We start from the raw sequence: 55,141 nt of genomic DNA, 5'->3' as shown, positions 1-55,141 counted from the left end.
GTACACGCTCACCGGCAGCCCCCGGCCCCACCGCGGCTCCCCGGCCGCCCTGCACGCGGCGGCCCTCGCCGCGATCCGGTCCGGCGGCGCGGCCGAGGCCCCCGCCCCCGGACCGGGCCCCGGCCCCGCCTGAGACCGTACCCCCGGCGCCGGTTCCGGGGCGGCCGGAGCGGCTGAGAGCGGTCAGAGCACGGCGATGCCCAGCGGCCGGTCGCCCGCGGGCAGGCGGCGGGTCGCGCCCGTGTCCAGGTCGACGACCGTGATGCCGTTCCAGTGGCCGTCGCGGGTGTGGCCGCCCGTGACGTACGCGGTCCGGCCGTCGCGGGAGACGGCGACGTCCTCGTGCGGGCCCTCCAGGGGGTGGACCCGCTCGGTGCCGTCCGGGGCGCGGACCGTCAGCGACGGGCCCCTCCCGTCTCCCGGCCGCACGGCCCCGGTCCCGACCACCAGGAGCCGGCCGTCGGCCGTGAGCGCGGCCCCGTGCTGGTGGGTGTCGGCGGTCATCGGCTCCACCGTGGTGCGCCCGGTGCGCGGGTCGACCACCGCGAGCCGTTCGCCCTCGAAGGGCAGCAGCAGCTTCCCGTCGGACAGGCGTACGGCCGTGTAGTGCGGCTTCAGCCAGGAACCGAGGCCGCCCTCGGTGCCGTAGGGGGCCACCTCGATCCGCCGGGTGCTCAGCGGTCCGACCGCCACGACGGTGACGTCGAAGGAGTCGTGCCCGGTCACGTAGACCTCGGCGCCGTCCCGTGAGACGTCCACGTCGAAGGGGCGCCGGCCCACCGGGACCACGGCGGTGACCGCACGGCTCGCGGTGTCGACGACCTCCAGGACACCGGTGCTTCCGGGCACGTTGACCCCGACGTAGGCGCGTTTTCCGTCCGGGGAGAGGGCGATACCCATGCCGCCGCCCCGGTACTCGCCCTCGGCGACCGGGCCGGTCGCCGTCCGGTACGCGATCCGGGAGAGGCGTACCCGGGTGCGGGTGTCGACGACGGCGACGCCCTCGGCCGTGGCCACCCACGCGCGGCCGTCGGCGCCGACGGCCAGGGCGTACGGGGCCAGGCCCACCGCGACGGAGGCGACCGCGCCGCGCTCCGGATCCACGAAGGTGACCGTGTCGGCGCCGAAGTCGGCGGTCAGCAGCAGCCCCTGCGGGGTCGGCGCGGTGGCGGGCAGCGGGGAGGCCGCGGACGGTGCCGGGCCCGGTCCGCCGGGCGCGGCGTCCCGGGTGCAGGCCCCGAGCAGGGTCGCGGCGGCGAGCGCCGCCAGGGCGGTACGGGCGCCCCGCGCCCGGCGGTTCACCGGCCCTCCGTCGCGGGCCGCGCCCCGGCCGCCCGCAGGATCCGCGCCATGCCCGCGAAGCCCCGGCGGATGGCGTGCTCGTACGGGGTCACGCCGTCGTGGTCGGCGAGCAGCGGGTCGGCGCCCGCCGCGAGCAGGACGGTGACGATCTCCTCGTGGCGCGGGCCGCCGTCGCCGAGGATCACGGCCTCCAGCAGCGCGGTCCAGCCGAGCCGGTTGACGTGGTCGACCTCGGTGCCGGTCTCCGCCAGAACGGCCCGCACGTAGCCGGTGTGGCCGCGCTCGGCGGCCGGGATGAGGGAGGTCCCGCCGAAGCGGTTGAGCTGCTTCAGGTCGGGTCCGGCGGGCAGCAGCAGGCGCATCATCCGCACGCTGCCGGTGACGCCGGTGACCAGCCAGGGGCTGTCCTCGCGGGAGTCCGGGGCGTTCGGGTCGGCTCCGGCGGCGACCAGCAGCCCGGCCGCGGCCAGGTGGTCGCCGAGCGCGGCGAGCAGCAGCGGTGTGCGCAGCTGCTCGTCGCGGGCCTCCACGGCGGCCCCCGCGGCGAGCGCCGCGCCCACCGCGGCCGCGTCGCCGCGGCCGGCCGCGTCGAGGAGGAGTCGGTCCTGGTCGTGCGCGTTCATGGTGTCCCTCTCGGCTCCGGGGGCTGGGAGGGCCGCGTACGCCCTCCCGCTCCCCCGGTCCATGCTCGCCGGGCCGCGGCCCGTGGCCGGTCCGCCCGGTGGACGGACCGGGAGGGCGGTCCGGACGACCCGAGGGTCGTCCGATCGGCCGATGCGGGACGGCCGTGGTCCGGTCAGGCCTCGTACTCCGTGAGGTCGATGCCGTGGACGTGCACGGCGTGGCCGTACCGGGGGTCGGTGGTCTCGCGCTCCCGCGCCATGTCCAGCTTGCGGATCACGTTCTCGGAGGCGGTGTCGCCGAGCCGGTTGACGGCGACGACGCGGTCCAGGCCGCGGTCCTGGAGGGCGAACTCCAAGGTGGCGTGGGCGGCTTCGGAGGCGTAGCCCTGGCCCCAGTACTGGCGGCCGAGGCGCCAGCTGATCTGGACGTCGGCCCGGGCGTCCGGCAGGTCCTCGAGGACCGAGAGGCCGACGGCCCCGATGAGTTCTCCGGAGCCGAGGAGCTCGACGGCGAAGAGCCCGAAGCCCTCCTCGTCCCACTCCTCCTCCCAGCGCTCGATCTCCTCGGCCGTCTCGTCGAGGCCGAGGGTGGAGCCGTCGCCGATCCAGCGCATCACCTCCGGGTCGGCGTTGATCTCCGAGAGGGGGACGAGGTCGTCGTCGGTCCAGAGGCGGAGGAGGAGTCGGGGGGTACGGATCTCGGTCATGCCCCACATCCTGCCGAAATTCGCCGGACCAGCGGTAATCGGCTGTTGCGGTGGTGTTGCGGGTGCGTGGCCATCCGCCGGGGAAGCTTTCCGCGGTTCGCCCCCGGCCCCTACGGTCGGCCGGGAACCACGACCGAGGAGTGACCCTGCCATGCCGCTCGACATGTCGGACGAAAGCCACTACGACCGCACGCGCCTGCGGCAGTGGGCCCGCGGCCGCGCCCGCTCCGCCGGGGTGGACCGCCGCGACCTGCTGAAGCTGTTCGGGGTGGGGGCCGCGGCCGGATCCCTGGGCGTGGCCGGGGGCGGTACGGCCGCTGCCGCCCCGGCCCCGGGGGCGGCGGCGGACGCCGCGCCGGGCATCGTCAAGGCCCTGCCGCCGGAGCTGTTCACGATCCGCGGGACGAACGCGGAGACGAACTTCGCCTCGTTGCGGGGCACGGGGCACCTCACCCCGATCGACCGATTCTTCGTCCGCAACCACACTTCCACCCCGCGCATCGACGCCGGGACGTGGCGGCTGAAGCTGTGGGGCGACGGGCTCGCGGGGGGCCCGGTGGAGTTCTCGTACGAGCGGCTGCGTGCCCTGCGCGCGGTGGAGCGGACGCTGTTCATCGAGTGCGCGGGCAACGGCCGGAGCTTCTACTCCACGCAGCAGGGCCAGCCGGTCACCGGTACGGCCTGGACGCTGGGCGCGATCGGGGTCGCGCACTGGCGCGGGGCGCGGCTGTCGGACGTGCTGCGGCTGGCGGGCGTGACCCGGGGCGCGGTCGATGTCCTGCCGCGCGGGCTGGACGACGAGGTGGTGGCGAACGGGGTGAACCTGGGCCGGGTGCGGCGTCCGCTGCCGGTGACGAAGGCCCTGGACGACGTGCTGCTCGCCTACGAGATGAACGGGCGCCCGCTGCCGCCCGACCACGGCGGCCCCGTCCGCCTGGTGGTCCCGGACTGGGTGGGGATCTCGTCGGTCAAGTGGGTCGGTGACATCGAGGTGAGCGGCGAGGCGCTGTACTCGCCGTGGAACACCGACTTGTACCGGCTGTTCGGGCCGGGGCACCCGGCGGAGGGCAGCGCCCCGCTCACCCGGCAGACCCTCAAGAGCGCCTTCGAGCTGGAGCTGGGCGCCACCGTTCCCGTGCACCGGCCACGGCTGCTGACGGGCCGTTCGTGGTCCGCCGCCGCCCCCGTGACCCGGGTCGAGGTCAGTACGGACGGCGGCGGCCACTGGCGGCGTGCCCGGGTGCACGACTCCCCGCGGCGGGGCGGCTGGGTGCGCTGGTCGGTGCCGTGGACGCCGCGGACGACGGGTGCGACCGCGCTGCTGGCCCGGGCGAGCGACGGGACGGGGCGCACCCAGCCGGAGACGGCGGTCCACAACACGCAGGGCTACCTCTTCGACGCGGTGGTGCGGCACCCGGTCACGGTGGTCTGACCCCCGCCTGGGGCTACGGGGTGTGGAAGCGGACCTCCGGTGCGTCGGCGGACGGACCGTCCAGGACGGGCCGGGACTCGCCGCGCAGGTGCCGGTCGAGGAAGGCGCCGACGTAGCGGCGGGTCAGTTCGACGGAGCGGTCGCCGGGCAGCGGGGCCTCGGGGTCGTCGAGGCCCAGTTGCTGGCCGATCGACGGGAAGTCGCTGAAGGTGAAGTGCCCCGAGCCGTCGAAGGTGATCCAGCGCTTCCAGCCGTCGAGGCCCGGCCAGTCCCGGTCCCAGCTCGCGTTGCCGCCGGGGCCCCGGCCCTGGGCGCCGAGGAGCAGGAAGGGGCGGCCGCCGAGTCCGGTGGCGGGTACGGGCGTGGCGTTGCCGCCGTCCATGTTCACCCCGGCGCGGATCCGCGGGTCGGCCGCCATCGCGGCGATCGCCGAGGCGCCGCCGATGGAATGGCCCGCCATCGCGATGCGGCCGCGGTCGATGAGGTCGGCGTGGCGCCAGACGGGACGGGGCCCGGTGAGGCGGTCCAGGAGGAAGGACACGTCGCGGGCGCGGTTGTCGCTGACCGCCCGCATGCCGGTCTCCTCGGCCTTGTCGCAGGCCAGGCAGGTGAGGACGCGGCCACCGGGGAAGGCGGTCCCGACGCTCTCGTACGCGTGGTCGACCGCGGCGACGACGTAGCCGCGGGAGGCCAGGTCCTCGGCGAGCGCGGTGAGGGTGGCACGGTGGACGGTGAAGCCGGGCGAGAGCACGACCAGCGGGTACCGGCCGGCGACGGGGCGGGCGCCGGTCCGGGCGGCGCTCGCGGTACCGGTCAGGGTCTCGACGGGGACGGCCTGGTCCAGTCCCTTGTCGACGAGCAGGAGCCGGGCCTCCTCGCGGGTGAGGTAGCGGGCCGTACCGCCGGTGTCGCGCCGCGCCGGGTAGCGCATGGTGACCATCAGTTCGCGCGGTCCGGAGCCGGCCCAGGGGTCGGTGCGGCTGCGGTCCACCAGGTGCAGGTCCTCGCGGCCGACCGCGAACCGGCCGGTGGGACGCGGGAGTTCGACCGCGGTGCGGCTGCGTTCGGACGCCGTCGGGGCGTCCGCCGCGACGGCGGTGCCGGCGGCGGCGAGCGGGAGCGGCATGAGCAGGGCGAGTAAGGCGGCGGCTGCGGCGGTTCGGCGTCGGTTCATGGGGACGACGCTATGCACCGCGGCCCGGCGGGTCGTCACCTTGCCGGTGGATCCGGCCGTACCTCCCGGGGAGGGCTCCGCGCCCTGCGTCACTCCGAAGTATGAATGCTCGCGGGAACGGTGATGGCCCGGAGCTTCTCCCGCAGGTACGTGTGGGAGTCGACGGGGTCGTGCACCAGACGGCCGATGGGGGCGGGGAGGGATTCCACCCGGGTGTGCGCGTCGCACTCGTAGAAGTAGACGAGCGAGATCAGTTCCTCGGCGGGGGTGTCCGCGGGCGGGGGCAGCACCCGGTGGCGGCCGGCCCGCCAGCGGTCGCCGGTCCAGCGGGCCATCAGGTCGCCGATGTTGACGGTGAGCGCCGCCGGGTCGTAGGGCGCGTCCTGCCAGCCGTCGGCGTCGGTGTGGATCTGGAGGCCGCCCGAGCCGAGCTGGCGGTCGAGGACGGTGACGGTGCCGAAGTCGGTGTGGGCGCCGATGCGGAACTGGCCCGGCAGGGGTGTGCCGACGGTCTCGGTGCCCGGGTACCAGTTGAGGTTGAACCCCCAGGTGGGGTGTCCGGTGTGGCGTGTGAAGTGGTCGTCGTCGAGTCCGAGGGCGGAGGCGAGGAGTTCCAGCAGTTCGTCGGAGAGGGCCCGCATGCGGGCCAGGTACTCCGTCACCGGCGGCCGCAGCTCCGGCACCTCGGCGGGCCAGGTGTTGGGCCGGAACCACTCGGCGTCCACGGACGGGTCCCCGGTCGGCTCGTCGGCCGCGAAGGACCAGGACTCCTTGAGGTCGGGCGGCGAGGCCGCGCCCTCCGCGTAGCTGTTGGCCTCCGCCCCGGGGCCCAGCCAGCCCCGGCCGCCGACGGTGACGGCGTACGGCTCCTTCACGGCGGCCGGCAGCCGGAAGAAGTCACGGGCCGTCTCCCGGATCCGGGCCGGCAGCGCGGGGTCCACGCCGTGGCCGGTGACGAGCAGGAATCCGGCCGCGCGCAGGGCCTCGTCGACGCGGGCCGCCGTACGGGCCCGTTCCCGCGGTCCCCCGGAGCGCCACGGCTCGAGATCGATCACGGGAACCTGGGATCCGGCCATGGGAGACCTGCCTTCCGACGCTGCGCGGTGGTGTCCGGGATGTCCGGGACCGAGGCTAGCGCCGTCCACGACCGGACGGGATCGACACGGAAAGTGATTCTCGGCCACTTTGTGTGCGCATCGGCGGGTGCGGTTCGTGTGGATCACGAGGATTGTCACGATAAGGACCAGAATGGAACGACGGGTGCCTCAGGGACGGAGCGTGCGGTGGAGATTTCGACACGGGAGGTCTTCGGTGCGCCGTGCTGGGTGAGCCTGATGACGCGCGACCTGGAGACGGCCCAGCGGTTCTACCGTGCCGTGGCGGGCTGGCGGTTCCGCCCGGCCCGCCTCGGCGAGGCGTTCTCGGTGGCCTTCCTCGACCGGGTCCCTGTGGCGGGCATCGGCGCGCTGGCCGCGGATCTGGGGGTCGCCGCGGCGTGGACCCCTTACTTCGCCGTGGACGACGCGGACGTGGCGGTGGACCGCATCCGGGAGCGGACGGGCACCATCGCGGTCGGGCCGGTCTCCTTCGAGTCCTGGGGCCGCGCGGCGCTCGTCGCCGACCCCGACGGTGCGGTCTTCGGGATCTGGGAGGGCGACGTGGCCGCGGACTGGCGGGCTGGCAAGGGTCCGCTGCCGGCCTGGCTGGAACTGCGTACCCGCAACGCCCTCGACGCGGCGATGTTCTACGGCGCGGTCCTGGAGTGGGCCACCGACCGGCCGGGCTGCTGCACGGTCTCCTACGAGGAGGACCAGGTCGTCCTGCGGCAGAACGGCGAGCCGGTGGCCCGCCTGAACAGCGGTCCCGTCGAACTCGCCGCCTACTCCCCGCACACCCGGCCGCGCTGGCACGTCCACTTCCGGGTGCCCAGGCTCCGGCCCGCGATCGAGGCGGCCGTCATGCTGGGCGGGCGCATGGTCTCGGACATCGCCTCGAACGCCGCGGAGCGGTGGGTGACGCTGCGCGACCCCGACGGGGCGCTCTTCACGCTCACCACCGCACTCGGGGCGGACTCGGAGGAGGACCTGGCCCGGCCGGGCCTGCACTGACCGGGCGCGGGGGCGGCGACCGGGCACGCGCCGGGGCCGGCGCTCGGGGCGGTGACGGGCCCCGGGCGGCGACCGGACGCGGAGCGGTGCCGGTCAGCCGAGGGCGGCCAGGACCCGGTCCGGGGTGAGGGGCAGCTCGCGCCACCTGCGTCCGGTGGCGTGGCTGACGGCGTTGCCGATCGCGGCGGCCGCCCCGACGATGCCGATCTCGCCGATGCCCTTGCCGCCCGGGGGGTTCAGGTGGGGGTCGTCCTCGTCGATCCAGTGCGCCTCGATCTCGGGCACGTCGGCGTGCACGGGCACGTGGTAGGACGCCAGGTCGCACTCGACGAAGTCGCCGTGGACGGGGTCGAGGGAGCTGTGCTCGGTCAGGGCCATGCCCAGACCCATGATCATGCCGCCGACGAACTGGGAACGCGCGGTCGTCGGGTTCAGGATGCGGCCGGCCGCGTACACGCCGAGCATGCGGCGCACGCGCACCTCCCCGGTGACCGTGTCGACCCGTACCTCGGCGAAGTGCGCGCCGAAGGCGTGGCGCGCGTACGGGGGCTTCTGCTTCGCCTGCTCGGTGGTGTCGGCGGAGGCCGAAAGCCCCTCGGGCGGCAGCGGCCCCCGGTGCCGGGCCAGGGCTGCGGCCAGGGCGGTGCAGGCGTCGTGGACCGCCCAGCCCCAGGAGGCCGTGCCGGCGGAGCCGCCGGCCAGCGGTGCGTCGGGCAGGTCGCTGCTGCCGATGGCGGCGGTCACGGACGCGAGCGGGACACCGAGGGTGTCGGCGGCCACCTGGGCCAGGACGGTGCGGGCACCGGTCCCGAGGTCGGTGGCGGCGATCTCGACGAGGTAGCTGCCGTCGGGCCGGGCGTGGGCCCTGGCCGAGGAGGGGGCGACCCAGACCGGGTAGGTGGCGGCGGCCACCCCCACGCCGGACAGCAGCGGACCGTCCCGGCGCGGGGTGCGCAGGGCGGCCCAGCCGAACCGCTCCGCCCCCTCGCGCAGGCACTCGACGAAGTGGCGGCTGCTGAACGGGCGCCCGCTGTCCGGCTCGTGCTCGGGCTCGTTGCGGATCCGCAGCTCGATCGGGTCCATGCCGAGCTCGTCGGCCAGTTCGTCCATGGCCGTCTCCAGGGCGTACATGCCGGATGCCTCTCCGGGGGCCCGCATCCAGGAGGGGGTGGGGACGTCGAGGGGGACGACGCGGTGGGTGGTGCGGCTGTCGGGGACGGCGTACATGACGCGGCCCGGGACGGCGGCCGGTTCGACGAACTCCCCCACGCGGGAGGTGTGGGTGGTGGCCGTGTGCGTGTAGGCGGTGAGGGTGCCGTCGCGGCGCGCGCCCAGGCCGATCCGCTGCCGGGTGGGAGCGCGGTGCCCGACCGTCGCCGCCAGGTGGCGGCGCGGCAGGACGAGCTTGACGGGGCGTCCGGTGTGCCGGGCGGCCATGACCGCCAGGACCACGTGCGGACGCGGGGTGCCTTTGCAGCCGAAGCCGCCGCCCACGTGTTCGGAGACGACGGTGACGTGCTCCGCCGGCAGGTCGAAGAGGGAGGCGAGCGCGGTGCGGACGGTGCCGGCCCCCTGGCTGGAGTCGTACACGGTCAGCCGGCCGGTCGCGGCGTCCCAGAGGGCCGTGGCCGCGTGCGGCTCCATCGGGTGGTTGTGCAGCGGCGGCACGGTGTAGGTGCGTTCGATCCGTACGGGGGCGGCGGCGAGGGCCGCGTCGGGGTCGCCGCGTTCCCGGTGGCCGGGGAAGCCGCCCGCCTCCTCGGGGGTGCGGGCGTCGGGGTGGTCCTCGCGCAGGAGTACCTCGTGCGGCTCGGCGGCGTAGGCGACGCGTACGGCTTCGGCGGCGGCCCTCGCGCCCTCCGGGGTGTCGGCGATCGCGAGGGCCACGTACCAGCCGCGGTGCGGGACGGCGGTGTCCTGGAGGACCTGGAGCGTGGCGTCGTCGGAGGGGCCCAGGCGGGGTGCGTCGTACGGGGTGAGGACGGCGAGTACGCCGGGCAGGCGCAGGGCCGCGGCGGTGTCCACGGCGGTGACGCGGCCGTGCGGGACGGTGGCGGGGACGGGGAGGGCGTAGGCGCAGCCGGGCGGGGTGTGGTCGGCGGCGTAGCGTGCGGCGCCGCTGAGCTTGTCGGGGCCCTCCGCGCGGGCGGTGGCGGTGCCGAGGGCGGTGTGCGGGGGCATGGCCTGCTCCTGTCGGGATCTGACCGCGGACGGGGTCACCGGGGGCGGGGTGTCCGGCGGCGGGGTCACCGGCGGCGCTCTACGGTGCTCGGCGGGCGGTCGCGGCGTGCGTGGTGAGTGTGGTGAGCGCGTCACGGGCGAGGTTGCGGGCGAGGACGACCTTGTGGGCGTTGTCGCGCAGGGGCCGGGCCCGGTCGAGTTCGGCGTCGACGGCCCGCCGGACGGTGTCGGCGTCGGGGACGGCCCCGGTCAGTGCCCGTTCGGCCGTGGTCGCCCGCCAGGGCCGGTGGGCGAGGCCGCCGAGGGCGAGGGCGACGTGCCGGACGCGGCCCGTGGCCGGGTCGAGGTCGAGGACCGCGGCGACGGAGGCCAGCGCGAAGGCGTAGGAGGCCCGGTCGCGGGCCTTGCGGTAGAGGGAGACGGCGCCCGGTGCCGGGGCGGGCAGGAGCACGGCGGTGACGATCTCCCCCGGGCGGATGACGGTGTCCCGCTCGGGGTGGTCGCCGGGCAGCCGGTGGAAGTCGGTGGCGGCGACGGTCCGGGTGCCGTCGCCGTCGCCCTCGCCACTGTCGGTCCCGCCGCTGCCGTCGCCGCCGCTGTACAGCTCGATGTCGGCGTCGAGTGCGGCGAGAGCCACGGCCAGGTCCGAGGGGTGGGTGGCGATGCAGTGCGCGGAGTACCCGAGGACGGCGTGCTCGCGGTGGACGCCCTCCAGGGCGGCGCACCCGGTGCCCGGCAGCCGTTTGTTGCACGCCTTGGAGACGTCCTGGAAGTACGGGCAGCGGGTGCGCTGGAGCAGATTGCCTCCGATGGTGGCGACGTTGCGCAGCTGCCCGGACGCACCGGCGAGCAGGGCCCGGGAGACGAGCGGGTGGCGGGTCCGTACGAGGGGGTGGGCGGCCACGTCGCTGTTGCGGGCGGTGGCTCCGATGCGCAGGCCGCCCCCGGGCCGCTCCTCGACGGCGTCCAGCGGCAGCCGGGAGACGTCGATGAGGGTGGCGGGGGTCTCGACGCCGAGCTTCATGAGGTCCACGAGGTTGGTGCCGCCGCCGAGGTAGTGGGGGCCGGGGTGGGCGGCGTAGGCCGCGGCCGCCTCGCGCAGGCTGCCGGCCCGGACATATCCGAAGGGCTTCATACGGGGCCTCCTCCGGGCGCGGGCGCGGCCGCGGCGCCGGCTTCGGTGTCGCTGTCGCTTCTGTCGCCGGCGCTTCTGTCGCTGTCGGCCGCGCCGTCGGTCACCGTGTCGGCCACGGCCCGGACGATGGCCGGGTAGGCGCCGCACCGGCACAGGTTGCCGCTGAGTCGTTCCCTGAGCTCCGGCGCGGTCGGCTCCACCGGGCGTCCGGGCTCGGCGAGGGCCGCTTCCGGGGTGACGGCCGAGGGGTGGCCCGCGGCGGCCTCGGCGAGCGCCCCGACGGCGGAACACAGCTGGCCGGGTGTGCAGAAGCCGCACTGGAAGGCGTCGCGCCGCAGGAAGGCCCGCTGGAGCGGGTGCGGGCCGCCGCCGGGGACGGTGGCGGCGAGGCCCTCCACGGTGACGACCTCCGCGCCGTCGTGGGCGACCGCGAGGAGCAGGCAGCTGTTGGCCCGCCGCCCGTCGAGGAGCACCGTGCAGGCACCGCACTGGCCGTGGTCGCATCCCTTCTTCGGCCCGGTGAGGCCCAGGTGCTCCCGCAGGAGGTCGAGAAGGGTGACGCGGTGGTCGGTCCGCAGGGAGTGTTCCGCGCCGTTGACGCGCAGCGTGACGGGGCCGGCGGTGGCGGGGGCGGGGTCCTCGGCGGGCTCGGCGGGCTCGGCGTGCTCGGTAGGGCTCACCCCCACAGGTTCTCCGAGGACCCGGGGTCCGGCATCCGCGGGAGGCCATTCGCGGCGGATCACCTTCGGTGACGGTTCGAGATGCGGGTGCACGGCAGTGCTGGTTCGCTGAATCCGCCCGCTCTCCCCCACAGATACAAGGAGCGATCATGAGCGTTTCAGGCGAGTCCCGGGGCCGGTCCCAGCAGATGCGCACGAAGGCCAGGGAGCTGAACGAGGCCGCCGAACGGTCCACGGACCCGGAGGAGCGCCACCGGCTGAAGGAGAAGGCCCGCCGCCTCCAGGAGCAGAGCGAGCAGGAGGGCCGCGTGGACGACCGGGGCATGGATCCCATGTAGCCGGCGGATACCCGCATCTCAGCGTGCACCGGCCGGTGTCCGCCGCGATCCCCGTCGCGGCGGCCGCCGGCCGCCGTGCGGTACCGCGGGGGCGTTATCGGTACCAGTCGGCCCCGCCGCCGGCCAGGGACCGTCCGAGGTAGTCCCGCAGGTCCCGGGCGACCCATCGCCGGCTGTCGTCCTCGTGCTCCCATACGAAGATGTCCTCGCGTTCGGGAGTACGGACGAAGGCGAACTGGTCGCCGCCCCCGTTGTCGCCGAAGAAGAGCAGGGCGTCGAACGGCATGTACAGCCGGGCGAAGTCGGGATCCGACCGGAAGCAGAGATTCTGCTCGACGATCCGATCCAGCGGCCAGACCGTGTCGGTCCCGTCGTGTCCGGCGATGCCGTCGCATTCCCCGAGCAGACTCACGAGTGCGGCGGGCAGCCGTTCCCCGAGCCGTCGCTCCGCGCCGGCCACCGCGTCCGCACCGGCGGGCTCACCGAACCCGGCCTCTCCGTCCGCCTCACCGGCGGCCTCTTTCCACATGCGGGCAGCCTACGGCCGGGCGGACCCCGTGGCCGGGTCCGCCGGTTCCGGTCCGCGGTCCCAGTGGACGAGTTCGGCCATCATCCGCAGCCGGTCGGCACGCGCTGCCGGCCCGCTCCCCGTCCGTTCCTCCCGGGTCCGGGCCGCGGCTTCACGCAGCCGGGGCAGCAGTCCGCCCAGGGCCGCCGCGGCCGCGGGGTTCGGCCGGTCCGTCGCCAGGTAGGCGTCGACCTGTGTCATGACGGCCCGCTCCAGTTCGGTGAGCCCCGCCCGGCGCAGCTCCGCCGCCGTGGGCGTGGGCAGGCACGACCACCGCAGCACCGTCACCCGGTGGGCATGGTGCAGATCCGGCCCCGGCCATCGGGGGGCCGCCGCCCAGGCGCGGTCCGCCGCCGACGGTGCACGCCGGTGCGCCTCGCGCTTCTCCGCGGTCCGGCGGCGGGAGAACTCCGCCCACTCGGCCGTGCGCGCTGTCCTGCTGCGCTCCAGCACCTCCAGAGCGGTCACCATGGCCCGCGGGTCCCGGCGGGTGTCCCCGAACAGGCTCAGGTAGGCGTGGGTCCAGGTGTAACCGAACGGGCAGTACAGGACGACGGCGCTGCTCAGGGCCGCGCCGCGGCGGGCGGGGCTCAGGCGCTCGTCGCGGACGCGGCGGGCGTGCACGGTGAAGCTCACGCCCCCATCCTGCCCTGTGCGCGGGGAGCCCGGCGCGGGTCAGCGGTGGCCCGGGGGGCTCCGGCGCAACGACCGGTGTTGGGCTGTGGTCCGGAGCGTGGGGCCATGCCTTTGCGGCCGCGTGCCGGCACTCACGCTGCCGTGGTGCGGAACGTGCTGGGGCTGAGGCCCTTGTGGCGTTTGAAGGCGGCGCTGAAGCCGAAGGCATCGGCATAGCCGACGGTCCTGGCGATCTGGGCGATGCTGAGGTCGGTGTCGGCCAGGAGGGCCTCGGCGTCGTCCATGCGGCACTCGGTGAGGTAGGTGAGGGGCGGACGGCCCATCAGCTCGGTGAACCGCCGGGCGAACAGTGCCCGGGAGACTCCGGCTTGAGCGGCCAGCGACGCGACCGTCCAGCTCTCGGCGGGCCGCCCGTGGAAGGCGTGCAGGGCGGGGGCGAGGACCGCGTCGGCGAGGCCGCGGTACCAGCCGGGCGCGTCGGCGCCCGCCCGGTCGAACCAGGTGCGCAGCGTGCAGACCAGGGCCCAGTCGAGGAGCCGGTCCATCAGCGCCTGCGAACCGGCGGAGAGCCGGGCGGCGTCGGCGGCGGCGTTCTCCAGCCAGGCGCAGACCTCGGCGTCCTCGGCGATGACCAGGACGGGCGGCAGGGCGCGCAGGAGCCGCTCGTGGCGGTGCCCCGAGGCGCGGTAGGCGCCCACGATCAGCGCGGTGGCTCCCTCCGGGCCGGTGCCCCAGTGGATGCCGTCGAGTTCCTGGCCGGTGCACGCGGCGTCCGCGGTGAAGCAGTTGATCTCGTACTCGGTGTGGGGGCGGTGGACGGTGGCGGGCTCGTCCGCGAGGCGGAACCGTGCGGGGCCCCGGACGACGGCCGTGTCGCCCGCGCCGATGGCCCGCTCGGTGCCGTCGGACAGCAGCAGCGTGCCGCCCCCGCGCAGCACGCTGACCATGGTGAGCGGCGCAGCGTCGGCGAAGGTGATGCTCCAGGGCGCCGTCAGGACGGCATGGCTGACGACCGAGCCCTCGGCCCGGATGCCGCTCAGCAGTGAACTCAGAGGATCCACAGCGCAATCGTAGACGATCTCCTATGTTCTGGAGAGTTTCTCCCATGGATCATCCACGGCGTCGCGGTTGTACTGGACTCACCGCACAGATCGAGCCCTCGGGAGACACCGTGCCGCAGCACAGCAGTGACACCAGGACGGCCCTCGTGGTCGTCGCGCACCACCGCAGCGATTCCCTCACCGCCCACACCGCCCGCCGCGCGGCTGCCCGGCTCGAGGCCGCCGGATACCGCATCGACCTGCTCGACCTGCACGCCGAGGGGTTCGACCCGCGGATGAACGTCGCGGACCAGCCGGACTGGGGCAACCGGGAGAAGCCGTACTCGGACGAGACGCACGCCCACATGCGGCGGATCCAGGACGCCGATGTCGTCGTCGCCGTGTTCCCCGTGTACTGGCAGAGCGTGCCCGCCGTCCTCAAGGGATGGATCGACCGCGTATGGAACTACGGGTTCGCCTACGGCCGCAGCAAGCCCCGCCTGGCGGGCAAGCGCATGCTGTGGCTGGCCCTGGCCGGCGCCACGGCCGACGACCCCGTCGCGGAGTCGATGCAGTCGGTCCTGGAGGCCAACCTGAGCGACGGCATCGCCTACTACTGCGGCTTCTCCCGCTCCACCGTAGGCCTGCTCCTGGACGCGGAGGAGCGACCGCAGCGCATCGACGCCGAGGGCGTCCTCCTGGTCGGCGAAGCGGTCGCCGGCGCCGAACGGGAGGCGCAGTACACCGATTTTGACCGTCGAGCACGGAAGTTCGTGGAGGAATTCCTCGCGGACGAACGCATCGCGGCCTGACGGCCTCCGGATCCCGCGGACCGACAGGGCTGCCGCCCCGTGCGGGACCTGTTCAACGCCAGCCGGTGTACCCGTCCTGGTTCGCGGGCCCGGTGTCCGCGCCCATGAAACCGATCAGGAAGAGAATCACCACGATCAGCGCGAGCACCACCAGCCAGAAACGGTCCTCGAATCCCGAAGAACCCGGACCCCGTGGACGATCGCCGCCCCGCTCCTCGACGTCGCTGTCCTTGTCGGTCACCCAGCGCCCCCTCCATCCGCATTCATGGCACCGCGCGACACGGTCGGCGTCAAGCCTCCCAGGTGCAGGAGTTTCGGGGAGCGGGCTCGGCAGCCGCGCCGCGCAGTTGACGAAAGGCCAAAGGCGGGACGGCCGGTGGGCTGCCGATCTATGGTGGCGGTCCGGTGCCGGGGCCATGGGAGGGCGACATGACGGTCGACGGTTTCAAGCTGCTCGCTGACGCGCACGACTACCTGCTCGCGGCCGTGCGCGGCGTGCCCGCCGAGGCCTGGGGGGATCCGACGCCCTGCTCGGAGTGGACGGTGCGTCAGGTGCTGAACCACGCGCGGCTGGACCAGCAGGCGCTGGTCATGCAGATCACGGGTGTGGCGCCCGCGACCGATCCGTTCGAGCCCGTCGACGCGACGGCCGACGACCCGGTCGCGGAACTGGCGGCGGTGCTGGAGGCGGCCGCCGCGGCCTGGGAGTCGCGGAGGGACGAGGAGAGCGTGCCCACGCCGATGGGGCCGATGCCGGCCGGAACCGGCGCCGCCGCGGCGGCGCTCGACGCCGCGGTCCACGCCTGGGACATCGCCCGGGCCACCGCTCAGGACCTGCCGTTGACCGAGGAGACGGCCGAGCGGCTGGAGGACATCGCGGCGCGGATCGTCGACTTCGTCCGCGATTCCTTCGGCAAGTACGCGCCGCCGCTGGTCCTGCCGGAGGGCGCGGGCCGCGCGGAGCAGCTCCTCGCGTTCACCGGGCGCGACCCGCGCTGGTCCCGGTCATCGCACTGACCCCCTCAGTGCAGAAGGCGCCCCCCGCCCAGAACGGCACAGGGCGGGGGGCGACGGCTCAGAGCCGGACCTTCCATTCCACCGTGGAACGGAGGGTGCGGGCGGTCTTCGGGTCGCGGACCGACGGCGTGCGGTCCTCGGCCGTCACCGACAGGCGGTGGGTCCGCAGGTCGAACAGCCACAGCTCCGCCACCGACACCTCGGTGCGCCCTTCGAACCGCCTGAGCTCACGGCCGTCCAGGTACCAGCGGACCACGAGCTGCCGGCCGTCCGCCCCGGACAGCCGGGGGACGGCCACCTTCGCCGTGTGGCGCATCCGCAGGGTCCGGTCCGTCGGAGTGAGGGCGGTGGCGATCCGCGCGTGCTGGTAGAAGCCCGCGATCATCGATTCCACGCCGGGCAGGTTGAAGGGCTTGCCCAGGACGCGCATGAGGGAGTTGTCGGTCGGCCGGTACAGCCCCGTCACGTAGTAGTTGCCGCCCTCGTACGCCCCGACCGTGCCGCCGTCGGGCGACTCCTCGCCGAGCCACCGGTACCACTTGGCCCGCTGCGCGGCCATCCGCTCGGCCGTCAGGCCGGAGCTGTTGGACTCGGCGGGTTCGGGCCCGGTGTACTTCTCGTAGTCCGGCACGCCCGGGTAGAAGTACTCGTCGGCGAGTTTGCCCAGCGAGTGGCCGGTCTCGTGGATGGCGACCTGGCCGGACTTCGGGTGGCCGGCCGAGGCGGTCGATATCCCCTCGTAGCCGAGGGTGGCGCTGGGCTCGTTGTAGCCCGCTCCCCCGTACTTGGCGCTGTTGGCCAGGACGATGACCAGGTCGGCCTCCGGCGCCTTCGCCACGTACGCGTCGACCTTGGGCTGGTCGATGCAGAGCAGCCGCTCGATGTCCCCGCACCAGAAGTACGAGCCGAGGGCGGTGTCGCGCACGGTCGCCGGGTCCGGGTCGCCGGAGACGCCCGATTCGCGGGAGACCGCGTCGACCGTCCACACGTTGAAGAGGCCGCGGTAGGTGGTGTACGGCTCGACGGCCGCGACCTCGGCCCACTTCTGTTCGGCGTCCGCGCGGAACCGGGGCAGCTCGGCCGCGGTGTAGCCGTCGCCGATGACGACGACGTCGAGGCGGTCCGCGGTGGAGCCGTTGTCGATCATCTTGGTGACCTCACCGTCGGCCGACCGCTCGGCCTCGGTGAGCCGGCCCGCGTGCTTCGCCTGGCTGCCGGCCGTCGGGACCAGGGCGTGCCCCGATCCGGCCTCGACGCCGTGTTCGGGCCCGGGGATCTCGACCTCCACCCGGGTCGTGGAGGGGCTGTCCGCCGCGTCGGCCGGACCCGCGGCGACCAGCGCGGCGGTCGCGCAGACCATCGCGAGCGCCGCGCGCAGCGCCGGACGTGCCCCCTGACGCCGCCTGTGACGCCGTGCCGGCCGCCGCGCCGAACGTCTGGCCGTGCCTCTGACCGGATCCATGAAGTCCTCCCCCGGGAAAGGAAGTTAAGCGGTTCGATAAACGCATTGAATCGGCTGCTTAAACTAGGGGGCGCGCGAGAGGTGCGCAATGGCGTACTCCGGTTGAATACTGGGGAGTTCGAGCAACCAGGGGGGATTCCATGGACGAACCGGGCGAGATCGGCCGCCGGGTCCAGCGCATGCGGGTCGAACGCGGCCTGACCCAGAAGCAGTTGGCACACCCCTCCTACACCTCGGCCTATGTCTCCACCCTGGAGTCGGGCAAGGTGCGCCCCTCCGAGACCGCGCTGCGCTTCCTCGCCGCCCGCCTGGGCACGTCGTACGAGGAGCTGGCCACCGGCCGCCCCGCCCATCTGGCCACCGAGCTGCGGCTCGCCCTCACCGACGCGCAGCGCACGCTCGCCACGGGCGCCGCCGAGGAGGCCGCCGCGCACTACCGCCGGCTGCTCGCCGAGGCGGAGGAGCTCGGGCTCGTCCCCGAGCAGGCGCAGGCCAGCCTCGGGCTCGGCGAGTGCGCGCTCGAGGCCGGTGAACTACCGGACGCGATCGGCCACTTCGAGGAGGCGGAGCGGCTGCTGGCCGACGAGCCGCTGACGCGCCGGGCCCGGCCCGTGCGCGGCCGGGCGGTGGCCCACCTGCTCGCGGGTGAGCTGCGCTACGCCTGCTACCTGCTCGAGTCCGCCATCGACGAGCTGGGGGCGAGCGGGCTGGCCGACCCCGACTCGCTGGTCCTGCTGCACGCCGCGGTGATCGGCCCGTACATGGACATGGGCGCCCACGCGCGGGCCGCCCATTCGGCCGAGCTCGCGCTCGCCCTGGCGCCGCAGGTCAGCGATCCCGCACTGGTGGCGGGTATGCACCGGCAGGTGGCCCGGACCTTCCTCGCCGAGGGGCGGATGGCCGACGCCGACGCCTCCCTGGCCAAGGCGCAGGCCATCTACGCCCACTTGCAGCTGAGCACGGACCTGGCGCACTGCCACTGGATGCGCGGCTACGTACTGGCGCAGAACGGTGAACTCGGGTCGGCCGAACGGGAGCTGCGTACGGCCCGCGACATGCTGTCGGCCCGGCGGGCCGGTCTCTACACGGCCCAGGTGGAGGTCGAGCTGGCGGACGTGCTGCGCCGGCTGGGCCGGCAGGAGGAGGCCACGGGGCTGCTCGCGGCGCTGCTGGAGCTGGGCAACAGCCACGGCGCGGTGCACGCGGGCGGCGCACACCGGCTCCTCGGCCTGATGGCCGAGGAGCGCGGTGAGACGGAATCCGCCGAGGAGCACTACGTCCAGGCGCTGGCCCTGCTGGAGCGCAGCGGGGCGCGGGGCGACCTCGCCGACCTGTGCCGGCTGCTGGGCGATCTGCTGCGGCGTACGGGCCGGGTGGAGGCGGCCATGGACGCGTACCGCACGGGGCTGGGGCACCGGGCGGCGCCGGGCACCACCACGCTGGGACCGGCGCCCGCGGCCGCCTTCCGGCCCGCCCGGGTCAGTGGTTCTCGGTGGGCCGCAGATCGCGCGGAATGAGCGCCCAGGTCGTGGCCGCCGCGGCGACGGCCAGGCCGCCGGCCATGAGGAACGCCGGGGTGATGGCGAGGGTGTAGGCGTGCGAGGCGGTGTCGAGCAGGGCCTGGCCGACGGCGCCGCCCAGCCGTTCGGCGATGTGCGCGGCCTCGCCGACGGAGTCCCGGGCGGCGGCCGCGGTGGGGCCGTCGAGGTCGAGGGCGGGCAGGTTGCCCCGGTAGAGCGCGGCCGCGGTGGAGCCGAGGACGGCGACGCCCATGGCGGAGCCGAGCTCGTAGCAGGTCTCCTCGATGGCGGCGGCGCTGGAGACCTCGGCGGCGGGCGCGGCGGAGACCAGCGTCACCGAGGCGACGGTGGTCGCGATGCCGGCTCCGAGGCCCATCACGGTCAGGGCGGCCGCGAAGGCCGGGTAGCCGAGGTCGGTGAACTGCTGGAGGGTCCAGGGCAGTGCCATGCCCGCGGCCAGGACGACGAGTCCGGCTCCGAGCACATGGCGGATCGCGAAGCGCTGCATCAGCGAGGGGGCGACCAGGGAGGCGGCGATCAGGGCGAGCGGGGCCGGCAGCAGGCGCAGTCCGGCCTCCAGCGGGGTGTAGCCCTCGCCGTACTGGAACCACTGGGTGACCAGGAACAGGATCGCGCCCATGCCGACCATCGGCAGGAAGATCGCGGTGGCCGCGACGCTGAACGCGGGCTCGGCGAACAGCCGCACCTGGAGCAGCGGGTTGGTCAGCCGCGCCTGACGGCGGACGAAGACGGTCAGCGCGACGGCGGCGACGAGGAGCAGCGTCCAGGGCAGCGGGTCGGCCACGCCGCTCTTGCCGAGCTGCTTGATGCCGCCCGCGAGGGCGAGCATGCCCACGACGGACTGGCCGACGCCCCACCAGTCCCAGCTGCCGGTGCTCCGCGGGGAACGGGATTCGGGCAGGTAGCGCAGGCCGGCCGCGACGATGACGGCGGCGACGGGCAGGTTGAGGAGGAAGGCGGAGTGCCAGCCGTAGTCCTGGACGAGGAGGCCGCCGACGACCGGCCCGAAGGCCATGCCGCCGCCGAAGACGGCCGCCCAGACGGCGAGCGCGAAGGCGCGCTCCTTGGCGTCGGTGAAGACGGTGCGCAGGATCGAGACGGTGGCCGGCATGATGGCCGCGCCGCCGATGCCGAGCAGGGCGCGGGCGGCGATCAGGTGCCAGGCATCGGTGGCGAACACGGCTGTGAGCGAGGCCGCCGAGAAGATGCCGAAGCCGGCCATCAGCAGCCGCTTGCGTCCCCAGCGGTCACCGAGCGCACCCGCGGTGACCAGCAGTCCGGACAGGGCGAGGGCGTAGATGTCGATGATCCACAGCTGCTGTACGGCGCCGGGCTGGAGGTCGCCCACGAGGGAGGGGAAGGCCACGTTGAGGATCGTGGTGTCCATGGAGATGAGCAGGAGGCTGCCGGAGAGGATCGCCAGGACGATCCACCGTCGGGGGTCCGGCGTCGGGGTGTGCATGGGATTCCGTTCGAGGTCTGTGCGCGGTGACGGGTGGTTCAGGGGTCGGGGGTGCCGGCGGGGGGCCGCCCGGGGGGCCGCGTCCCGCTGAGGAAGGAGGTCAGGACCAGGTGCCCGATCTGGCGGGGGGCGAGGTGCCCGTCCCGTACGCCTTCGGCGGCGGCGTCGAGGAGTCCCCAGAGGGAGTACCAGATCCAGTACGGCGGGAGGTCGGCGCGCAGCCGGCCCAGCCGCTGGCCGAGGGCGAGGAAGGCGAGGGCCCGCTGGTCCTGGCGGTCCACGCCGGCCCGGAATTCGGGGTCCGCGAGCACGGTGGCGTCACGTGAGGTGAAGCCGTAGAGGTGGGCGGCGGGCAGCAGCGCGACGACCAGTTCCTCCAGTGCCGCGTCGAAGGCGGCGGCGTCGGCGTTCTGCGCCAGGTCGAGGGGGGCCAGGCAGCCGTCGACCACCTCGATGGCCCGGACCGCGACGGCTTTCAGCAGGGCTTCCCGGGTCGCGTAGCGACGGCTGAGCGTGGCGCGGCTGGTCCCGATTCCGGCGGCGATCTGCACCATCGAGGCGCTGTGGTCTCCGGCGAGGACGCGGGCCGCGCCGTCGAGCAGTTCTTCTTCATGCACCATGGCGAGCCTCCTTCGCCTCGAACGATACAAGACTGTCTCATTCGAGGCAAAGAAGCTCCACCTCTCGCCGTGTTCGGCCCGGAGGAGGAGGTCATCACTGCGGCAGCACGCAGCCGCCGGGGTGCGTTCAGCACGTACCACGGACGAGTTCACCCCGCCCGGTGACCACCACCCCGCCGTCGGTCGGGCGGCAGTGGCGGAGCGGCCCGGCACGGCATCGAACGGCTGGGCGAGCGGATCACATGGACTGGTCCTTGTGGTCGCCCTCGGTGCGGGCGCGGGCGCCCGAGCGGGTACGGGAGGCGGTCTGGGCGCGCTGCGGATGGCGGCGCACGTACTCGTGCTCCAGCTCGTTCATCCGCTTCGTATGGGTGACCAGCGCGTCGTCGGACCCGTGCAGCAGGGTCTCGTGGCGCGTGCGGTGGATGGCCTCCAGCTCCTTGAGCAGCCGGCCTTCCTCCAGTTTCCGCGCCGACGGACCGCCGTCGTGCTCCGTCATGGCACGCACCTCCTCCTCGGGCCCCCGCCCCACCATCATCCACCGCACCGCGCCGCGCGTCCCGGCCAGCGTGAGTAGACACTGTCTACTCACGCTGATAGACAGAGCCCCATGGACCAGGAGAGACCCCTTCGGGAACGTCTGATCGACGTCGGTGCGGACCTCGTCAGGAGCGAGGGCACCGGTGCGCTCGGGCTGCGGGAGATCGCCCGCCGCGCGGGCGTCTCGCACGGGGCACCCCGCCGGTACTTCCCCACCCACCAGTCCCTGCTGTCGGCCATCGCCCGGCGCGGCTTCGCCGACCTCGGCGACCGGTTCGCCGCCGTGGCGGCCGGGGCGAGGGAGTCGTCCCCGCGGGAGCGGGTGCGGGCGATCGGATGCGCCTACGTCGGCTACGCGCTGGAGCACCCCGGCATGTTCGAGCTGATGTTCCGGCACGACCTGCTGGACAGCACGGGTCAGGACCCCTCGGACGAACCGCGGCTGCGGGAATCGACCCTCCCGCTGTTCGCCCTCCTGGTCTCCCTCGTCGGCCGGTGCGGGGCGGCCGAGCCCTCCGTCACCGCCGCCGCGCTGTGGGCCAACCTGCACGGCGTGGCCCGGCTGTGGGGCTGGGGCAGCCTGCCGCTGGTCCTCGGCGAGGACCGGGCCGTCGGGGTCGAACGGCTGGTGGACGCCGCCGTCGACGCGCACCTCGGGGGCGCTCCCGCATGAGGCAGCGGATCTCCCTGCTCGTGAGCGTGGCCGGCGCCATGCTCGTCGCCCTCGACGGCACCGTACTGACGCTGGCGCAGCCGAGCCTGAGCCACGACCTCGGGGCGAGCGTCACTCAGGTCCAGTGGACCAGTACCGCCTACATGCTGGCGGTGGCCGCGTTCCTGGTCCTCGCCGGGCGGCTCGGCGACCGGTACGGGCACGCCCGGCTGCTCCTCGTCGGCGTGCTCGGCTTCGCCGCGGCCTCGGCGGGCATCGTGTTCGCACCCGGCGTGGGCTGGGTGATCGGACTGCGCGCCGTGCAGGGCGTGTTCGGCGCGCTGCTCCAGCCGGCGACCCTGGCGCTGCTGCGGCTCGCCTATCCGCCGGACCGGCTGGCCACGCCGGTGGCCGTGCGGACCAGCGCGATCGGGCTGGCCGCGGCGGCCGGTCCGCTGCTGGGCGGCCTGCTGGTGGCCCAGTGGGACTGGCGGGCCGTGTTCGTGGTCAATGTGCCCGTCGCCCTGGTGATCGCCGCGCTGACACTCGCCGTACGGGCGCCCGCGCCGCCGCGTACGGAGGCGGGCCGGCTGGAGCTCGGCGGCGCGGCCCTGCTCGCGACGGCCCTCGCGGTGTTCGTGCACGCGCTGGTCGGCGTACCGCAGTACGGGTGGGCCGGTAGGCCGACGCTGCTCGGGTTCGCGGGCGCCGCCGTGCTCGCGGCCCTGTTCCTGCGGCGTGAGCGGCGTTCCGCGACGCCGCTCGTGCCGCCCGCCGTGGCCCGGGCCAGGGCGGTGACGGCGTCGATGGCCCTGCTGCTGGTGGTCTCCGCCGGCCTGTTCGGGGCACTCTTCACGGCGACGTTCCGGCTCCAGGACGTCCAGGGGCTGGACGCGCTGGACACCGGCCTGCGGGTGCTGCCGCTGACCGCGGTGATGGTCGCGGGGGCTCCGGTGGCGGGGGTGGCGCTGCGCCGGTTCGGGCCGCGCCGGACAGCGCTGACCGGTACGGCGCTGGTCGTGGCCGGGATCGCCGGACTGGGCTCGGCGTCCGGGCCGGCTTTCGCGGTGCTCGGCGCCGGATTCACCACCGTGATGGTCACCGCCACCGGGGCTGTGGTCGGCGAGGCACCGGCCGGGTACGCCGGGGTCGTGGGAGGGCTCAAGCAGACGGCCATGAACGTCGGTCCGGCCCTGGGCATCGCGGTCGCGGCGAGCGCCGGGGTGCACGGCCCGTCGCTGGTGGCCCTGGCCGTGCTGGCCTCCGTCGGACTGGCCGCGGCGTCACTGCTGCCCGGCGGCGCGCGCCCGGCAGCTGCGGGCGACCTCGTCGGCGAAGGCCAGGGCCGGCGGGGCGAGGGCGGCCCAGCGGCGGACGGCCCAGCCGACGGCGAGCGGCGGCAGGGCGGGGATGGGCACGAGGCGCAGCGGGCCGTCGGTACCGGGGACCTGCCAGCCGGGCAGCGCGGGCACGACGGCGTGCCCCAGGCCTAGTTCGGCGAGCAGCAGGGCGGTGTCCCAGTCGGCCACGCTGGTGTCGGAGCGTACGTGGATGCCGGACTCGGCGAGGGCGGCGTCGAGGTGGGCCCGGGAGGCGGAGTTCTCCGGGAGCCGGATGTGGCGGATGTCGGCGAGGTCGGCGGGGGTGAGGCCGGTACGGCCGGCGAGGGGGTCGTCGGCGCCGACCGCGAGCACCCAGGGCAGTTCCATGACCGGGCGCTGCTCGATGCCCCGTACGGGGGCGCCGATGGTGATCCAGGCGAGGTCGAGGTCGCCTGCGGCGAGGGCGTCGAAGCAGCTGCGGCTGGAGTTCTCGGTCTGGAACTCCAGGCTCACCCCGGGGTGGCCGCGGCGGAAGGAGACGACCGCCTCGGACATGAAGTGCCGGACGGTCGTCGCACCGGTGGTGACGCGCACGGTGCCGCCCCCGCCCCGTACGAGGTTCGCCACGCGGCGCAGGGCGCCGTCCAGGCCGGCGATGCCGTCGGCGGCGGCCGCCTGAACGATACGGCCGGCCTCGGTCGGCACGACGCCGCGGGCGTGGCGCTCCAGGAGGCTGGTGCCGGTCTGCTTCTCCAGGCGGCGGACGTGCTGGCTGACGGCGGACTGGGTGCAGCCGAGGTCGCGTGCGACGGCGCTGAGGCTGCCGGCGCGGCAGACGGCCACGAACACGCGGAGATCGTCGAGGGTCATGAGACCCAAGATATTCCTTGGGTGTGGAGAGCAAACCGGAGGATTGACTTGGGTTTTGCGGTAAATCAAGATCGATGCAGGGCCCGGGCGGCAACCCGTCCCCGCCTTCGCCACGGGGTCCGGACCCCCGGCGAAAGGCGCGGACGGGTGCCGACCCACCGCCCCGGCCCAGGGGGTCCGGGTCAGGCATCAGCGAGCGTCGGCGCTCCGGGCCGGGGGGACGCTCGTCGGGGGTGACGTCGACGCGCCGGCGGGCGTAGGCGCCATAGGGTCCGGAGAACGGACACAGCTACCTGGCATGCACCCGGCAAGACAACGCCCCAGCGGCCCTCTTTGAAGGAGCCTGCTCGAACTGGCCACCGCACAAGCAGCTTTGACCATCCATCAGGCGTATACCGAGGCACGCGAAAGCCGACGGAATCGCCGTACACGGCGGTCGTCGATGCACGGGAAACGAGTGCGTCCGGAGGGGACGAGAAAGGCAAGGAGGAAAACCCACTCCTTGCCACTCTCAACTTATAGCGCACCAGGGGGCTTGCGGCAAGGCCCTCATGCTGGGGCAAAATCGCGGACCGAAGCCAGAAGCTGCAGAAATGGGAGATTCACGAAGTGCATGCGTTTTTGCCGGTTCATGCATCGCGCGGTGACGTCGAGCCCGTCGCGGACGCTCCGCGGGCCCGCAGCGCGTTCGACCTTCCCGACCACCTCTCCCCCAAGGCCGACCCGGCCCTGACCGACGGCGACGAGCGGCACTTCACGGCCATCTCGGAGAGCCTCGAGCAGTCGATCGCCGAACTCGCCGACCGCCTCGACGCCACCCGCCGGGCGCCCGGCGGCATCGGCCGGGAGGCGATGGACCGGGACGCCGAGATCCACCGCCTGACCGCCCGCCTGCGCACCCTGCGCCGCTTCGGTCTGGACCTGTGCCTGGGCCGCATCGTCCCCGCCGACGGCGGCGAGCCCGTGTACGTGGGACGTCTCGGCCTCACCGACAGCACGGGCCGCAGGCTGCTGCTCGACTGGCGCTCCCCAGCGGCCGAGCCGTTCTTCGCCGCGACCCACGCCGACCCGATGGGCGTGGCGAGCCGGCGCAGGTACCGCTGGACCCGGGGCAGGATCAGCGACTACTGGGACGAGGTCTTCAGCGCCGACGCCCTCGAAGGGCACGCCGCACTCGACGACCAGTCCGCGTTCATCGCCGGCCTCGGCGGCAACCGCTCCGCCCGCATGCGCGACGTCCTCTCCACCATCCAGGCCGACCAGGACGCCGTCATCCGGGCGGGGTCCCGCGGCGCCCTCGTCGTCGACGGCGGCCCCGGTACCGGCAAGACCGTCGTCGCGCTGCACCGCGCGGCCCACCTGCTCTACTCCGACCCCCGTCTCGGCCACCGCCGCGGCGGCGTCCTGTTCGTCGGCCCGCACCAGCCCTACCTGGCGTACGTCGCCGACGTACTGCCCAGCCTCGGCGAGGAGGGCGTCCGGACCTGCACCCTGCGCGACCTGGTGGCGGAGGGCGCCGGAGCGGCGGAGGAGCCCGACCCGGAGGTGGCCCGGCTGAAGTCGTCCGCGGACCTGGTGAAAGCGGTCGACGCGGCCGTCCGCATCTACGAGGAGCCGCCCACCCGGGGGATGACGGTCTCCAGCCACTGGTCCGACCTCTGGCTGAGCGCCGACGACTGGGCGGCCGCGTTCCGGGCGGTGGAACCGGGGACCCCGCACAACGAGGCCCGCGACCAGATCCGGGAGGAACTGCTCGCCATCCTCATGGACCGGCACGAGGACGGCGGCGAGGGCCACGACGTCCCGCCCGAGCTGCTGCGGCGGTCGCTTTTGCAGGACCGGGAGCTGATCCGGACCCTCGACCGGGCGTGGCCGATGCTGGAGGCCACCGATCTGGTCGGTGACCTGTGGTCGGTCCCCGCCTACCTGCGCAAGTGCGCGCCCTGGCTGGGCCCCGAGGACGTGGCCAGGCTGCAGCGGGCCGACGCCCAGGCCTGGACGGTGTCCGACCTGCCGCTCCTGGACGCGGCCCGGCAGCGGCTCGGCGACGCGGCGGCCTCGGTGCGGGCCCGTCGGCACGACGCCGCCGTCGCCGCAGAGCGCGCCCGCCGGGCCGATGCCGTCGACAGCCTGCTGCAGAACGTCGTCATCGACGAGAGCGAGGGTGCCGTGGGGATGCTGCGCGGCCGGGACCTCCAGGACAGCCTGATCGACGAGAGCGGCCTGCCCGGCACCGAACCGGATCTCCTGGCCGGCCCGTTCGCCCACGTCATCGTGGACGAGGCGCAGGAACTGACCGACGCCGAATGGCAGATGCTGCTGACCCGCTGCCCGTCGCGGAGCTTCACGATCGTCGGCGACCGGGCCCAGGCCCGGCACGGCTTCACGGAGTCCTGGCGGGAACGGCTCGAACGCGTCGGCCTGGACCGGATCACGGTGGCTTCGCTCAGCATCAACTACCGTACGCCGGATGAGGTCATGGCGGCGGCCGAGCCGGCCATCCGTGCGGCGCTCCCCGACGCCAACGTGCCGGTGTCCATCCGCAGCAGCGGCATCCCCGTCGCGCACGGGTCCGTCGCCGACCTGCGGTCGGTCCTGGACGCGTGGCTCGCCGAGCATGACGCGGGGACCGCATGCGTCATCGGCGATCCCGGCTTCCGGCCGGCGTCCCGCGTCCGATCGCTGACGCCGACGCTGTCGAAGGGGCTCGAATTCGACCTGGTGGTTCTCGTCGACCCGGACCGCTTCGGGGAGGGTATCGAGGGGGCGGTCGACCGCTACGTCGCGATGACCCGCGCGACCCGGCAGCTCGTCGTCCTCACGAGCCCCTGACAGCCGCCGGCCCCGGCCCCGGCCCGACCCCGGCCCCGACCTCGTAACGGTGGCGGGAGCGGGGCCGGACCGGCTCCCGGGTCAGGGCTCCGCGCGTGCGGGGATGCCGAAGCGGGCCCTCGCGAGCTCCATGCCGTCCCTGTGCAGTCCGGCGTCCACCCAGGTGAAGGAGACCTCGCACCGCTTCCGGTCCGTCCGGCGCACGGTGAGCGTGATGGGTTCGCCGCCCTTCAGCCGGACCGGACCGGACGCCGCCTCCTTCTCCGACAGGTCGACCGGCTTGGCGACGTCGCTCCGCACGATCTGCGACATCGGCGGGCGGCTGCCGATGCGCAGTGTCGCCTCGACGGCCGCGCCGTCGCACCCGGTCGCGCTCATCAGGCCGTGCCACGTCGTGAAGGCGGGGCCGGCCGGTTCGGACACGTGGAGCACCGTCTGCCGGGACTGGTCCTGCGGCAGTTGCCACCCCCAGGTCCTGCCGCTGAGACAGGCGGCCTCGCACATCTCGTTCTCGAGTGCGGGACGGTCGCCGGAGCGGAACTGGAGCAGTTCCATGGGCCCTTGTGTGGCCTGGATGTAGCCGGTGGTGCCCAGCCAGGCCAGCGCCACGACGGCCTGAGCGGCACTGGGCAGGACCGGGAGGAGGATCCTGCGCGCGGATGCCACGGCCTTCTCGCTGTAGGCCGACCGGTCCGACGGCTCGCCCCGGCCGGCGAGTTGCTCCTGCACCCTGTGGTGGCGGAACTCGTGGACCGCGCCCGTCTGGCGCAGCACGCCGCGCTCATGGGCGTCCTCGAGGAACGTCCAGAACCGCCATGGAAGGCGGCCGGTCAGGAAGAGCCACGTACGCGACAGCTGGTACGAGCCCCAGGCCGACCCCAGGAGGGTGGCGGCACCGGCGGTCCCGCCGACGAGCGCGCCGAAGCCGGCCACGGCCCCCGGTTCCGCACCCAGCTCGTGGCTCAGCCATCCGCCCACGGCGGCGCCCGTCACCAGGGCCGCGGCCAGGGCCGACAGCAGTCCGATGACCGCGTACTGGCGGAGCACGGCCCTCGGAGCGCGCAGGACGTCCTGCGTCACGTACACCTGGGCCAGTCCCCGGCGGACGACGAGGTGCACACCGCCACCGACCATGCCCGTGACCACGGCGGAGGACACGCCCTGGCCGACGCCGAACAGCTGGAAGACGAACCAGCCGTAGGTACAGCCGAAGGCGGCCGCCACGACCACAGCGGTGACCGGTGAATGAATCTGCCACCAGGCGAAGTCGAAGGTCTTGTCGCGCCGCATCTGGCGGGCGACGGTCGTCAGGTACCGCCTGGCCCGGTGCGCGCCCGAGCGACGGGCGCAAGCACCGGACGACTCCGCGTACACCGCCGGGAGGTACTGCTCCAGCAGGTGGGACTCGACCTCCTCGCGCGTGGCGAACCGCTCCCCCAGCAGCTCCCCGGGGTCGGTCGGGCCCGCCTGGTACGCCGTGCGGGCCAGGTAGAGCAGGAGGGGCGAGGACAGGGCGTCGGCGAGCGCCGAGTCGGGGCGGTCGCGCAGCGCGTGGAACACCCCGTCCCACCGGTGGTCGCCGGCCACCTTCGACTCTTCGAGGTAGGCGATCGCGTCCGGCGGCTCCACGGGGGCGAGTTCGACGACCGCGGCCCGGGTGAGGTAGTGGCCGCTCTCCCGCACCGTCCGTTCGTACGCGTCGCCCCGGCAGGTGACGAGCAGGGGCAGGCCCTCGGCGACCGCCTCGTCGATCGCCCGCACCGCGCGGGCGTGCAGTGCCGGTGGCAGTTCGTCGAGGCCGTCGAGCACGGGCATCACCCGGTTCTCGTCGATCAGCGCGGCCACGGTGCCGGCGCCGCGCCGCTGTCCTTCGCCGACTCCGAGTTCCCGGATCCGGCGGGCCATCCACTCCCGCAGCCCGAGCGCAGGCCTCCAGGACGACAGCGACAGCAGTACGGGCACCGGGTCCTCGGGCCGCCGGGTCCGCGCGAGGTCCCTGGCCAGCAGCAGTGCGAGGACGCTCTTCCCGGCACCCGGCCCGCCGAGCACGACCAGCTGGCGGCGGGGCAGGCTCCGCAGGAACTCCGGTACCTCGTCGACCACGCCGGTGAGCGCCATGCCCTCCACACCCAGCGCGCCGTCGGGCGACCGCACCGGCCGGCCGGTCGGCGACCAGCGGACCGGGATCCGGCCCGGGTGCTCCAGCCTGAGGCGGGCGATCTCGTCCCGCAGGCGGGACGTGACGATCCGGTGGAGTTCCCGCGCGGCGCGGTCCACCTCGGAGGTGACGTCGCCGCCGGTGATGTGGATCTGGGTCTGCACGACGCTGTCGGCGGTCACCCCCTTGATCTGCTGGCTCCATCTCCCGCGCACGCGCTCCCCCCGTGGTAGAAGTGATCGGACGATGAGCCCCGCAATACTACGTAGATCAGGGGGAGTTGCGTATGACGACGGCGGGCGCGCGGATGCTGGCCGCGGGCGGGACGGTCGCGGTGGCGGCTGCCGTGAATGTGGCGACGGGCATGCTGACGCAAAGGTGGACGCTGGCCTGGTGGCTGTGCACGGCCGTGCTGGTGGTGCTCGGCGGCGCTCTCCAGGCGTGGCTGACGGTGTCGGACCGCCCGCCCGCGCGCCGGCAGGAGATCGAGGACGTCGACGTCGGCTCGGGCTCGGTCGCCCAGCGCATGTCGGGACCGGGCGAACAGAGCGTCCGGCGCGCCAGGATCGAGGGCGGCCTGTCGCAGGAGCAGAACGGCTGACCGGTGGTCCCATCGCTTTCGGGTCCGGCCGGATACGGCGTGGGCGCATCGCCGTGTGTGCGTCCTCGTCGTTGGTGCTCGCAGGTGCCGTCGGCGCCGGCGCCGGCTCAGCCGGCGTCGGCGTGACCGTGTTCTCGTGGCGGGGTGACCGCGAGGACGGGGGGCGCGGGGGTGGTCCAGCGGTGGCCGCAGGGCTCGAAGGCCAGCAGCACGGGCTGTCCCGGGCGCTGGCGCCAGGAGATGCGTTCCGGCACCCCGGCGCACAGCGGGCAGCAGGGCAACGGGCCGGGCTCCGGCGGGCACGCGGGGGCGGCCGCGAGCGGCGTGACGTGCGGATCGCGCATGGAGGCTCCCTGATCGTGCGGTTGGACTGATCGCACTGTGCCATGGCCGGGGCCTCGTCCGCACGGGCGAATCATCCAGTGTTCCGGCTGGTCAGAGGTGCGGTCACCAGGAGGATTCCGGTCCTCTTGCGGGCACTTTGTGATCAACCGCTCCCGCAACCGGCTTCCACCAGGCCCGATTCGTAGGCCGCGATCACCGCCTGGGCGCGGTCCCGGACGCCCAGCTTGCCGAAGATGCCGGTGATGTGGTTCTTGACCGTGGAGACGCTGATGTCCAGTTCCGCGGCGATCTCCGCGTTGTCGAGGCCGGTGGCCAGCAGCTGCCAGATCTCCCGCTCGCGCGGGGTCATGCCGGACGGGACCGCGGCGGCGGCCGGGCGGACCGGCGCGGGGGTCCGTATGTAGGCGGAGAGCAGCCGGGTGAGCAGCCGGGGTGCGACGGCCGCCTCGCCGGCGTGGACGATGCGGACCGCGGCGCCCAGTTCCTCCGGGGAGACGTCCTTCGGGAGGAAGCCGTACGCCCCGGCGCGCAGGGCGGCGACCACGTACTCGTCCATGTCGAAGGTGCTGAGCGCGAGGACGCGGACGTCGGGCAGGGTGCGGGCCAGCTCCTCGGTGGCCCGGACGCCGTCGAGGACGGGCATCCGGATGTCCATGACGACCACGTCGGGACGCAGTTCGCGGGCGAGGGCGACGGCGCGGGCGCCGTCCTCGGCCTCGCCCACCACCTCGAACTCCGGGTCCGGGCCGAGGATCAGGGCGAGTCCCCGCCGGACCAGCGGCTGGTCGTCGGCTATGAGCACACGGATCATCGGTGTAGTTCCCCTCCCTCGCCGCCCCGCCCGGCCGGGACCGGGAGGCGGGCCGCCACCCGGAATCCGCCGCCGTCGCGTGCGGCCGCCTCCAGGGTGCCGCCCTGGAGGGCCACGCGTTCGTGCATTCCGATCAGACCGTACCCGGTGGCCGCGGCGGGCCGGGCGGCGGTCGGCGCGGCTCCGGCGCCGTCGTCGCACACCTCCACGGCGACCTCGTCGGCGCGGTAGGTCAGCCGGACGTCGGCCCGCGCCTGACCGGCGTGCTTGCGGGTGTTGGTGAGTGCCTCCTGCACGATGCGGAAGAGCGTGAGTCCGACGCTGGGCGGCAGCGGGCGGACGGGGCCGTCGACGGTGAACACCGTCTCCGTGCCGGCCAGGCGCGACTCGGTGATGATCCGCTCCAGGTCGGCGGCGCCCGGCTGGGGTGCCGGAGGGGTTTCGTCCGGCTCCTCCCCCGCCCGGAGCACGTCGAGGAGTTGGCGCATCTCCCGCAGGGCGATGCGCCCGGAGTCCTCCAGCGTGACGAGAGCCTCGCGGGCCGCCTCGGTGTCGTGCGCGAGGTTGGCCCGGGCGCCGCCCGCCATCAGCTGCATGGCCGTGATGTGGTGGGCGACGATGTCGTGCAGCTCCCGGGCGATGCGGCGGCGTTCCTCGGCGACCGCACGCTCGGCCTGGAGGGCCTGGTTCGCCGCTACCTCGCGCTGCCAGCGGTTGATGACCACGGCCGCGCCGGTGACGAGGGTCGTCGCGGCCGCGTTGGCGACGACGAACCAGCCGGCGGGCAGCAGCGTGCCGCCCTGGCCCAGCGAGACCAGCGGCACGGTCAGGACGACGGCCGCCGCGGCGACGGCGGGCCGGCGGAACCGGACCACCGAGTAGAGGGCGACGGCGGGCGCGAGCGGGAAGTGCGGTGTGGTGTCCGGGATCGCCACGTTGGGTACGACGCCCAGGAGCAGCACCGCCGCGAGCACGGCGACCGGGTGGTTGCGGCGGGCGAGGAGGCACACGGCGGCCGCCACCACCGCGCATGCGGCGCCGAGGGCGAGGGTCGTCCCCTCGGCCGGGGGGCTGAGCGAGAAGCCCAGCAGGTCCACCGCCGCGACCGCGATCGCGACCAGTGCGTCGTTGCGTGTCCAGCGCAGCCTGTCGGCGCCGTTGCTCATCCTTGCCGGTCCTCCCCGCCGGCGGGCCTTCCCCGCCGGTGCGGGAGTCGGTTCGTGCCGGTTCCTCTCGATCCATTCTGGCAGCCCGGCCGACCGGTGGCGCCGTCCCGTGGGCCGGTGCCGGACCAGGACCTCGGTCCTGGTCGGGGGCGCGGGCCGGACCCTGCTCCCGGGGTGGGTTTCCTCCCGTACGGCGACGATCGCGCGGCCCCCGCCTGATGGTCTGGAAGCCGGCCGGGAACCCCCGGTCGCCCACCCCGACCTGAGGAGTCACGTGATCCGCGCCCTGACCGGGTTCTCGACGAGGAATCCGTGGAAGGTGATAGCCCTCTGGGCGCTGCTCGGCATCGCCCTGACGATCGCCGGCCAGGCGCTCGTCTTCCGCGCCACCCAGAGCAGCACCGGTGATTTCCTGCCCCCGTCCTACGACTCGGCGGCGGCCCTGAAGGTCGCCGAGGAGCGGTTCGGGGTGAAGCCGGACGCCAACACGCTGACCGTGCTGGTGGCCAGGTCGGACGGCGCGCAGCTGAGCGCCGCCGACGAACGGCGCATCGACGAGGAGGCCGCGAGGCTCGGCCGCCACCGGGTGGCCATGCCGAAGCCGGAGGACGAGCTGCCGTTCACCCAGGACCACTCGCAGACCCCGAAGGTCGCCCCGGCGATGACGGCTCCCGACCGCAGCTTCCGGCTGCTGTCCGTGGAGCTCACGGGCAACCCCCAGGACCCCGGGCTGCAGGACACCTACCGGGCCTTCCGCGAGGACGCGCGGGCCGGGTTCGCCGAGGCGGGGTTCCGGTCCGGATACACCGGCGGGCTCGCCACGACCGTCGACGGCATCGACGCCGAGGAGACCCGGGCCCAGGTGGTGGGCATCGTGATGCTGGGCGTCATCGTGCTGCTGCACGTGCTGGTGTTCCGCAGCGTGCTCGCCGCGCTGCTGCCGCTGATCGTCGTGTCCGTCATCGGCGGCGCCGCGACCGGGACCGTGGTCGGTGTCGCGATGCTGACCGGTATCACCCTCGACCCGTCGACCCCGCAGCTGATCAATGTCGTGCTGGTGGGCATCGGCATCGACTACTTCCTCTTCCTGCTGTTCCGTTTCCGCGAGCAGCTGCGGCGGCGGCCCGAGCAGGCCGGGCGGGACGCGGCGGGCGAGGTCTCCGGCCGCGTCGGTACGGCCGTCACCTCGGCGGCCCTGACCATCGTCGCGGCGTTCGCCACCCTCGGGGTGGCCTCCTTCGGGCAGTTCCGGGTGCTCGGTCCGGCCATCGCGGTGTCGGTGCTGGTGATGCTGTTCGGCAGTCTCACCTTCATGCCGGCCCTGCTCGCCGTCACGGGGCGCAGGATGTTCTGGCCCTCGCGGGCCCACCGGCGCGAGCCGCGCGGCGGGTCCGCCGCCCGTCTCGGCACCTGGCTGGTGGGGCGTCCCCGCACAGCGGCCCTCGCCTCCGTGGTGCTGCTGGGCGCGCTCGCCGCGGGCACGGCCGGCATACGGATGGACTACGGGTCCGGCGGCGCGGACGGTGAGCGGACGGCCGCCTCCGCCACCGCGGCGGAGATCGCCCGGGCGATGCCGGCCGGCGTGTCGGACCCGATCAGCGTCTACGTCAGCGCCTCGGACGGTGCCCCGCTCACCACCGGCCGCGTGGACGCCCTGTCGGGAACGCTCGCCCGGGTGGAGGGGGTCGGGCAGGTCGCCCCGACGGTGTTGAGCGAGGACCGCATGGCGGCGCGCATCGACCTGTTCCCGAACGCCGATCCGCACGGCCAGGAGGCCCGCGACCTGGCGTCCGGGGCGGTCCGCGACACGGTGTCGGCCCACAAACCGGCCGGCACGGAGGCTCATGTCGGCGGTACCGCGGCGGTGTTCGCCGACGTCTCGAAGGCGGTGGGCGAGGACCTGCGGCTGGTGTTCCCGGTCGCGGCGGTCCTGATCGCGCTCATCCTCTTCCTGCTGCTGCGCAGCCTGCTCGCGCCGCTGATCCTGATGCTGGCGGTGGGGTTGGGGTTCGCCGCCACGCTGGGAGCGGCGGCGCTGGTCTTCCAGCACGGGCTGGACCAGCCGGGTGTGGCCTTCACGCTGCCGCTGGTGCTGTTCCTGTTCGTGGTCGCGCTGGGCACCGACTACAACATCCTGGTGACCGACCGGATCCGGGAGGAGATGGAGCAGCCCGGTCCGGCCCGTGACGCGGTGGCCCGGGCGGTGCGGCACACCGCACCGGCCGTGGCGACGGCCGGGCTGGTGCTGGCCGCCTCGTTCGGCAGCCTCGCGGTCAATCCGGTCGCGGCCACGCAGCAGATCGGCTTCTCGACGGGTCTGGGCATCCTGCTCTCCGCCTTCGTCCTGTCGATCGTCCTGGTACCGGCGTGCGCCGTGCTGCTGGGCCGGTCCCTGTGGTGGCCGCTGCGGCCGCGTCCGGCGGCCACCGGCGGTGGGGCGGGGTCCGGCGCGGGGTCCGAGGCACCGGAGCGCGTGCTGGTCCGCTGAGGTCGGGGCCCGTAACGCCGCGGGCGCCGGGCGCGCAGGTCCCCGTACGGGGTCCGCGTGCACCGGCGCCCGCGGCGCTCCGCGGTGGTGGACGGCGTGTCAGGACAGCTCGGCGACCTCGGGGTGCTCCTGCAGCCAGGCGCGGACCGCCTGCTGCTCCTTGCCCTTGCCGGTCTGCTGGATCCGCGCCTCCAGGCCCGTGAGCTGTTCCTCGGTGAGCTTGAAGTCGCGCAGCCAGGCGGCCACCTCGGGCTCGTCGGCGGCGAAGCCCTTGCGGGCCAGGGTGTGGATGCCGTCGCCCTTGCCCCAGACGCCGCGGGGGTCCTCCAGCTTGGTCAGCTCGTAGGAGGAGTACGCCCAGTGCGGCGACCACAGGACGGTGACCACCGGCTCCTTCTTGTCGTAGGCGCGCCCCAGTTCGGCGAGCATGCCGGGGGTGGAGCCGTCGACGACCTGGTACTCGCCCTCCAGTCCGTACTCCTTCATGACCTTGTCCTTCAGGAGGGCCATGGCGCCGGCGCTGGGCTCGATGCCGATGATGCGGCCCTTGAACTGCCCGGCCCTGCCCTTGAGGTCGGCGAGCGAGCGGACGTCCTTCATGTACGAGGGCACGGCGAGCTCGATGGAGGTCGGGCCGTACCAGGAGCCGAGGTCCTCCAGCTTGTTGCCGTACTTCTCCCAGTACTGGGCGTGGGTGACGGGCAGCCAGGCGTCGGTCTGGAAGTCGAGGCCGCCGCCGGCCAGGCCGGTGTAGAGCGCGCCGGCCTCCAGCTGGCGGGTGTCGACCTTGAAGCCGCGCCGTTCCAGGAGTTCCTTCCACAGATAGGTGGAGGCGATGCCCTCGTCCCAGGGGATGTAGCCGATGGAGACGGTGCGGCCCTTGCCGATGTTCTCGGCGCCCTCCGGTCCGTCCTGGCCGCCGGAGCCGCCGAAGGCGCTCAGGCCGCCCGCGACCAGGGCCAGGACGACGGCGCCGGTGACGGCGTAGGCCGGCTGGGGGCGGTGGTTCCACACGCGGGCGGCGCCGGTGACGGCCGACCGGGCCCTGGCGAGGGTGCGCCGGCCCAGCGGGGAGACCTGGCGGCCGAGGGCTGCGGTCATCCGGTCGAGGTACATGGCGAGGATGACGATGGACAGGCCCGCCTCGAAGCCGAGGCCGATGTCGACGTTGCCGATGGCGCGGTAGACGGCGCCGCCGAGTCCGCCGCCGCCGACCATGCCGGCGATGACGACCATGGACAGGCCGAGCATGATGACCTGGTTGACGCCCGCCATCAGGGTGGGCAGGGCCAGCGGCAGCTGGACGCGTACGAGGGTGTCGCGCGGGGTGGTGCCGAAGGCCTCGGCGGCCTCGACGAGTTCGGCGTCGACCTGGCGGATGCCGAGCTCGGTCATCCGTACGCCCGGCGGCAGGGAGAAGACGATCGTCGCGATGATGCCGGGCACCACGCCGACCCCGAAGAAGATGATGCCGGGGATGAGGTAGACCATGGCCGGCATGGTCTGCATGAAGTCGAGGACCGGCCGCAGGACGGCACTGGCCCGGGCGGACCGGGCCGCCCATATGCCGAGCGGGATCGCGAACACCAGGGTGACGAGGGTGGCGACCAGGACCAGCGACAGGGTGGACATGGCGTCGGACCAGAGCCCGACGGAGTCGACGAGTCCGAAACCGGCGAAGGCGAGCAGGCCCGCGAGCAGGCCGCGCAGCCACCAGGCGGCGACGGCGAGGATGCCCGCGAACAGCAGCGGGGCGGGCGCGCAGAGCACGGCGACGAGGCCGTCGTAGAGCCCGGTCACGAGTGCGCTGATGGCGTCGAACAGCCAGGACAGCCGGCTCTGGAGGAAGTCGACTCCGCTGTCGGCCCAGGCGCCGAGGGGGATGCGGGGCATCAGGCGGCCACCTCCGCGCAGCGCACCGGGGCCCGCTGCTCGTCGCCGATGAAGGCGACGAGGCGGTCCTGGGGCACGGAGCCGACGACGGCGCCGTCGGTGCCGGTGACGGTGACCGGGTGCGGGACGCGGGCACTGACGGCGCACAGGTCGGCGAGCGGGGTGTCGGCGGTGACGGTGGGGCAGCCGCAGGAGTCCACACCGGGGCGGTGCGGGCGGGTCGTCGTCATCACGGCGTCGGCGGTCAGCACGCGGGAGCGGTCCACGTCCTGGACGAAGGAGGCGACGTAGTCGTCGGCAGGCCGGGTGAGGATGTCCTCGGCGGTGCCCTGCTGGACGACGCGGCCGTCGCGCATGACGGCGATGCCGTCGCCGAGGCGCATGGCCTCGTTGAGGTCGTGGGTGATGAAGACGATGGTCTTCTTCAGGGTGCGCTGCAGTTCGAGGAGCTGGTCCTGCATGTCGCGGCGGATCAGCGGGTCCAGCGCGCTGAACGACTCGTCCATCAGCAGGAGGTCGGCGTCCGTGGCCAGGGCCCGGGCGAGGCCCACTCTCTGCTGCATACCGCCGGAGAGCTCGTCGGGCCAGGCCATCTCCCAGCCTTCGAGCCCGCACAGGGCCAGCGCCTCCGCGGCCCGGCGCTCACGGTCGGCGCGGGGGACGCCCTGCACCTCCAGCCCGTAGCCGGCGTTCTCCAGGACGTTGCGGTGCGGGAAGAGAGCGAAGTGCTGGAAGACCATGGAGATCTTCGTGGACCGCACGCGGCGCAGCTCGCGCCCGCTCAGCTCGGTGAGGTCCTGGCCGTCGAAGAGGATGCGTCCCGCGGTGGGCTCGAGCAGGCCGTTCAGCATGCGCAGCAGGGTGGACTTGCCGGATCCCGACAGCCCCATCACGACGAAGATCTGGCCGGGCTCGACCTCGAAGGAGACATCGATGACCGCGGCCGTGGCTCCGTCGGCGCGCAGCTCGGCACGGTCCCCGCCGCCTTCGAGTGCGCGCACGGCGTCGTCGGGCCGGTTGCCGAACACCTTGTAGACGTGCTCGGCCTGGAGCGTGGACACATTCACCTCGCGGTTCGTACCGGGTACGGCGCGCGCGGGCCGGGCCGGCGCGGCCGTGGAGCGGGACGGGATCCGCCCGTGTGCGCCTCGCCTCCGGCACGGTGCACGGAGGGCGGGGTTCCGCTCCAGCTGCGCCGCTGCCCGGCGTTCGCTCCGGCAAACGCGCGAGTGATCCACCTCACGTGCGGGCCCGGTGGTGCGGGGCCGGGCCGCGGACCCGTGCGGGGTGTGGCGGGCACCCCGGCACGGGGGTACGGCCGGTCGCCGGTCGCTAGCCGATGTGGAACGCGGCGGTGGCGGGGTGACGGCGGTCCCGGTGGAACGTCAGGTGGTCCCAGGTGGGGAAGGCCAGGTCGGTGACGGCCAGCAGGACACCGGAGGGGGCGTGCACGGTGCGGCGTACGGTCAGACCGCAGGCGGGGGCGGAGGCGGGCGGGTGGGTGGTGCGGGTCATGGTGATGGTCTCGGCGACCCGGCCGCCCGCCGCGGCCTGCTCCAGCCAGTCCTGGAGGGGGGTGAGGTCCTGCTCCTGGGCCCGCCCCGCGCGGCTGCGGCAGGCGGCGAGTTCGGGGCTCCGGGCGACGGCGTCCGGGTTGAAGTAGGTGACGGCGTGCCGGAGGGTCTCCCCGGTGCGCCCCCGCTCGCGGTGGTGATGGACGAGGGTGAGGTCCCCGCCGGACATGCCGAGCGGCACGGCGAGCGAGGGCGGGACGGTGACCACGGTGACCCAGCTCCGGGTGAGGGCGGGCGCCGGGGCCGCCGGCCGGAAGGCGACCGGATCGGCCGCGGTGGGGACCACCTCGGCCGTGACGGCGGGGCGGGAGCCGCGGCGCCCGGTCACGACCAGGCCGTCCTCGCGCAGGTGCTGGAGGGCGGCCCTGATGGTCTGCCGGTTGACCTGGTAGCGGGCGGCCAGGCTGCGTTCGGAGGGCAGTCTCCCGCCGGGGGTGTGCGCGGCGCGGTCGAGATCGCGGCGCAGCGCTGCGGCGATCCGCTGGTACTTGGGCATGGCGGCCGGGCCGCCGCCCCGCGAAGGGGAGGGCATGGCTTCTCCTCTGACGGGTGGTCAAGGACTGCGCGGTCTGCCCGACCAACCTAGCATTGGTCTATACCTCTGGGTGAGAGGGGATCGGGCAGCCCGCCCACCTTGGCCGGTTCCCAACCCCGGGTATCGACGGGACGGTCCCGCCTACCCGCGCAGTGGGTTCGGCAGCGGACGGTAGCGGGCGTCCGCGCCGTCGGCCCGGGTCCAGCGCAGCAGCAGGTTGGTCTTCGCGGGCAGCGCGGGGGCGGCCAGGAGTGCGGCGATCTCGGGGAGCCCGCGCCGGGCCTCGTAGCGCAGCAGTTCCTCCCGTACGGCCGGCCACAGGTGCGGCGAGATGTCCGGATACCGATCGGCCAGCGCGCCCGCGATCTCGGACAGGTTGTTGACCACCAGGCAGTACACCAGGCGCTCCCAGGCGTCCGCGCGCGACACGTCCGGCAGGAGCTTGACGCCCTCCGCGTCCCGGAAGAGCGCCTGCACGGGCATGCCCGCCGCGTCGACCGCGACCAGGGTGTTCTGGAGGTGGGCCTCCAGCACGACGCCGTGCCGGCCGAAGAGTTCGAGTACCGGCGGCACGACCTGGCGCAGGTACGCCCGCCACCAGGCGAGGGGATCGGCGGCGCCGGCCGGCGGGCTCCCGGGAGCGCCCTCGGCGAGCGCGGCGGCGAGCAGCGGGGTGGCCCCGGGCAGGGTGTGGGCGTGCAGTCCGTCCCGGACCAGGACCGCGAGTTCCTCGAACGCGAAGGCGGCGGTGCGGTAGCCGCGGTCGGCGAGCCAGGCCGCGTCCGAGCCGGTCGCGCGCAGTGCGGCGAAGCCGGCCTCGACGGCCGCGTCGGCGCGGCGCAGCGCGAGCAGGTCGTGCCGCCACAGCCGGCGCACGTCGTTGGTGATCCGCACGTCGAGGCTGAACTTCACGAAGAGGTCCGCCGCGGGAGCCGTACCGGGAGCGGGAGCGGTACCGAGACCGGGAGCGGGAGCGGGAGCGGTACCGGGAGCCGCACCGGCACCGGGACCGGGAACGTGGACGGTCCGGATGGACGCGGTGGGCCAGACCGGCCGCCTGCTCTCGCCGAGCCGCAGCAGCCGCCCGTCGGCGAACGCCTCGCGCACCGCGGGCCGGTCCGCCACCAGGTCCAGCTGCCAGGGGTGGGCGGGCAGCAGCCGGTAGCCGGCGGGCGGGCGCGGCCCGTCGAGGAGATCGGCGAGCGAGTCGATCGCCTCGGCGACCGCCCGCCCGCCCTCCTCGACGCACCGGTCCTCGCGCAGCCCCAGGAAGACCAGCGGAAAGCGGGCGTGCGCCTCGGGCGCGTACGGCAGCCAGCTGCCGGCCGGCGCCCCGCCGCGGGCCTTGGGGGCGGGGTGGTGCGGGTGGCCCGTCACCAGGGACTGCTCGGAGAGCATGTACGGGTCCGCCGGGGGCTCGGCGGCGGCGCGGGCCGCGAGCAGCGCGACGAGCGCGTCGCGGCTGTCGGTGATCTCGACGGGGAGTTCGTCGTTGGTGACACCGGTGAACCGGCCGAGCTCGTCGGAGACGAGTTTGACCAGTTCGGCGTGGCTGAGGGGGTGCCAGCCGTTCGCGGTCCGCAGTTCGGGGGATGCGGGCCGGCGTCCGCCGCGCACCCGGAGCAGCCGCCCGCTGCCCCGCAGCCGGTGGACGGCCGGGCCCGCGGGGCCGTCCGGCGGCGCCGGCTCGGCCGCCTCCCGGAGCAGGCAGTTCAGGAGCGGGGCTGCGGCGTACGCGTCTGCGGCGGCGTTGAGGTCCACTGGTTCCATTCGGTCCATCCGGTGGGCAGGAGGTCCACGGAGCGGAACCACCGGCCATGATCGTCGGTATCCGCAATGATTACTTGATCATCACGTGAAGCGACATTCGAAGCGAAACTCGAAGCGACATTCCGAAGGCGGAGCCCAGCATGCACCTTCCCCCCTCCGCGGCCGAAGAAGCCGTCGCAGCCGGACTGGCCGCCGTACGGCCCGCCCTCGCCACCCCGTACGCCGCCGCGCTGAACGGATCCCGGGCGGCCGTGCTCACCCGGCTCTGGCGGGCCCTGGCCTTCGAGCCCCTCCCGTGGGTCGTGGGCCGGGAGGCGACGCCGGACGGTCTGGCGCTGCTGCTGGCGGGCGGCGGGCGGCTGGAGGGCCCGCCCGCGGACCCGTACGCGACGCGGCCGTACGTGGACGAACTGCTGCTCGACGGCAGGGCCCATCGCCGGGCCGGGCAGCTCGTCAGGGCCCTCGGGGTCCCGCACGGGGAGGGCTTCGCCGTCGAGCTGGACGCCAGTACGGCCTCTCTCGCCCTCTCCCGCGCCGGACAGCCGCCCGCAGCCGAGGACCACCCGGCGCAGGTGCCCTGGGAGTGGGAGCAGCGGGTGGTCGACGGCCATCCGTACCACCCCGGCTGCCGCTCCCGGCCCGGTTTCTCGGTCGCCGAGGAACTGGCGTACGCGCCCGAGCACCGGCCCGTGGTGGAGCTCGGCCTGGTCTCCGTACGCGCCGAGGAGTGCCTGGTCACCGGCGACTGGCCGGCGCGGCTGCGCGACGCCGGGCGGATCCTGGTCCCCGTGCACCCGTGGCAGGCCGCGCACGTCCTGGGGCACGAGCGGGTGCGGACCGGTTCCCCGGCGCATCCGCTGATGGCCCTGCGCACGCTGGCACCCGCCGACGGCGGCCCGCACGTGAAGACCGCGCTCAGCGCCCGGCTGACCTCCTCCGTCCGGGACATCTCGGTCTACTCCATCGAGACGGCGGCGGCCGTGTCCGCCTTCGCCCAGCATCTCGCCGAGCGGCTCGACGGGCGGCTGCACATCACCCGCACCCTGGGAGCCGTCACCGCGCACAGCCCTGACCTGGCGGCCGTGCTGCGCGAGCCGCCGGAGGTGTACGCGGACGCCGCCGCGGGCGAGCGGGTGCTGCCGGTGGCGGCGCTGGCCTCCTACCCGCCGGCCCGTTCGGCGGCCTGGCGGGCGCGGTTCGCCCGCCTCGTGCTGTCGGTGTGCCTGCGGGTACTGGAGCTCGGGGTGGCCCTGGAGGCCCACGGGCAGAATCTCCTGGTCGTCCTCTCCCCCGCCGGCGAGCCGCTGCGGCTGGTCTACCGCGACCTCGCCGACATCCGGATCAGCCCGGCCCGGCTGCGGGCGCACGGGCTGCCGGTGCCGGCGCTGTCGGGCAGGCTGGTCACGGACGACGTGACGGTCCTGCGCCGCAAGCTCTTCGGGTCCCTTCTGACGGGTGCGCTCGGCGCCACGGCGGGCTCGGCCGGAGCCTTCGCCGAGGCCCTCGCGGAGGTGACCGCCCTGCCGTCCACCGCCGACACCGAGGCCCTGCTGACGGGCCGACTGCCCACGAAGGCGCTCACCCTCATGCGGCTGAGCCCGGACGTCCCCGGCGACCAGTGGGCGGAACTGCCCAATCCGCTGGCCGGAGGATGATTCCGCTGGCAGGAGGATGATCCGGAGCGCCGGGCGGGCTACTGTTCAGGGGCATGACAGCTTCCTCGTACCTGGCTTCCGTCCGGGCGTGCTACGACGCCGTCGCCGTCGACTGCGCGCGGCTGCTGGGCACGGATCTGGCCGGGAAGCCGCTGGACCGGGCCATGCTGGGTGCCTTCGCCGAGTGCGTGCGCGGGGAGCGGGGCGGGCCCGGCCGGGCGGTCGCCGACCTGGGCTGCGGGCCGGGCCGGGTGACGGCGCATCTGGACGCTCTCGGCGTCCGGACCTTCGGGGTGGACCTGTCCCCGGCCATGGTGGCGGTGGCCCGCCGGGCGTATCCGGGGCTGCGGTTCGAGGTGGGGTCCATGGCCGCGCTGGACGTGGCCGACGGGGTGCTGGGCGGGGTCCTCGCCTGGTACTCGACCGGCCACACGCCGCCCTCGGAACTGCCGCGCGTGTTCGGGGAGTTCGCCCGCGTGCTGGCGCCGGGCGGGCACGTCCTGGTCGCCTTCGAGGCCGGGGACGAACGGGTCCGGCTGGACCATGCGTACGGGCACCCCGTCGACCTCGACGTGTACCGGACACCGCCCGACCGGATCGCCGCCCTGCTGGCCGGGGCCGGACTGGCCGAAGCGGCCCGCCTGGTCCGCGAGCCGACCCCGCACGAGGCCTCGCAGCAGGCCTTTCTGCTGGCCCGCAAGGGCTGACGGGCCTACGCGGCCGGGTCGGGGTGGGGCGGGCCGGGGCGGGCCACCACCTGGTCGGGCGGCTCGGGGCCCGGCCGGGCGGGCTCGGGGCCCGGCCGGGCGGGCTCGGGGCCCGGCCGGGCGGGCGGTCCTCAGGCCGGGTAGGTGAGCGAGCCCAGCGGCGGGCAGGGGGCGGGCACGGAGCCGGCGCCGGGTCGTTCGACGAAGGCCCTGGCCTCGGCGGCCCGGCGGCGCAGGAGATCCGCCTCGTCGGCGTACCGGGCGTCGTGCCGGGCACGGGGGAGGTCCCAGGTGTCGTCGATGAGACTCAGGCTGGTGTTGCCGGCGCTGCGCTGGAACTCCGCCTTCATGACCGCCTGCTGGAGCGCGGTCCTGGTCGCGGCGAGATCGATGCGGGTGATCAGCACGCCGGGGGTGTCGGGTTCACGGGTCGGCATGGGGGGCATGGGGAGCGGCGAGACCCCGGTGTCGAGGCGGCCGACGTTGTCGACGCTCGCGTTGCTGACGTCCCTGGCCAGGGCCTGCATCTCCGCGTGCAGCCAGAAGTACTCGTCGAGGTCGCCCTGGGTGATGCGTATCCGCCGGTACAGGGCCTGGAAGCGGGGATCGTGGTGCAGCGGACGTATGGGGTCGACGTGGAGCGCCACGCAGTCGTTGAAGCCGGCCGTCACCGCGGCGTCGAGGTGGAGGAGGGCCTGATCGGCCCGCCCGCCCGCGACGGCCATGCCGGCGAGGCTCGCGTGGCCCGCGGCGACGAGCCAGGTGCCGTCGGTGCCGAGCGCGCCGGCGCGCGCGATGAGGTCGTGGAGGCCCGCGGCGACGTCGACCCGCCGCGGGGCCCCGAGGAAGGAGAGCCCGAGGGAGGACAGGACGTCCTGCTCCGCCGGCACCGCGGGCCCCTGGGTCAGGTGGACCACGAGCAGTTCGTGCATACGGGCGACGAGCGAGTCGACGGTGTCGGCCATGGATCTCCTCGGACCTCGGTGGCAAGGGCGATCGGCTGCCGCTCGGCGTGCCTCGGCAGAGGTTCCGACCCTACCCACCGAACGGCTGCCGGACCTCACCGTTTTCGGGGTCGCCGCGCCCGCCGCCGGGCGGGTCGGCTCCGTAGACTGCCCTCCATGGCATGCCGCATCAGTGAGCTGGTCCTGGACTGTGCCGAGCCCGAACGGCTCGCCGCGTTCTGGAGCGAGGTCCTCGGCTACGTCGAACTCGGCCGCGAGGACGACGGCAGCATCGAGATCGGGCCGCCCGGCGCGGGCTTCGGCGGCCCGCAGCCCACACTCGTCCTGAGCCCCGGCGGCGCCCCGCGGACCGGCAAGCTGCGCCTGCACATCGACGTCAACGCCACCGACCGCGACCAGGACGCCGAGCTTGAACGACTGCTCGGTCTCGGCGCCCGGCCCGTCGACATCGGCCAGGACGGCACGGAGACCTGGCACGTCCTGTCCGACCCGGAGGGCAACGAGTTCTGTCTCCTCCGCCGCCGCCTCGCACCCCTGGCCCCGCCCGGGTGTGAGTAGTCGGCGTACAGAAAGTTCCGCTGAGGTTGATCTTGCTGGTGTCGTGCGCAGAGTTGTTGTCAGTAGGCAGTGACGACGTGGAGAGTCCCAGAAGGCTGTAGAGCACGTTGACTTGGAAGCGGCCGATGATGTCTCCGCGGATGACCACCTCGGCGGCGGCGAAGTCTTCGAGGGCGTGGTGCTGGTCAGCGTCGGTGGGGAGCCGCCGTCAAGGGTTCTCGCACAAGCTGCCCTGACGCGCACCGGCCCGGCTCCGAGACCGGGGCCGGGCCGGTGCGCTCCGACGGACGCTGTGGGCGTCAGCGCAGGGTGAAGGGTGCCACGTGGGTGGTGGTGTCGGCTCCGCTGATCGTGAATTCGAGGTTGTAGTTGCCGTTGGGCAGGTTCTGGGTGCTGACGGGGAGGCTGTAGGAGGAGAGGAGGTAGCTGAACCGGCCTGTGACGGGCCTGGTGACCGGGCCGGTGATGCGGCTGGCCGTGAGCGTGATGTTCGGGCTGGAGAGGTTGTTGCCGTTTGCGTCGCAGATCCGCAGGCTGATGATGACCTGGCCGAGCAGCCGGGTGGGGCGGCTGGGGTCGTAGAGCAGGCAGATCCGGTATGCCACGTTGTAGGTGACGGTCTTGGCGGATGGGTTGGTGGCGTTGTCCGTGGCGTTGACCGTGAACGTGCGCTGGCCGAGCGTGGAGGTGTTGATCGGGCTGCCGTTGGGGAACGTGCCCACGCAGCTCGCCACCCCGGAGACGGCGTCCGTGCATGAGTAGGACGCGGTGACCGGCTGGCGGTACAGGTATGTGCCGGCCGCCGGACGGACGATGGTGATCGTCGGCCCCGCGGTGTCGAGCTGCACGGCGATCGTCTGCGGTGCGGAGGTGTTGCCCGCGTTGTCGGTGGCGTTGTACGTCACGGTAGTCAGGCCGTTCACCGTGATCGGGACTGCGGCATTTGCTCCGGAGACGTCGGTGGATGCGATCGGCTGTGCTCCGCTCGCGCTGTAGGTGATCTTCTGGACCCCTGAGGCGCAGGCTCCTTCCGAGGCGCCGATGTTGACGGTCGCGGGGCTGGTCGTGTTCCAGCCGGCGCCGTTCGGCGCGGGCGAGATGCTCGCGGAGACGGTCGGTGCGGTCGTGTCCGGGTCGTAGGTGAACTGGTCGGCGGCGGTGAGCGGGCTGGTGCCGTTGGCGTTGGTCACGGTGACGTCCACCGTGCCCCGTGCCTGCGGGGGCACCTGCGCGGTCAGTTCCTCCGGCCCGATGACGTTCACGTTCGTCGCCGGTACGGAGCCGAAGCTGACGGTGGCGCCGCTCGTGGGGAATTCCGTGCCGCGCACGGTCACGGTGTTCACGCACTGGGCCAGTTCGGGCGCGTGGTTCGGGGTGACGCTCGTGACAGTCGGCGGGGACAGCGTTACGCGGTCCATTGCGGTGCCCCAGTCACCGCCGGTGATCCCTGTGTTGGCGATGGCGCCGATCTGCTGGACGGTCCAGACGTCCTTGGGGTTACTGGGGTCGCGTGCGGTGCCGGAGTAGTCACCCCAGCGCAGGTCGGTGCCGCAGTTGCACGAGAAGGCCTGGGTGCCCGCGGCGTAGAAGTCGCCGAACGTCCTGGCGGGGAAGTTACCGCCCGGGACTGCGATCGCTACACCGGTGGGGAACCTTCCGGGGGAGGAAGCGGTGAATCCGGAGAACAGGTCGTCCTCGTCGTTCAGGGTCAACGAGCCGTAGTAGATGTCCCCGCCCACGAGGCCGAGATTGAGGTTGGTCGCTAGGCTCTGGCCACCACCGGTCGCGATCTGGACGTAGCGCTGGCAGTTGCGGACCGCGGTGTCGCTGGGAGGGGTGCAGCTGACGTTGAAAACGCCCCACAGGTGGTTGTTCTGCCACGCGACCGAGAGCATCCGGTCGTCGTTCGTCGCGATGGTTGCGTCGCCCCCGGGCGGCTGAGCCGCGCATCCTCTTACGCCGCCACACGTCGGTGGTGCGGGCGCGCTTCCGATAGCGATGGTGTTCTCAGTTCGGGTGACCGTGCTGACACCAGGCACGCCTGTAAACGTGTGCACCACCAAGTTGGTGGGGTCACGGGGGTCGTGCTCCATCGCAAGCTGCTCGTTGATCCCCGACAGCGAGGTGGCCGGGACGACCTGGAACCTGCCGGTGTCCTGGCCGAACGTCGTGAAGCTGACCGTGCCTCCGGCCAGCAGGTCGGCCTTGTTGGCGACCACAGTCACCTCACCCAGGTACGGCAGCGGCGGGGGGGCACTGAGGTCGTAATTGTTCCAGCTCAGTGTGACCTTGTCGTTGCTGTAGCCGAGCTTCGGCTGGTCCTGCCGGATGTTGGAAGTGTTGCTCCCTGCGATGTAGACGCTCCAGTTCCCGCGAGGGTCGGAGCTGTCGCTGACCGCTACGTCGTTTTCGTCGCCGCCGGCCAGGATTCCCTCGTACGCGGCGAAGAAACGACCGGAGCCCGCGTCGTAGTGCACCCGCGGATCACCGCCGGTGTCTGCCGCAAATCCGAAGAAGGCACCCAGGTCGAAGGGCGCGCCGACGGCGTTGCCGGCCTTGTCGTAGACCTGGCCCGAGCGGTTCACGAACTGGACGATGTGGGTGGGTCCGACCGCGAGCTGGGTATCGGACGGACCGGTGGCGTCCACGTTGCCGAGCGTGGGGAAGGTCTTCAGCTGCTGGATGACGGCCGTGGACGGCGCCGCCTTCGGGGACGCGCCGGTCTTCGAGGTCAGGGCCGCGGTGGTGGCCGGCAGAGTCGGCTGCCTCATCGGTCCCACAGGCGCCGGCCCCTTCGGAGGGGCCAGGTAGGGCTGTACCTGTGGCTCGGGGACGCGCTTCGGCCGGGGCAGAGTGCGCACCTCCACGCGCCGCTTCACCTTGACCCGCGACAGCGTCCCCTCACCGTCCGCCCGCGACGGGCCGGAAGCCGTGGACGGGACGTCGGGACGCGGCTCGGCGGCCGCCCCGTCGGCGGGCGCGGTCACCGTGAGCGTCACGGCGAGTGTGAGGAGCAGGGCGCGCGGCCAGCCTCGTACGGCGCGCATCATGCGTCGGTTCACTCGGAGAAGCCGTCTCGACGACACGGGCTCCCCCCTTCAGCCCTGGTCGTAAGTGCGGTCCCGCCGGCGGATCGGCAGCGGGCGGTCGTTGTCCTGCGGTAGCCGATGATCACGGGCATGTGTCTAGCGCAAGGACCCACGGCGCCAGTTCCGCTCGTAGTGTGGCGTGCCGACGCGTCCCCCTCACGGACCATGCCGGGCTGGGCAGCGGTAGGCAGGACATCGCTTCGCGCCCACCAGGTCGCACTTCGCGTGCCACGGCACAGCACTGACAGAACCCTGCGCCGCACTGACAAGTGCTCTGCGCACGACACAGAGATTGATCTTGCTGGAGTCGGTCTACTTCGTGGGGGCTTCGATCTGGCGCGGTACGGCGCCGACGCGCAGGTCGGGGATGTGGGCGCGGAGCTGGGCGACAGCGGCGTCGAGGTAGCGGGTGATCCACAGCACCACGGCGTTGAGAACCAGACCGAGCGCGCCGAGCTGGTCTTATCCGAACTAGCCCGGCTGACGGCCCGACAGGGGCATACGCCAGTCTAGTCACTGAAAGTAGTAGTCAGAAATCTTGAAGCCCTGGAGTGCCCGGGCGTGTCGCGCGATGGCGTCCTGCATGGTCACCTTGTGACAAGGCGCCCGGGACCGGGCGACAATCCAGCACATGGATGACGCGTTCACACTCCTTCGGCAGGCCGTCAACCTACTGCCCGAGGACGCCGTGACAGAGAACGGCCAGACGGTCGGAGATGTTCGCAAGGACATCCAGCTCCAGGAATGGGAGATGGCGCTCGACGTGCTCATCGAGATCGCGGATGTCCACCCGGTATCCATCACCTTCTGGGAGATGCTCTCCGAGGCCGCTCGGCAGATGATGCTCGACCGCAGCCGCCGTTGGTGCGAGTGGCGGGGCTGGGCAGCCCAACACGGCACGATCCGTGCGACCTTGACCCTTCTGGGAGCCGGCGAGGGCGGACGCCAGAGTGCCTTCTCAGGGGACGGCCAGCTCAGACCTCTGTGGGACATCGGTAACTGCACCGCAGACGGACAACAAGATCTGAACATCGCGCGGCTTTGGGTGGAGTTCGCACCGCAGCTCGGCCCCGGAGAGACAGCCGACGTTCGCCTGGCTCCCCTGCAGCCCGAGCAATGGCAGCATCTGAAGCCCGGTGACGTGATCACCATGCACGAGTCCCAACCCGCCGTTGGCATCGCCGAAATCATCGAGGTCCTGCCGCCTCGCGCCTGAGGCCACTGGGCAGCCAGGCGCGCGAAGGGCCCGCGGTCGGACGGCCGTCAGCCGCCGTCGTGGCTCTCGGTGAGTCGGCCGGCGCAGGTGCGGAAGTCAGGCATGCCGAGGTGGACGGTGGTGTGCCGGGCTGCGAGGTCGCGCATGGCAGCGAGTTTCTGCTCGGCGGCGGCGAGGCTGGCCTCGGTCGCCGCGACCTCGCCGAGCCAGCCCTGTTCCTTGGCCTCCTGGAGCCGGTCGAGCAGGTTGGCGTGGATCTCCTCCAGCCGGGGCGTCTCCGCGGGGCCGGGTCGCAGGACGGGGCAGCGGATGCAGGCGTACTCGTGGACGCACGGGGTGCCGAAGTCGCGGGCGCAGGCGCCCGACGTGACCTTCCGCAGCTCGAAGTGGGCCAGGAAGTCCTGCCACTCTTGCGCGGTGGGCTCGCGGTACTCGTTGCTGGGTCGCAGCGATCGGCGGCGGGCGATGAAGGGCCGGTGGTGGTTGATGACCTCCTCGGGGTAGATCGCGGCGTATCCGAGAGTGGTGTCGACGGTCTGGTGGCCGCAGATGCGGGCGGCGATGAGCGCGGGGGCGCAGGGCGTCGGTGACGAAGATTCTCCGGAAGTCGTGCGGGGTGTAGCGCAACGGCTCGCTGTTGGGGCCCGTCAGCCCGCTCGCCGCGAGTGCGTCGTTGAGGCAGGTGTAGATGTAGTTGCGCGGGATAGCGCGATCTTCCAGACCGCAGCGGCGCTGGAAGACGAACGGCATCGGCGCGCTCCAGAGCCGTTCGAGGGTGTCGTAGGCGGAGACCAGCGGCATGGCCTGCTCGCCGCGGCGGACGCGCTGGATGATCGCGGTCAGCACTTCGCCGAGCTCTGGGGAGACCAGCAGCAGCCGCTCCTGGTCGAGCTTGGGCACGATCTCGCCGGTGGTGCAAGCAGCTGGGAGGGCCGCTGCCGCAGCAGCCAGCGGTAGGTCGGGCGGACCACCTGTCCGCCGAGGAGGGGGATCATGCCGCAGCACAGATCCGCACGGTCGTATCTGCGGGCCTGCTGGCGGTCGGCCAGCCACTGCGTGGGCAGACGTCTCCACTCCCGGCCGGCCGCTTCGGCGCCGCCGGCGAGCCATCGGGCCTGCCAGGTGCGACCGGGCTGGTCCTCCAGCCAGTCGAGCAGATTGACGAAGCCGCGCTGGCGGCTGCGCTGGTTGGCGTCGCTGTCGGCGGTGAACGGCAGGGCGAGCGTGCGCCAGCACGCGGTCGCGCGGCTCCTCGGTCTGCCACCAGGTCGTCGGGGCCTCGCGCGGCTCCTGCCCGGCTGGCACGGAACCCAGGTGGATGCGGGACGTCGTGCTGGCGTCCATCGTCACGGTGGTCATGCCCGTCCTCCGCCCAGGACGGCCGGGCCGAACAGGGCCTGGAGGACCTCCGGGCGGTAACCCGGGGCAGACATCACGGGCAGGGGCAGCTCGTGCCCGTAGCGTCGGTGAATCCGGAAGGTGAGCTCCCAGGGTTTCAACTCGCCGGCGAGCATGCGCCGTGCGAGCGCTCGCACGGCGGCTTCTTGGCCGGCCGCGCCGCCGACTGGGTGGAGGGTGAGGCCGAGTCCGGCGAGTGCCGGCGGAAGCAGGTCGTGGACGTCGTAGTCCGCCTCGGCGCGCGTGCAGGCGGCGAGGATTCGAAGGTTGGGGGTGTCGAGTCCGGCGACGAGCGCGTCGCAGGCGGATCGACCACCTCGCTCGCACTGATCTCCCCCACACTCCAGAGGGCGGCATGGTCCTGTAGAACGATTGCTGCTGCCTCCGTCGACGTCACTCGCTCATGATGGTGGGGGCGAACTTCCGGCAGGTGGCCAGCTCGCCGCCCCATCCGGCGAACAGCGTCTTGACCTCCGGCCCGGACGGCGGAATCCGCAATGCCGCGTCCTTCGACCCGCGCGGCCGGTTCATCTCGTCGATCGGGCACTCGATCACCCGACCGGTCATCCGGTGGATCTCGACCTTGTGCCGCAGTTCCAGGAACAGGAAGTACGTGGTCAGCGCCTGAGAGCGCCCCAGCCGGGTGCCGCTCGGCGAAGCCCGCAGCACCTTTCCGAAGTACGCGTCGGCGTCAGGGGGCTCCATCTCCCAAAGCCGGCGGCCGAACCAGGACCGTACTGCTCCAGGTGCCCGACGTCCCCGCGGATCGTGCCGTCGCCGGCCCCGCCGAGGCCCGCGCCAGCACGAACCCCGCCAGCACGTCGGTCTCGAACTGCTCCAGCTCCTCCGCCGTGGCTGGCGGCCGGACATCGCGTAGGCACCGTACGACAGGCAGTGCCAACCCAAGCCTCCTCGCCTTCAGCCAGATCGTGAGCCGATCGGACACAGTGAGAACGCTTCAGGAATCCCGAATGTACGTCAGCCCGCGAACAACCGCCGGGGAGGGGATGCCCTCCCTGGCCACAGGGTCGTGGACTCGGCGACCCTCAGTGCAACTCACGGGATGTCGCACAGCCGGCGCCCTGAGGCCGGACGTCGGACGGTCCGCCGGCCGGGCTACGGCCGCCGTAGGAGGCGCGCACCAGGGCCTCCGGCAGGTCCGCCAGGTCGAAGTGGTCGCGCGGATGCAGCACCAGCGCCGGCGGCACGCGACTCCCCCGATCCGGCTGAGCCGCCAGCGGTCGTCGAGCCGGATCCCCTCGTCCCGGCCGCGGCACGCATCGCAGTCCGCCGGATCCTCGCCGTGCCGCGGAGGCCAGGGCAGGACCGGCGGACGCAACGGCGCGAGGCGCAGCCCGTCCGGGTCGAACGGGCTGATGTCCCACCCCGTCATACGCGTCGGCGAAAGCCGCAGTTCACGTCGCTGCCCGGACATGCACCACGTCACCTCCGGTCGGACCGGGCCGACAATGGCACCCATGGACACATTGCTGCACCTCGACCGCACACTCGACGAACTCGACCCGCCGCGCTGGGAGGCCGCGCCCGCCGACGCGACCCGGCTGGTCCGCACGGTGCACGGCCTGCGCCGGGTCCCGCTCGGCGAACTGCAGCCGGCCGACCTGCGCACCCTCCTCGCGCAGCGGGTGGCGCTCCCGTTCGTCCTTCCCCTCGCGGTGCGGCTGCTGGCCGAGCAACCGCTGCTGGACGCCTACTTCTACGAGGGAGACCTGCTGCTCGCGACCGTCGCTGTCCCCGAAGGGGCCTGGGCGGCGCTCCCGGAGCTCGAAGCGCGGCTGCGTGCCGTCGTCGCGGGGCTGCCCGGGGCGGCGGTGGAGGAACTGCCCCGGGGAAGTGACGCGGATCTGGCACGGTTCGTCGCGCGGGGCTGACGGGGCCGCGCGGGGTCACCAGCGCAGGGGGAGGCTTGTCACGCCGCGCATCAGGGTGCCCGGGAGCCAGTCGGGCGGGCCCGCGGCCGGGTCTTCGGCCAGGGTGGGGAAACGTTCCAGCAGGGAGCGGATCGCGATGCTTCCCTCCAGGCGGGCGAGGGGTGCGCCGAGGCAGTGGTGGATGCCGTGGCCGAAGGCCAGATGGCCCGGGCCGGTGCGGCGGATGTCGAACTCCTCGGGCCCGGGGCCCGGCCCGGTGAAGCGCGCCGGATCACGGCCGGCCGCCGCGAGGGCGACCATGACGGAGGATCCGGCCTCGATGGGCACACCCCCCAGCTCCAGATCGGTGTCGGCGAAGCGGTACGTGGCGTGCTGCACGGGGCCGTCGTAGCGCAGCATCTCCTCCACCGCGCCGCCGATCAGCCCGTCGGGGTCGGCGCGCAGGGCGGCGAGCTGGTCGGGGTGCGCGAGCAGGGCCCGTACCCCGTTGCCGATCAGGTTGACGGTGGTCTCGTGGCCCGCGACCAGCAGCAGGAAGGCCATGCCGATCAGTTCGTCCGGAGAGAGCCGGTCGCCGTGCTCGTCCCGGGTCCGGATGAGGGCGCTGAGCAGGTCGTCGCCCTGGTCCCCGGCCTTGTCCGCGACGAGTTCACAGAGGTACGCGGTCATGTCCTGCAGGACCCGGGGGTCCGCCCCGACGCCGTCGAGCGGGGCCACGATCTCGCCCGACCAGTAGCGGAACCGGGCCCGGTCCAGGTGGGGTACGCCCAGCAGCTCGCAGATCAGGGTCATCGGCAGCGGTACGGCGAAGGACCGGATCAGGTCGGCCCGGCGTTCGGGCAGGGCCTCCATCTCGTCCAGCAGCCCGTCGGTGATCTGCTGTACGCGGGGACGCAGGGACTCGACGCGGCGGGTGGTGAACTCGCGGGCCACCAGGCGCCGTAGCCGTGTGTGGTGCGGCGGGTCCGTGTCCAGCATGTTGGTGGCGACGGCGTGGACCTGCGTGACCTCGAACAGTTCCGATCCGAGCCAGTTCTTCGACAGGCCCGGGTGGTTCAGGGCCTCTCTGGCCTCCTGGTGGCCGACGACGAGCCATGTGCGTTCGCCGCCCAGCACCAGCCGGTGGACAGGGCCGGAGGCGCGCAGCGCCTCGTAGAAGGGATAGGGGTCGGCGTTGAACTCCTCGGCGTGCGCGGTGAGATCCACAAGAGTCATGGGGGCAGCGTACGGCGGCGGCTCACCCGGCGGGGGGTGGTCCGGGGGTGGCGGCGGGGCCGGATCCGCCCCACCGCCGCGGTCCTTCCATAGGACGAGTCGAACCGTTTCGGCGATGCGCCGTTCGGGGGGCACCGCGGTGCGCGTGGGGCCCGCCTGCGCGGGGATCCGGACGGACGGTGGCAGGAAGGAGGTATGAGCCTCGATCGGCGCCAGGTCCTCGGCGGTGCGGCCGCGGCCGTCCTCGCCACCGTCGGCGCGGCGGCCCGGGGCCCGGACTACCGCGCGCTGGCGCGCGGGATCGACGGGCGGCTGGTGCTCCCCGGGGACCGTGACCACCCGGAGGCCGGGCGGCTGTTCCAGCCCCGCTACGACGCCGTCGTACCGGCCGCGGTCGCCTATCCCGCGCACGCGGGGGACGTCGCCGTCTGCCTGGACTTCGCCCGGCGCGAGTCCGTGGCCGTGGTGCCGCGCGGCGGCGGGCACAGCTACGCGGGCTGGTCCACGCGGGCCGGCGCCCTGGTCCTCGACACCGGGGCGATGGCCGCGGTGACGATCGAGGGGGACGGCGTACGGATCGGTGCGGGGGCCCGGCTCGGTGACGTGCACGCGGCCCTCGCCGGGCGCGGACTGTCCGTCCCCACCGGACTGTGCCCCTCCGTCGGCATCGCGGGCCTCACGCTGGGCGGCGGGCTCGGTCTGGCCTCGCGGGCGTACGGCACCACCGCGGACCGGCTGACCGGGGTGCGGGTGGTCACCGCCGACGGGACCGTCCGCGAGGTCTGCGCCGACCGGGACCGGGACCCGGATCTCTTCTGGGCCCTGCGCGGCGGTGGCGGCGGCAACTTCGGTGTGGTGACCGAGTTCCGCTTCCGGACGCACACGGTCGGCGACTGCGCCTTCGCGGAACTCCACTGGCCGGCCGCCGGTTCCGCGGACGTCCTGCGCGGCTGGCAGCGCTGGCTGACCGGGCTGCCGGACCCGTTCTGGAGCCAGGTGGAGTTCACCGTCGAGGCCGGTCCCGGGCCCGGAGCGGGGGCTGGAGCCGGAGCCGCGGCCTCGGCCTCGGCCGCGGCCGCCACGGTGCCTTCGCTCCGCGTGGTGTGCCTCGACGGACGCCCCGAACTGGAACGGCAGTTGACACGGCTGTCCGACCTGGTCGGCGCCGCGCCCCGGGACAGCTGGGTCGTCGTACGCAGCCACGGCGACACCCTCCGGGCCATGTCCGGGTGCCTGGACCTGAGCGCCGCGGAGTGCCGGCTGCCGGGCACGCTGCCCGGCCGGGACCCGCGGGGCCGGCTCGGGCGGGACTCCTACGCCGCCCGCTCCGACTTCTGGGCCGGTGCGGGACTCCCGGACGCGGCGATCGACGCCGTCTTGGACGCCGTCCGGCGGTACGGGGCCGAGGCTCCCCGGGGCGGGCTCGGCGTGGTGCAGTTCGACGGGGTCTGCGGCGGCGCCGTCAACCGGGTCGCGGCCGGCGACACCGCCTTCGTGCACCGCGACAGCGCCTTCCTCGGCCAGTACCTCGTCCACTGGCCCGAATCCGCGCCGGCCGCCGACGTGGCCCGCCACGAGGCCTGGCTCGACGGGCTGTGGCGGGACCTGCGTCCCTGGGCGAGCGGCCGCGCGTACCAGAACTACATCGACCCGAAGCTCAGCGGCTGGCGCGAGGCCTACTACGGCCCGAACCTCGCCCGGCTGGAGGAGGTCCGGCGTACCCACGATCCGGACCGGCTCTTCCGTTTCCCCCAGGCCGTTTAGGGAGTGTCCGGCATGCGACGTACGTTGACGGTGGCCGCGGCGGCGGCCGCCCTGCTGGTGTCCGCGGGGCCGCTGCCCGTGGCCGAGGCGGGGGGAGCGGCCCCGGTGGCCGCGGGCCGCTGGGGCGCGCATGAGGCGGAGTCCTTCTGGACGCCCGAGCGGATGGCATCGGCCCGCCCGCTGCCGCCCGGCCCTCCGGGGCGGCGGGCCGCGGCACCGCGGGACGCGGTCGCCCCGGAACCGCCCGCGAATTCCCTGGCCCCCTGGGGGCCCTGGGATCCCGGGGC

General features: G+C 73.8%; 50 protein-coding genes and 1 pseudogene (2 of these 51 cut by a window edge). 20 read left to right on the top strand and 31 right to left on the bottom strand.

Features of this window, described 5'->3' with window-relative positions; all coding sequences use genetic code 11:
- Positions 1 to 133 carry the end of a hypothetical protein gene (locus tag NRK68_RS32570; RefSeq protein WP_257857559.1) on the top strand. It extends 167 nt beyond the left edge of the window, so only the last 133 of its 300 coding nucleotides appear in the window; the start codon falls outside the window, past its left edge; the stop codon is at positions 131 to 133.
- Between the two features lie 50 nt (positions 134 to 183).
- On the opposite strand, the gene NRK68_RS32565 is transcribed toward NRK68_RS32570, so the two are convergent.
- The 3 genes from NRK68_RS32565 to NRK68_RS32555 all read right to left on the bottom strand — a co-directional run bounded on the left by NRK68_RS32565 (position 184) and on the right by NRK68_RS32555 (position 2,632).
- Positions 184 to 1,302, bottom strand: coding sequence for a YncE family protein (locus NRK68_RS32565; RefSeq protein ID WP_373024265.1), 1,119 nt, complete (start codon positions 1,300 to 1,302; stop codon positions 184 to 186).
- Positions 1,299 to 1,925, bottom strand: coding sequence for an ankyrin repeat domain-containing protein (locus tag NRK68_RS32560; RefSeq protein ID WP_257857558.1), 627 nt, complete (start codon positions 1,923 to 1,925; stop codon positions 1,299 to 1,301). Before NRK68_RS32560 ends, NRK68_RS32565 begins: the two co-directional genes overlap by 4 nt.
- 173 nt (positions 1,926 to 2,098) lie before the next feature.
- Complete coding sequence (locus tag NRK68_RS32555) at positions 2,099 to 2,632, bottom strand: GNAT family N-acetyltransferase (RefSeq protein ID WP_046780028.1); 534 nt, start codon at positions 2,630 to 2,632, stop codon at positions 2,099 to 2,101.
- A gap of 151 nt (positions 2,633 to 2,783) precedes the next feature.
- Between NRK68_RS32555 and NRK68_RS32550 the strand changes: the two genes are divergently transcribed.
- On the top strand, positions 2,784 to 4,064 hold the full coding sequence (locus NRK68_RS32550; RefSeq protein ID WP_183064751.1) for a molybdopterin-dependent oxidoreductase: 1,281 nt from the start codon (positions 2,784 to 2,786) through the stop codon (positions 4,062 to 4,064).
- A 13-nt stretch (positions 4,065 to 4,077) separates the two neighbouring features.
- On the opposite strand, the gene NRK68_RS32545 is transcribed toward NRK68_RS32550, so the two are convergent.
- Positions 4,078 to 5,238 (bottom strand): alpha/beta hydrolase family protein, encoded by a 1,161-nt coding sequence (locus NRK68_RS32545; RefSeq protein ID WP_257857557.1) that lies wholly within the window; start codon positions 5,236 to 5,238, stop codon positions 4,078 to 4,080.
- Between the two features lie 89 nt (positions 5,239 to 5,327).
- Positions 5,328 to 6,314: an isopenicillin N synthase family dioxygenase gene (locus tag NRK68_RS32540; protein WP_257857556.1), complete on the bottom strand. Its 987-nt coding sequence runs from the start codon at positions 6,312 to 6,314 to the stop codon at positions 5,328 to 5,330.
- 258 nt (positions 6,315 to 6,572) lie between these two features.
- On the opposite strand from NRK68_RS32540, the gene NRK68_RS32535 reads away from it, so the two are divergent.
- Positions 6,573 to 7,346 carry a VOC family protein gene (locus NRK68_RS32535; protein ID WP_257857973.1) on the top strand — a complete coding sequence of 258 codons (774 nt, stop codon included), beginning with the start codon at positions 6,573 to 6,575 and terminating at the stop codon, positions 7,344 to 7,346.
- Between the two features lie 93 nt (positions 7,347 to 7,439).
- Here the strand turns inward: NRK68_RS32535 and NRK68_RS32530 are convergent, their stop codons facing one another.
- The 3 genes from NRK68_RS32530 to NRK68_RS32520 form a co-directional block, all read right to left on the bottom strand.
- Complete coding sequence (locus NRK68_RS32530; RefSeq protein ID WP_183064748.1) at positions 7,440 to 9,527, bottom strand: xanthine dehydrogenase family protein molybdopterin-binding subunit; 2,088 nt, start codon at positions 9,525 to 9,527, stop codon at positions 7,440 to 7,442.
- 79 nt (positions 9,528 to 9,606) lie between these two features.
- Positions 9,607 to 10,662, bottom strand: coding sequence for an FAD binding domain-containing protein (locus tag NRK68_RS32525; protein WP_257857554.1), 1,056 nt, complete (start codon positions 10,660 to 10,662; stop codon positions 9,607 to 9,609).
- Positions 10,659 to 11,267, bottom strand: a complete 609-nt coding sequence (locus NRK68_RS32520) for a (2Fe-2S)-binding protein (RefSeq protein WP_257857972.1) — start codon at positions 11,265 to 11,267, stop codon at positions 10,659 to 10,661. The genes NRK68_RS32525 and NRK68_RS32520 overlap by 4 nt, the downstream gene beginning before the upstream one ends.
- A gap of 224 nt (positions 11,268 to 11,491) precedes the next feature.
- Between NRK68_RS32520 and NRK68_RS32515 the strand changes: the two genes are divergently transcribed.
- Positions 11,492 to 11,680 carry a DUF6381 family protein gene (locus NRK68_RS32515; RefSeq protein ID WP_257857553.1) on the top strand — a complete coding sequence of 63 codons (189 nt, stop codon included), beginning with the start codon at positions 11,492 to 11,494 and terminating at the stop codon, positions 11,678 to 11,680.
- A 94-nt stretch (positions 11,681 to 11,774) separates the two neighbouring features.
- Here NRK68_RS32515 and NRK68_RS32510 read toward each other — a convergent pair whose 3' ends face one another.
- The 3 genes from NRK68_RS32510 to NRK68_RS32500 form a co-directional block, all read right to left on the bottom strand.
- Positions 11,775 to 12,209, bottom strand: coding sequence for an SMI1/KNR4 family protein (locus tag NRK68_RS32510; protein WP_183064744.1), 435 nt, complete (start codon positions 12,207 to 12,209; stop codon positions 11,775 to 11,777).
- A gap of 9 nt (positions 12,210 to 12,218) precedes the next feature.
- Positions 12,219 to 12,884 carry a hypothetical protein gene (locus NRK68_RS32505; protein WP_257857552.1) on the bottom strand — a complete coding sequence of 222 codons (666 nt, stop codon included), beginning with the start codon at positions 12,882 to 12,884 and terminating at the stop codon, positions 12,219 to 12,221.
- 131 nt (positions 12,885 to 13,015) lie between these two features.
- Complete coding sequence (locus tag NRK68_RS32500; RefSeq protein ID WP_183064742.1) at positions 13,016 to 13,945, bottom strand: AraC family transcriptional regulator; 930 nt, start codon at positions 13,943 to 13,945, stop codon at positions 13,016 to 13,018.
- A gap of 110 nt (positions 13,946 to 14,055) precedes the next feature.
- On the opposite strand from NRK68_RS32500, the gene NRK68_RS32495 reads away from it, so the two are divergent.
- Positions 14,056 to 14,736 (top strand): NAD(P)H oxidoreductase, encoded by a 681-nt coding sequence (locus NRK68_RS32495; RefSeq protein ID WP_257857551.1) that lies wholly within the window; start codon positions 14,056 to 14,058, stop codon positions 14,734 to 14,736.
- Between the two features lie 52 nt (positions 14,737 to 14,788).
- Here NRK68_RS32495 and NRK68_RS32490 read toward each other — a convergent pair whose 3' ends face one another.
- Positions 14,789 to 14,977, bottom strand: a complete 189-nt coding sequence (locus NRK68_RS32490) for a hypothetical protein (RefSeq protein ID WP_183064740.1) — start codon at positions 14,975 to 14,977, stop codon at positions 14,789 to 14,791.
- A gap of 188 nt (positions 14,978 to 15,165) precedes the next feature.
- Here NRK68_RS32490 and NRK68_RS32485 point away from each other — a divergent pair, with 188 nt between their 5' ends.
- A complete protein-coding gene (locus tag NRK68_RS32485; protein WP_183064739.1) occupies positions 15,166 to 15,753 on the top strand; it encodes a TIGR03086 family metal-binding protein in 588 nt (195 codons plus the stop codon).
- 58 nt (positions 15,754 to 15,811) lie between these two features.
- On the opposite strand, the gene NRK68_RS32480 is transcribed toward NRK68_RS32485, so the two are convergent.
- Positions 15,812 to 17,113, bottom strand: a complete 1,302-nt coding sequence (locus NRK68_RS32480) for a M64 family metallopeptidase (RefSeq protein ID WP_257857549.1) — start codon at positions 17,111 to 17,113, stop codon at positions 15,812 to 15,814.
- 242 nt (positions 17,114 to 17,355) lie between these two features.
- Between NRK68_RS32480 and NRK68_RS32475 the strand changes: the two genes are divergently transcribed.
- Positions 17,356 to 18,732, top strand: a complete 1,377-nt coding sequence (locus tag NRK68_RS32475; RefSeq protein WP_257857548.1) for a helix-turn-helix domain-containing protein — start codon at positions 17,356 to 17,358, stop codon at positions 18,730 to 18,732.
- Here the strand turns inward: NRK68_RS32475 and NRK68_RS32470 are convergent.
- From NRK68_RS32470 to NRK68_RS32460, 3 genes are all read right to left on the bottom strand, one after another.
- Positions 18,695 to 20,218 (bottom strand): MFS transporter, encoded by a 1,524-nt coding sequence (locus tag NRK68_RS32470; RefSeq protein WP_183064737.1) that lies wholly within the window; start codon positions 20,216 to 20,218, stop codon positions 18,695 to 18,697. The genes NRK68_RS32475 and NRK68_RS32470 overlap by 38 nt on opposite strands.
- Before the next feature lie 38 nt (positions 20,219 to 20,256).
- On the bottom strand, positions 20,257 to 20,838 hold the full coding sequence (locus tag NRK68_RS32465; protein ID WP_183064736.1) for a TetR/AcrR family transcriptional regulator: 582 nt from the start codon (positions 20,836 to 20,838) through the stop codon (positions 20,257 to 20,259).
- 238 nt (positions 20,839 to 21,076) lie between these two features.
- On the bottom strand, positions 21,077 to 21,337 hold the full coding sequence (locus NRK68_RS32460) for a DUF6158 family protein (protein ID WP_183064735.1): 261 nt from the start codon (positions 21,335 to 21,337) through the stop codon (positions 21,077 to 21,079).
- Positions 21,338 to 21,448: 111 nt separating this feature from the next.
- Here NRK68_RS32460 and NRK68_RS32455 point away from each other — a divergent pair, with 111 nt between their 5' ends.
- Both NRK68_RS32455 and NRK68_RS32450 read left to right on the top strand, forming a co-directional pair.
- Positions 21,449 to 22,051, top strand: a complete 603-nt coding sequence (locus NRK68_RS32455; RefSeq protein ID WP_257857547.1) for a TetR/AcrR family transcriptional regulator — start codon at positions 21,449 to 21,451, stop codon at positions 22,049 to 22,051.
- Positions 22,048 to 23,349: pseudogene (locus NRK68_RS32450) on the top strand (MFS transporter); the annotation flags it as partial. The gene NRK68_RS32455 and the pseudogene NRK68_RS32450, both read left to right, overlap by 4 nt.
- Here the strand turns inward: NRK68_RS32450 and NRK68_RS32445 are convergent.
- The gene (locus NRK68_RS32445) at positions 23,314 to 24,222 is read right to left on the bottom strand and encodes a LysR family transcriptional regulator (RefSeq protein ID WP_257857546.1); all 909 of its coding nucleotides are present in this window, start codon (positions 24,220 to 24,222) and stop codon (positions 23,314 to 23,316) included. The pseudogene NRK68_RS32450 and the gene NRK68_RS32445 sit on opposite strands and share 36 nt — an antisense overlap.
- 621 nt (positions 24,223 to 24,843) lie before the next feature.
- On the opposite strand from NRK68_RS32445, the gene helR reads away from it, so the two are divergent.
- Positions 24,844 to 27,054 carry an RNA polymerase recycling motor ATPase HelR gene (helR, locus tag NRK68_RS32440; protein ID WP_257857545.1) on the top strand — a complete coding sequence of 737 codons (2,211 nt, stop codon included), beginning with the start codon at positions 24,844 to 24,846 and terminating at the stop codon, positions 27,052 to 27,054.
- Positions 27,055 to 27,135: 81 nt separating this feature from the next.
- Here the strand turns inward: helR and NRK68_RS32435 are convergent, their stop codons facing one another.
- Complete coding sequence (locus tag NRK68_RS32435; RefSeq protein WP_257857544.1) at positions 27,136 to 29,427, bottom strand: NACHT domain-containing protein; 2,292 nt, start codon at positions 29,425 to 29,427, stop codon at positions 27,136 to 27,138.
- Between the two features lie 71 nt (positions 29,428 to 29,498).
- On the opposite strand from NRK68_RS32435, the gene NRK68_RS32430 reads away from it, so the two are divergent.
- Complete coding sequence (locus NRK68_RS32430; RefSeq protein ID WP_183064730.1) at positions 29,499 to 29,813, top strand: hypothetical protein; 315 nt, start codon at positions 29,499 to 29,501, stop codon at positions 29,811 to 29,813.
- A gap of 107 nt (positions 29,814 to 29,920) precedes the next feature.
- On the opposite strand, the gene NRK68_RS32425 is transcribed toward NRK68_RS32430, so the two are convergent.
- From NRK68_RS32425 to NRK68_RS32415, 3 genes are all read right to left on the bottom strand, one after another.
- Positions 29,921 to 30,157, bottom strand: coding sequence for a hypothetical protein (locus NRK68_RS32425; protein WP_183064729.1), 237 nt, complete (start codon positions 30,155 to 30,157; stop codon positions 29,921 to 29,923).
- 143 nt (positions 30,158 to 30,300) lie between these two features.
- Positions 30,301 to 30,969, bottom strand: coding sequence for a response regulator (locus tag NRK68_RS32420; RefSeq protein WP_183064728.1), 669 nt, complete (start codon positions 30,967 to 30,969; stop codon positions 30,301 to 30,303).
- On the bottom strand, positions 30,966 to 32,135 hold the full coding sequence (locus NRK68_RS32415; RefSeq protein ID WP_257857543.1) for a sensor histidine kinase: 1,170 nt from the start codon (positions 32,133 to 32,135) through the stop codon (positions 30,966 to 30,968). The genes NRK68_RS32420 and NRK68_RS32415 overlap by 4 nt, the downstream gene beginning before the upstream one ends.
- A 274-nt stretch (positions 32,136 to 32,409) precedes the next feature.
- Here NRK68_RS32415 and NRK68_RS32410 point away from each other — a divergent pair, with 274 nt between their 5' ends.
- On the top strand, positions 32,410 to 34,623 hold the full coding sequence (locus tag NRK68_RS32410) for an MMPL family transporter (protein ID WP_257857542.1): 2,214 nt from the start codon (positions 32,410 to 32,412) through the stop codon (positions 34,621 to 34,623).
- A 99-nt stretch (positions 34,624 to 34,722) separates the two neighbouring features.
- Here the strand turns inward: NRK68_RS32410 and NRK68_RS32405 are convergent, their stop codons facing one another.
- The 4 genes from NRK68_RS32405 to NRK68_RS32390 form a co-directional block, all read right to left on the bottom strand.
- Positions 34,723 to 36,516 carry an ABC transporter permease/substrate binding protein gene (locus NRK68_RS32405; protein ID WP_257857541.1) on the bottom strand — a complete coding sequence of 598 codons (1,794 nt, stop codon included), beginning with the start codon at positions 36,514 to 36,516 and terminating at the stop codon, positions 34,723 to 34,725.
- Positions 36,516 to 37,577, bottom strand: coding sequence for a quaternary amine ABC transporter ATP-binding protein (locus NRK68_RS32400; protein ID WP_257857971.1), 1,062 nt, complete (start codon positions 37,575 to 37,577; stop codon positions 36,516 to 36,518). The genes NRK68_RS32405 and NRK68_RS32400 overlap by 1 nt, the downstream gene beginning before the upstream one ends.
- A 271-nt stretch (positions 37,578 to 37,848) precedes the next feature.
- Positions 37,849 to 38,622, bottom strand: coding sequence for a GntR family transcriptional regulator (locus tag NRK68_RS32395; RefSeq protein ID WP_183064725.1), 774 nt, complete (start codon positions 38,620 to 38,622; stop codon positions 37,849 to 37,851).
- Positions 38,623 to 38,766: 144 nt separating this feature from the next.
- Positions 38,767 to 40,404, bottom strand: coding sequence for an IucA/IucC family protein (locus NRK68_RS32390; protein ID WP_257857540.1), 1,638 nt, complete (start codon positions 40,402 to 40,404; stop codon positions 38,767 to 38,769).
- A 131-nt stretch (positions 40,405 to 40,535) separates the two neighbouring features.
- On the opposite strand from NRK68_RS32390, the gene NRK68_RS32385 reads away from it, so the two are divergent.
- Positions 40,536 to 42,050, top strand: coding sequence for an IucA/IucC family protein (locus NRK68_RS32385; protein ID WP_257857539.1), 1,515 nt, complete (start codon positions 40,536 to 40,538; stop codon positions 42,048 to 42,050).
- 53 nt (positions 42,051 to 42,103) lie between these two features.
- The gene (locus NRK68_RS32380; protein WP_183064722.1) at positions 42,104 to 42,757 is read left to right on the top strand and encodes a class I SAM-dependent methyltransferase; all 654 of its coding nucleotides are present in this window, start codon (positions 42,104 to 42,106) and stop codon (positions 42,755 to 42,757) included.
- Between the two features lie 131 nt (positions 42,758 to 42,888).
- On the opposite strand, the gene NRK68_RS32375 is transcribed toward NRK68_RS32380, so the two are convergent.
- Entirely contained in the window at positions 42,889 to 43,722 is an 834-nt protein-coding gene (locus tag NRK68_RS32375) for a hypothetical protein (RefSeq protein WP_257857538.1), read from the bottom strand.
- Between the two features lie 156 nt (positions 43,723 to 43,878).
- Between NRK68_RS32375 and NRK68_RS32370 the strand changes: the two genes are divergently transcribed.
- Positions 43,879 to 44,280: a VOC family protein gene (locus NRK68_RS32370; protein WP_257857537.1), complete on the top strand. Its 402-nt coding sequence runs from the start codon at positions 43,879 to 43,881 to the stop codon at positions 44,278 to 44,280.
- 299 nt (positions 44,281 to 44,579) lie between these two features.
- Here the strand turns inward: NRK68_RS32370 and NRK68_RS32365 are convergent, their stop codons facing one another.
- A complete protein-coding gene (locus NRK68_RS32365; protein ID WP_183064719.1) occupies positions 44,580 to 47,342 on the bottom strand; it encodes an IPT/TIG domain-containing protein in 2,763 nt (920 codons plus the stop codon).
- Between the two features lie 658 nt (positions 47,343 to 48,000).
- Between NRK68_RS32365 and NRK68_RS32360 the strand changes: the two genes are divergently transcribed.
- Positions 48,001 to 48,585, top strand: a complete 585-nt coding sequence (locus NRK68_RS32360) for a hypothetical protein (protein WP_257857536.1) — start codon at positions 48,001 to 48,003, stop codon at positions 48,583 to 48,585.
- A gap of 525 nt (positions 48,586 to 49,110) precedes the next feature.
- On the top strand, positions 49,111 to 49,542 hold the full coding sequence (locus NRK68_RS32355; RefSeq protein ID WP_257857535.1) for a hypothetical protein: 432 nt from the start codon (positions 49,111 to 49,113) through the stop codon (positions 49,540 to 49,542).
- Between the two features lie 398 nt (positions 49,543 to 49,940).
- Here the strand turns inward: NRK68_RS32355 and NRK68_RS32350 are convergent, their stop codons facing one another.
- From NRK68_RS32350 to NRK68_RS32340, 3 genes are all read right to left on the bottom strand, one after another.
- Positions 49,941 to 50,120, bottom strand: a complete 180-nt coding sequence (locus tag NRK68_RS32350; protein WP_257857534.1) for a hypothetical protein — start codon at positions 50,118 to 50,120, stop codon at positions 49,941 to 49,943.
- Positions 50,121 to 50,376: 256 nt separating this feature from the next.
- On the bottom strand, positions 50,377 to 50,688 hold the full coding sequence (locus NRK68_RS32345) for a hypothetical protein (RefSeq protein ID WP_257857533.1): 312 nt from the start codon (positions 50,686 to 50,688) through the stop codon (positions 50,377 to 50,379).
- A 341-nt stretch (positions 50,689 to 51,029) separates the two neighbouring features.
- A complete protein-coding gene (locus NRK68_RS32340) occupies positions 51,030 to 51,191 on the bottom strand; it encodes a hypothetical protein (RefSeq protein WP_257857532.1) in 162 nt (53 codons plus the stop codon).
- A 270-nt stretch (positions 51,192 to 51,461) separates the two neighbouring features.
- On the opposite strand from NRK68_RS32340, the gene NRK68_RS32335 reads away from it, so the two are divergent.
- Positions 51,462 to 51,875 (top strand): contact-dependent growth inhibition system immunity protein, encoded by a 414-nt coding sequence (locus tag NRK68_RS32335; RefSeq protein ID WP_257857531.1) that lies wholly within the window; start codon positions 51,462 to 51,464, stop codon positions 51,873 to 51,875.
- Between the two features lie 15 nt (positions 51,876 to 51,890).
- Here NRK68_RS32335 and NRK68_RS32330 read toward each other — a convergent pair whose 3' ends face one another.
- Positions 51,891 to 53,090: a cytochrome P450 family protein gene (locus tag NRK68_RS32330; protein ID WP_183064717.1), complete on the bottom strand. Its 1,200-nt coding sequence runs from the start codon at positions 53,088 to 53,090 to the stop codon at positions 51,891 to 51,893.
- 195 nt (positions 53,091 to 53,285) lie between these two features.
- On the opposite strand from NRK68_RS32330, the gene NRK68_RS32325 reads away from it, so the two are divergent.
- Positions 53,286 to 54,854, top strand: a complete 1,569-nt coding sequence (locus NRK68_RS32325) for an FAD-binding oxidoreductase (RefSeq protein WP_257857530.1) — start codon at positions 53,286 to 53,288, stop codon at positions 54,852 to 54,854.
- 12 nt (positions 54,855 to 54,866) lie between these two features.
- Positions 54,867 to 55,141: the beginning of a trypsin-like peptidase domain-containing protein gene (locus tag NRK68_RS32320; RefSeq protein WP_257857529.1), read on the top strand. Its footprint extends 988 nt past the window's final position; 275 of the gene's 1,263 nt are visible here — the first part of the coding sequence; it begins with the start codon at positions 54,867 to 54,869; its stop codon lies beyond the right edge, outside the window.

The organism is Streptomyces yangpuensis (genome assembly GCF_024666385.1).
Taxonomy (GTDB): Bacteria; Actinomycetota; Actinomycetes; order Streptomycetales; family Streptomycetaceae; genus Streptomyces; species Streptomyces yangpuensis.
Note: the sequence above shows the minus strand (reverse complement) of the source record. Positions and strands in the feature narration are given on the sequence as shown.

Excerpts from the sequence above, each read along its gene's own strand:
- NRK68_RS32560 (WP_257857558.1), bottom strand. The coding sequence starts at position 1,925 with ATGAACGCGCACGACCAGGACCGACTCCTCCTCGACGCGGCCGGCCGC.
- NRK68_RS32555 (WP_046780028.1), bottom strand. The coding sequence starts at position 2,632 with ATGACCGAGATCCGTACCCCCCGACTCCTCCTCCGCCTCTGGACCGAC.
- NRK68_RS32550 (WP_183064751.1), top strand. The coding sequence starts at position 2,784 with ATGCCGCTCGACATGTCGGACGAAAGCCACTACGACCGCACGCGCCTG.
- NRK68_RS32545 (WP_257857557.1), bottom strand. The coding sequence starts at position 5,238 with ATGAACCGACGCCGAACCGCCGCAGCCGCCGCCTTACTCGCCCTGCTC.
- NRK68_RS32540 (WP_257857556.1), bottom strand. The coding sequence starts at position 6,314 with ATGGCCGGATCCCAGGTTCCCGTGATCGATCTCGAGCCGTGGCGCTCC.
- NRK68_RS32535 (WP_257857973.1), top strand. The coding sequence starts at position 6,573 with ATGACGCGCGACCTGGAGACGGCCCAGCGGTTCTACCGTGCCGTGGCG.
- NRK68_RS32530 (WP_183064748.1), bottom strand. The coding sequence starts at position 9,527 with ATGCCCCCGCACACCGCCCTCGGCACCGCCACCGCCCGCGCGGAGGGC.
- NRK68_RS32525 (WP_257857554.1), bottom strand. The coding sequence starts at position 10,662 with ATGAAGCCCTTCGGATATGTCCGGGCCGGCAGCCTGCGCGAGGCGGCC.
- NRK68_RS32515 (WP_257857553.1), top strand. The coding sequence starts at position 11,492 with ATGAGCGTTTCAGGCGAGTCCCGGGGCCGGTCCCAGCAGATGCGCACG.
- NRK68_RS32510 (WP_183064744.1), bottom strand. The coding sequence starts at position 12,209 with ATGTGGAAAGAGGCCGCCGGTGAGGCGGACGGAGAGGCCGGGTTCGGT.
- NRK68_RS32485 (WP_183064739.1), top strand. The coding sequence starts at position 15,166 with ATGACGGTCGACGGTTTCAAGCTGCTCGCTGACGCGCACGACTACCTG.
- NRK68_RS32480 (WP_257857549.1), bottom strand. The coding sequence starts at position 17,113 with ATGGTCTGCGCGACCGCCGCGCTGGTCGCCGCGGGTCCGGCCGACGCG.
- NRK68_RS32475 (WP_257857548.1), top strand. The coding sequence starts at position 17,356 with ATGGACGAACCGGGCGAGATCGGCCGCCGGGTCCAGCGCATGCGGGTC.
- NRK68_RS32470 (WP_183064737.1), bottom strand. The coding sequence starts at position 20,218 with ATGCACACCCCGACGCCGGACCCCCGACGGTGGATCGTCCTGGCGATC.
- NRK68_RS32465 (WP_183064736.1), bottom strand. The coding sequence starts at position 20,838 with ATGGTGCATGAAGAAGAACTGCTCGACGGCGCGGCCCGCGTCCTCGCC.
- NRK68_RS32460 (WP_183064735.1), bottom strand. The coding sequence starts at position 21,337 with ATGACGGAGCACGACGGCGGTCCGTCGGCGCGGAAACTGGAGGAAGGC.
- NRK68_RS32455 (WP_257857547.1), top strand. The coding sequence starts at position 21,449 with ATGGACCAGGAGAGACCCCTTCGGGAACGTCTGATCGACGTCGGTGCG.
- NRK68_RS32445 (WP_257857546.1), bottom strand. The coding sequence starts at position 24,222 with ATGACCCTCGACGATCTCCGCGTGTTCGTGGCCGTCTGCCGCGCCGGC.
- NRK68_RS32430 (WP_183064730.1), top strand. The coding sequence starts at position 29,499 with ATGACGACGGCGGGCGCGCGGATGCTGGCCGCGGGCGGGACGGTCGCG.
- NRK68_RS32425 (WP_183064729.1), bottom strand. The coding sequence starts at position 30,157 with ATGCGCGATCCGCACGTCACGCCGCTCGCGGCCGCCCCCGCGTGCCCG.
- NRK68_RS32420 (WP_183064728.1), bottom strand. The coding sequence starts at position 30,969 with ATGATCCGTGTGCTCATAGCCGACGACCAGCCGCTGGTCCGGCGGGGA.
- NRK68_RS32415 (WP_257857543.1), bottom strand. The coding sequence starts at position 32,135 with ATGAGCAACGGCGCCGACAGGCTGCGCTGGACACGCAACGACGCACTG.
- NRK68_RS32405 (WP_257857541.1), bottom strand. The coding sequence starts at position 36,516 with ATGCCCCGCATCCCCCTCGGCGCCTGGGCCGACAGCGGAGTCGACTTC.
- NRK68_RS32395 (WP_183064725.1), bottom strand. The coding sequence starts at position 38,622 with ATGCCCTCCCCTTCGCGGGGCGGCGGCCCGGCCGCCATGCCCAAGTAC.
- NRK68_RS32390 (WP_257857540.1), bottom strand. The coding sequence starts at position 40,404 with ATGGACCGAATGGAACCAGTGGACCTCAACGCCGCCGCAGACGCGTAC.
- NRK68_RS32385 (WP_257857539.1), top strand. The coding sequence starts at position 40,536 with ATGCACCTTCCCCCCTCCGCGGCCGAAGAAGCCGTCGCAGCCGGACTG.
- NRK68_RS32380 (WP_183064722.1), top strand. The coding sequence starts at position 42,104 with ATGACAGCTTCCTCGTACCTGGCTTCCGTCCGGGCGTGCTACGACGCC.
- NRK68_RS32375 (WP_257857538.1), bottom strand. The coding sequence starts at position 43,722 with ATGGCCGACACCGTCGACTCGCTCGTCGCCCGTATGCACGAACTGCTC.
- NRK68_RS32370 (WP_257857537.1), top strand. The coding sequence starts at position 43,879 with ATGGCATGCCGCATCAGTGAGCTGGTCCTGGACTGTGCCGAGCCCGAA.
- NRK68_RS32360 (WP_257857536.1), top strand. The coding sequence starts at position 48,001 with ATGGATGACGCGTTCACACTCCTTCGGCAGGCCGTCAACCTACTGCCC.
- NRK68_RS32345 (WP_257857533.1), bottom strand. The coding sequence starts at position 50,688 with ATGGAGCCCCCTGACGCCGACGCGTACTTCGGAAAGGTGCTGCGGGCT.
- NRK68_RS32335 (WP_257857531.1), top strand. The coding sequence starts at position 51,462 with ATGGACACATTGCTGCACCTCGACCGCACACTCGACGAACTCGACCCG.
- NRK68_RS32330 (WP_183064717.1), bottom strand. The coding sequence starts at position 53,090 with ATGACTCTTGTGGATCTCACCGCGCACGCCGAGGAGTTCAACGCCGAC.
- NRK68_RS32325 (WP_257857530.1), top strand. The coding sequence starts at position 53,286 with ATGAGCCTCGATCGGCGCCAGGTCCTCGGCGGTGCGGCCGCGGCCGTC.